53 protein-coding genes, 1 pseudogene and 2 riboswitches (2 of these 56 only partly in view) are annotated in these 54,997 nt (G+C 73.4%); of the genes and pseudogenes, 25 read left to right on the forward strand and 29 right to left on the reverse strand.

The window, feature by feature from the left end:
• A protein-coding gene (locus AB4880_RS05870; protein WP_367918276.1) for a CapA family protein crosses the window boundary here: on the forward strand, positions 1-1,877 show its 3' portion. It extends 1,051 nt beyond the left edge of the window; only the last 1,877 of its 2,928 coding nucleotides appear in the window; its start codon lies beyond the left edge, outside the window; it ends in the stop codon at positions 1,875-1,877.
• Here AB4880_RS05870 and AB4880_RS05875 read toward each other — a convergent pair.
• Positions 1,828-2,277, reverse strand: a complete 450-nt coding sequence (locus AB4880_RS05875) for a hypothetical protein (RefSeq protein ID WP_367918277.1) — start codon at positions 2,275-2,277, stop codon at positions 1,828-1,830. The two genes, AB4880_RS05870 and AB4880_RS05875, sit on opposite strands and share 50 nt — an antisense overlap.
• A 20-nt stretch (positions 2,278-2,297) precedes the next feature.
• Positions 2,298-2,359, forward strand: a riboswitch (guanidine-III (ykkC-III) riboswitch).
• 10 nt (positions 2,360-2,369) lie between these two features.
• Between AB4880_RS05875 and AB4880_RS05880 the strand changes: the two genes are divergently transcribed.
• On the forward strand, positions 2,370-2,684 hold the full coding sequence (locus tag AB4880_RS05880) for a DMT family transporter (protein WP_367918278.1): 315 nt from the start codon (positions 2,370-2,372) through the stop codon (positions 2,682-2,684).
• Positions 2,685-2,754: 70 nt separating this feature from the next.
• On the opposite strand, the gene AB4880_RS05885 is transcribed toward AB4880_RS05880, so the two are convergent.
• Complete coding sequence (locus AB4880_RS05885) at positions 2,755-2,958, reverse strand: cold-shock protein (protein ID WP_367918279.1); 204 nt, start codon at positions 2,956-2,958, stop codon at positions 2,755-2,757.
• Positions 2,959-3,012: 54 nt separating this feature from the next.
• Positions 3,013-3,546, reverse strand: coding sequence for a 2'-5' RNA ligase family protein (locus tag AB4880_RS05890; RefSeq protein WP_367918280.1), 534 nt, complete (start codon positions 3,544-3,546; stop codon positions 3,013-3,015).
• A 22-nt stretch (positions 3,547-3,568) separates the two neighbouring features.
• Between AB4880_RS05890 and cobT the strand changes: the two genes are divergently transcribed.
• The gene (cobT, locus tag AB4880_RS05895; RefSeq protein ID WP_367918281.1) at positions 3,569-4,609 is read left to right on the forward strand and encodes a nicotinate-nucleotide--dimethylbenzimidazole phosphoribosyltransferase; all 1,041 of its coding nucleotides are present in this window, start codon (positions 3,569-3,571) and stop codon (positions 4,607-4,609) included.
• A gap of 2 nt (positions 4,610-4,611) precedes the next feature.
• On the forward strand, positions 4,612-5,355 hold the full coding sequence (locus AB4880_RS05900; RefSeq protein WP_367918282.1) for an adenosylcobinamide-GDP ribazoletransferase: 744 nt from the start codon (positions 4,612-4,614) through the stop codon (positions 5,353-5,355).
• Between the two features lie 7 nt (positions 5,356-5,362).
• Here the strand turns inward: AB4880_RS05900 and cobU are convergent, their stop codons facing one another.
• Complete coding sequence (cobU, locus tag AB4880_RS05905) at positions 5,363-5,890, reverse strand: bifunctional adenosylcobinamide kinase/adenosylcobinamide-phosphate guanylyltransferase (protein ID WP_367918283.1); 528 nt, start codon at positions 5,888-5,890, stop codon at positions 5,363-5,365.
• Positions 5,887-7,320 (reverse strand): RNB domain-containing ribonuclease, encoded by a 1,434-nt coding sequence (locus AB4880_RS05910; RefSeq protein ID WP_367918284.1) that lies wholly within the window; start codon positions 7,318-7,320, stop codon positions 5,887-5,889. Before AB4880_RS05910 ends, cobU begins: the two co-directional genes overlap by 4 nt.
• A gap of 23 nt (positions 7,321-7,343) precedes the next feature.
• On the opposite strand from AB4880_RS05910, the gene yaaA reads away from it, so the two are divergent.
• The gene (yaaA, locus tag AB4880_RS05915) at positions 7,344-8,120 is read left to right on the forward strand and encodes a peroxide stress protein YaaA (protein ID WP_367918285.1); all 777 of its coding nucleotides are present in this window, start codon (positions 7,344-7,346) and stop codon (positions 8,118-8,120) included.
• A gap of 120 nt (positions 8,121-8,240) precedes the next feature.
• Positions 8,241-9,368 carry a hypothetical protein gene (locus tag AB4880_RS05920; protein WP_367918286.1) on the forward strand — a complete coding sequence of 376 codons (1,128 nt, stop codon included), beginning with the start codon at positions 8,241-8,243 and terminating at the stop codon, positions 9,366-9,368.
• Here the strand turns inward: AB4880_RS05920 and AB4880_RS05925 are convergent.
• From AB4880_RS05925 to AB4880_RS05935, 3 genes are read right to left on the reverse strand one after another with little or no spacing between them, the layout of a single operon-like run.
• The gene (locus AB4880_RS05925) at positions 9,316-10,488 is read right to left on the reverse strand and encodes a bifunctional RNase H/acid phosphatase (protein ID WP_367918287.1); all 1,173 of its coding nucleotides are present in this window, start codon (positions 10,486-10,488) and stop codon (positions 9,316-9,318) included. The two genes, AB4880_RS05920 and AB4880_RS05925, sit on opposite strands and share 53 nt — an antisense overlap.
• Positions 10,485-11,228, reverse strand: a complete 744-nt coding sequence (locus tag AB4880_RS05930) for a zinc ribbon domain-containing protein (RefSeq protein ID WP_367918288.1) — start codon at positions 11,226-11,228, stop codon at positions 10,485-10,487. Before AB4880_RS05930 ends, AB4880_RS05925 begins: the two co-directional genes overlap by 4 nt.
• Complete coding sequence (locus AB4880_RS05935; protein ID WP_367918289.1) at positions 11,225-12,346, reverse strand: Nif3-like dinuclear metal center hexameric protein; 1,122 nt, start codon at positions 12,344-12,346, stop codon at positions 11,225-11,227. The genes AB4880_RS05930 and AB4880_RS05935 overlap by 4 nt, the downstream gene beginning before the upstream one ends.
• Positions 12,347-12,385: 39 nt before the next feature.
• A riboswitch (cobalamin riboswitch) is annotated at positions 12,386-12,557 on the forward strand.
• Positions 12,558-12,615: 58 nt separating this feature from the next.
• Here AB4880_RS05935 and AB4880_RS05940 point away from each other — a divergent pair.
• From AB4880_RS05940 to AB4880_RS06000, 12 genes and pseudogenes are all read left to right on the forward strand, one after another.
• Positions 12,616-13,476, forward strand: a complete 861-nt coding sequence (locus AB4880_RS05940; RefSeq protein ID WP_367918290.1) for a ferredoxin-like domain-containing protein — start codon at positions 12,616-12,618, stop codon at positions 13,474-13,476.
• Positions 13,473-14,138 carry a precorrin-8X methylmutase gene (locus AB4880_RS05945; protein ID WP_367918291.1) on the forward strand — a complete coding sequence of 222 codons (666 nt, stop codon included), beginning with the start codon at positions 13,473-13,475 and terminating at the stop codon, positions 14,136-14,138. Before AB4880_RS05940 ends, AB4880_RS05945 begins: the two co-directional genes overlap by 4 nt.
• On the forward strand, positions 14,135-15,685 hold the full coding sequence (gene cobJ / locus AB4880_RS05950) for a precorrin-3B C(17)-methyltransferase (protein WP_367918292.1): 1,551 nt from the start codon (positions 14,135-14,137) through the stop codon (positions 15,683-15,685). Before AB4880_RS05945 ends, cobJ begins: the two co-directional genes overlap by 4 nt.
• Complete coding sequence (cbiE, locus tag AB4880_RS05955; protein WP_367918293.1) at positions 15,673-16,869, forward strand: precorrin-6y C5,15-methyltransferase (decarboxylating) subunit CbiE; 1,197 nt, start codon at positions 15,673-15,675, stop codon at positions 16,867-16,869. Before cobJ ends, cbiE begins: the two co-directional genes overlap by 13 nt.
• Positions 16,866-17,624: a precorrin-4 C(11)-methyltransferase gene (gene cobM / locus AB4880_RS05960; RefSeq protein ID WP_367918294.1), complete on the forward strand. Its 759-nt coding sequence runs from the start codon at positions 16,866-16,868 to the stop codon at positions 17,622-17,624. Before cbiE ends, cobM begins: the two co-directional genes overlap by 4 nt.
• Complete coding sequence (locus tag AB4880_RS05965) at positions 17,621-19,582, forward strand: VWA domain-containing protein (protein ID WP_367918295.1); 1,962 nt, start codon at positions 17,621-17,623, stop codon at positions 19,580-19,582. Before cobM ends, AB4880_RS05965 begins: the two co-directional genes overlap by 4 nt.
• Positions 19,579-20,223, forward strand: a complete 645-nt coding sequence (gene bluB / locus AB4880_RS05970; protein ID WP_367918296.1) for a 5,6-dimethylbenzimidazole synthase — start codon at positions 19,579-19,581, stop codon at positions 20,221-20,223. Before AB4880_RS05965 ends, bluB begins: the two co-directional genes overlap by 4 nt.
• A complete protein-coding gene (cobO, locus tag AB4880_RS05975) occupies positions 20,216-20,797 on the forward strand; it encodes a cob(I)yrinic acid a,c-diamide adenosyltransferase (RefSeq protein WP_367918297.1) in 582 nt (193 codons plus the stop codon). Before bluB ends, cobO begins: the two co-directional genes overlap by 8 nt.
• A pseudogene (gene cobBC, locus AB4880_RS26090) lies at positions 20,791-23,131 on the forward strand (bifunctional hydrogenobyrinic acid a,c-diamide synthase/histidinol phosphate aminotransferase CobBC). The gene cobO and the pseudogene cobBC overlap by 7 nt, the downstream one beginning before the upstream one ends.
• 44 nt (positions 23,132-23,175) lie before the next feature.
• Complete coding sequence (locus AB4880_RS05990; RefSeq protein ID WP_367918300.1) at positions 23,176-24,090, forward strand: metal ABC transporter substrate-binding protein; 915 nt, start codon at positions 23,176-23,178, stop codon at positions 24,088-24,090.
• A complete protein-coding gene (locus AB4880_RS05995; RefSeq protein WP_367918301.1) occupies positions 24,087-24,920 on the forward strand; it encodes a metal ABC transporter ATP-binding protein in 834 nt (277 codons plus the stop codon). Before AB4880_RS05990 ends, AB4880_RS05995 begins: the two co-directional genes overlap by 4 nt.
• Positions 24,920-25,924, forward strand: coding sequence for a metal ABC transporter permease (locus tag AB4880_RS06000; protein ID WP_367918302.1), 1,005 nt, complete (start codon positions 24,920-24,922; stop codon positions 25,922-25,924). The genes AB4880_RS05995 and AB4880_RS06000 overlap by 1 nt, the downstream gene beginning before the upstream one ends.
• 149 nt (positions 25,925-26,073) lie before the next feature.
• Here the strand turns inward: AB4880_RS06000 and AB4880_RS06005 are convergent, their stop codons facing one another.
• Positions 26,074-26,901, reverse strand: a complete 828-nt coding sequence (locus AB4880_RS06005) for an isoprenyl transferase (RefSeq protein ID WP_367918303.1) — start codon at positions 26,899-26,901, stop codon at positions 26,074-26,076.
• Positions 26,902-27,007: 106 nt separating this feature from the next.
• On the opposite strand from AB4880_RS06005, the gene AB4880_RS06010 reads away from it, so the two are divergent.
• Positions 27,008-27,553 (forward strand): Uma2 family endonuclease, encoded by a 546-nt coding sequence (locus AB4880_RS06010; RefSeq protein WP_367918304.1) that lies wholly within the window; start codon positions 27,008-27,010, stop codon positions 27,551-27,553.
• Between the two features lie 6 nt (positions 27,554-27,559).
• Here AB4880_RS06010 and recO read toward each other — a convergent pair whose 3' ends face one another.
• Positions 27,560-28,312 carry a DNA repair protein RecO gene (recO, locus tag AB4880_RS06015; RefSeq protein WP_367918305.1) on the reverse strand — a complete coding sequence of 251 codons (753 nt, stop codon included), beginning with the start codon at positions 28,310-28,312 and terminating at the stop codon, positions 27,560-27,562.
• 57 nt (positions 28,313-28,369) lie between these two features.
• Between recO and AB4880_RS06020 the strand changes: the two genes are divergently transcribed.
• Positions 28,370-29,392: an esterase/lipase family protein gene (locus tag AB4880_RS06020; protein ID WP_367918306.1), complete on the forward strand. Its 1,023-nt coding sequence runs from the start codon at positions 28,370-28,372 to the stop codon at positions 29,390-29,392.
• Positions 29,393-29,409: 17 nt separating this feature from the next.
• Here AB4880_RS06020 and AB4880_RS06025 read toward each other — a convergent pair whose 3' ends face one another.
• A complete protein-coding gene (locus AB4880_RS06025; RefSeq protein WP_367918307.1) occupies positions 29,410-30,291 on the reverse strand; it encodes an alpha/beta fold hydrolase in 882 nt (293 codons plus the stop codon).
• A 12-nt stretch (positions 30,292-30,303) separates the two neighbouring features.
• The gene (gene leuA, locus AB4880_RS06030) at positions 30,304-32,046 is read right to left on the reverse strand and encodes a 2-isopropylmalate synthase (protein WP_367918308.1); all 1,743 of its coding nucleotides are present in this window, start codon (positions 32,044-32,046) and stop codon (positions 30,304-30,306) included.
• Between the two features lie 157 nt (positions 32,047-32,203).
• On the opposite strand from leuA, the gene AB4880_RS06035 reads away from it, so the two are divergent.
• From AB4880_RS06035 to AB4880_RS06050, 4 genes are all read left to right on the forward strand, one after another.
• The gene (locus tag AB4880_RS06035; protein WP_367918309.1) at positions 32,204-32,713 is read left to right on the forward strand and encodes a flavodoxin family protein; all 510 of its coding nucleotides are present in this window, start codon (positions 32,204-32,206) and stop codon (positions 32,711-32,713) included.
• Between the two features lie 137 nt (positions 32,714-32,850).
• The gene (locus AB4880_RS06040; protein WP_367918310.1) at positions 32,851-33,438 is read left to right on the forward strand and encodes a hypothetical protein; all 588 of its coding nucleotides are present in this window, start codon (positions 32,851-32,853) and stop codon (positions 33,436-33,438) included.
• 170 nt (positions 33,439-33,608) lie between these two features.
• Positions 33,609-34,415 carry a septum formation family protein gene (locus AB4880_RS06045; RefSeq protein ID WP_367918311.1) on the forward strand — a complete coding sequence of 269 codons (807 nt, stop codon included), beginning with the start codon at positions 33,609-33,611 and terminating at the stop codon, positions 34,413-34,415.
• Positions 34,416-34,419: 4 nt separating this feature from the next.
• A complete protein-coding gene (locus AB4880_RS06050; protein ID WP_367918312.1) occupies positions 34,420-35,307 on the forward strand; it encodes a septum formation family protein in 888 nt (295 codons plus the stop codon).
• An 84-nt stretch (positions 35,308-35,391) separates the two neighbouring features.
• Here AB4880_RS06050 and era read toward each other — a convergent pair whose 3' ends face one another.
• From era to AB4880_RS06065, 3 genes are all read right to left on the reverse strand, one after another.
• A complete protein-coding gene (gene era / locus AB4880_RS06055) occupies positions 35,392-36,312 on the reverse strand; it encodes a GTPase Era (protein ID WP_367918356.1) in 921 nt (306 codons plus the stop codon).
• 119 nt (positions 36,313-36,431) lie between these two features.
• Complete coding sequence (locus tag AB4880_RS06060) at positions 36,432-37,205, reverse strand: siderophore-interacting protein (protein WP_367918313.1); 774 nt, start codon at positions 37,203-37,205, stop codon at positions 36,432-36,434.
• Positions 37,206-37,239: 34 nt separating this feature from the next.
• Positions 37,240-37,665, reverse strand: coding sequence for a DUF6916 family protein (locus tag AB4880_RS06065; RefSeq protein ID WP_367918314.1), 426 nt, complete (start codon positions 37,663-37,665; stop codon positions 37,240-37,242).
• A 32-nt stretch (positions 37,666-37,697) separates the two neighbouring features.
• Here AB4880_RS06065 and AB4880_RS06070 point away from each other — a divergent pair, with 32 nt between their 5' ends.
• Positions 37,698-38,003, forward strand: coding sequence for a DUF6916 family protein (locus AB4880_RS06070; RefSeq protein ID WP_367918315.1), 306 nt, complete (start codon positions 37,698-37,700; stop codon positions 38,001-38,003).
• An 11-nt stretch (positions 38,004-38,014) separates the two neighbouring features.
• Here AB4880_RS06070 and AB4880_RS06075 read toward each other — a convergent pair whose 3' ends face one another.
• The 14 genes from AB4880_RS06075 to AB4880_RS06140 all read right to left on the reverse strand — a co-directional run.
• Positions 38,015-38,524 carry a GNAT family N-acetyltransferase gene (locus AB4880_RS06075; protein WP_367918316.1) on the reverse strand — a complete coding sequence of 170 codons (510 nt, stop codon included), beginning with the start codon at positions 38,522-38,524 and terminating at the stop codon, positions 38,015-38,017.
• 5 nt (positions 38,525-38,529) lie between these two features.
• Positions 38,530-39,057, reverse strand: a complete 528-nt coding sequence (locus AB4880_RS06080; protein WP_367918317.1) for a phage tail protein — start codon at positions 39,055-39,057, stop codon at positions 38,530-38,532.
• Positions 39,058-39,066: 9 nt separating this feature from the next.
• A complete protein-coding gene (locus tag AB4880_RS06085; RefSeq protein WP_367918318.1) occupies positions 39,067-39,594 on the reverse strand; it encodes a phage tail protein in 528 nt (175 codons plus the stop codon).
• A gap of 11 nt (positions 39,595-39,605) precedes the next feature.
• A complete protein-coding gene (locus tag AB4880_RS06090) occupies positions 39,606-40,106 on the reverse strand; it encodes a phage tail protein (RefSeq protein ID WP_367918319.1) in 501 nt (166 codons plus the stop codon).
• A gap of 61 nt (positions 40,107-40,167) precedes the next feature.
• Entirely contained in the window at positions 40,168-46,230 is a 6,063-nt protein-coding gene (locus AB4880_RS06095) for an Ig-like domain-containing protein (protein WP_367918320.1), read from the reverse strand.
• A gap of 135 nt (positions 46,231-46,365) precedes the next feature.
• Positions 46,366-47,652, reverse strand: a complete 1,287-nt coding sequence (locus tag AB4880_RS06100) for a class I SAM-dependent methyltransferase (protein ID WP_367918321.1) — start codon at positions 47,650-47,652, stop codon at positions 46,366-46,368.
• Positions 47,649-49,016 carry an FAD-binding oxidoreductase gene (locus AB4880_RS06105; RefSeq protein ID WP_367918322.1) on the reverse strand — a complete coding sequence of 456 codons (1,368 nt, stop codon included), beginning with the start codon at positions 49,014-49,016 and terminating at the stop codon, positions 47,649-47,651. The genes AB4880_RS06100 and AB4880_RS06105 overlap by 4 nt, the downstream gene beginning before the upstream one ends.
• A 67-nt stretch (positions 49,017-49,083) precedes the next feature.
• A complete protein-coding gene (locus tag AB4880_RS06110; RefSeq protein ID WP_367918323.1) occupies positions 49,084-49,698 on the reverse strand; it encodes a response regulator in 615 nt (204 codons plus the stop codon).
• A complete protein-coding gene (locus tag AB4880_RS06115; RefSeq protein ID WP_367918357.1) occupies positions 49,695-50,771 on the reverse strand; it encodes a sensor histidine kinase in 1,077 nt (358 codons plus the stop codon). Before AB4880_RS06115 ends, AB4880_RS06110 begins: the two co-directional genes overlap by 4 nt.
• Before the next feature lie 26 nt (positions 50,772-50,797).
• The gene (locus tag AB4880_RS06120; RefSeq protein WP_367918324.1) at positions 50,798-51,586 is read right to left on the reverse strand and encodes an ABC transporter permease; all 789 of its coding nucleotides are present in this window, start codon (positions 51,584-51,586) and stop codon (positions 50,798-50,800) included.
• Positions 51,583-52,488: an ABC transporter ATP-binding protein gene (locus AB4880_RS06125; RefSeq protein WP_367918325.1), complete on the reverse strand. Its 906-nt coding sequence runs from the start codon at positions 52,486-52,488 to the stop codon at positions 51,583-51,585. The genes AB4880_RS06120 and AB4880_RS06125 overlap by 4 nt, the downstream gene beginning before the upstream one ends.
• 185 nt (positions 52,489-52,673) lie before the next feature.
• A complete protein-coding gene (locus AB4880_RS06130; RefSeq protein WP_367918326.1) occupies positions 52,674-53,018 on the reverse strand; it encodes a cytidine deaminase-like protein in 345 nt (114 codons plus the stop codon).
• Positions 53,019-53,076: 58 nt separating this feature from the next.
• Positions 53,077-54,702: an amidohydrolase gene (locus tag AB4880_RS06135; protein ID WP_367918327.1), complete on the reverse strand. Its 1,626-nt coding sequence runs from the start codon at positions 54,700-54,702 to the stop codon at positions 53,077-53,079.
• Positions 54,699-54,997: the final stretch of an APC family permease gene (locus AB4880_RS06140; RefSeq protein ID WP_367918328.1), read on the reverse strand. It continues 1,060 nt past the right edge of the window; 299 of the gene's 1,359 nt are visible here — the last part of the coding sequence; the start codon falls outside the window, past its right edge; the stop codon is at positions 54,699-54,701. Before AB4880_RS06140 ends, AB4880_RS06135 begins: the two co-directional genes overlap by 4 nt.

Here is a 54,997-nt window from a genome sequence, read left to right on the forward strand (position 1 = left end):
TGGGCGCCCCCGCCACGACACCCGTACCGGTGACGATCGACGGCTACGACGGCCTCTACCTCGACTACGCGGTGCCGCGGGGACACGACCGGCCGACGACCTGCGAGAACCAGGACTGGGACATCCTCGCCACCGACGACGGCGAGTGGCGGCTCACCGGCACCGGGGAGCGCGCCGGGATCTGGATCCTCGACGTCGCCGGCGAGCGCGTCGTCCTCGCCTGGGTCGCCGATCTCGGCGTCGGTCCTCGGCAGGTCGAGCAGCTGCGGCAGATGGTCGCCTCGACCCGGTTCGTGGACCCCGCGCCGGCCGGCGGTGAGCCGGCCGGCGCGCACGGCACGGTGACCCTGGCGTTCGCCGGGGACGTCCACTTCGAGGCGCACCTCGCCGGGCTGCTCGACCATCCGCGCGACGCCCTCGGCCCGATCACGGACGCGCTCGCGTCCGCGGACCTCGCGATGGTCAACCTGGAGTCGGCCATCGCCGAGCCGGGGCGCCGCCCGGAGGCGAAGGAGATCGAGGTGCCGGGCCGGCGCTTCCACTTCCGCACCACGCCGGCGGCCCTCGACCTGCTCGCCGCGGCGGGCGTCGACGTGGTCACCATGGCCAACAACCACGGCGCGGACTACGGGCCCGAGGGGCTCGCCGACACGCTCGCGGCGATCGGTCGCAGCCCGGTGCCCGTGGTCGGCGTCGGGCGCGACCGCGACGCCGCGTTCACGCCGTACATCGTGACGGTGCGGGGCACGCGCTTCGCCTTCCTCGCAGCCGATGCGTCGATGCGGGAGGGATCCAGCGACGTGTGGGCCGCCGGCCTCCACAACCCCGGCCTGGCCGCGGCGCACGGCGACCGCCCCCGCGCGCTGATCGCGGCCGTGCGCGCGGCGAGCCGGCAGGTCGACGTCGTCGTGGTCTACCTGCACTGGGGCGAGGAGCTCCGGTCCTGCCCGACCCACCGGCAGCTGTCCACCGCGCAGGCACTCGCCGACGCGGGCGCCGACGTGGTCGTCGGCAGTCACGCGCACGTGCTGCTCGGGTCCGGCTGGCTGGGGACGACCTACGTCGGCTACGGGCTGGGCAACTTCCTCTGGTACCACGATCACCAGCCCGAGACCGGCGTGCTCCGGCTGACCGTCCGCGACGGACAGGTGGTCGGCGACGCACTCGTCCCCGCGCGGATCCACCCCGACGGGCGGCCCTACCCGCTCGGCGGGCCCGCTCGCGAGGCGGCCGTCGCGGCCTGGCGGGGGCTCCGTGACTGCACCGGGCTCGCGCGACACGCGGGGGCGTCGCCCACGCCGTACACGGGGACGATCGAGCGGATCGGGCCCGCGCTGCGCGCGCGGATGCGCTTCAGCCACCACGCCGGGTGCCCGGTGCCGCTGCGCGACCTCCGCTATCTCCGGCTCGGCTATGTCGGCTTCGACGGCCGCCCGCACACCGGCGAGCTGGTCGTGCACGAGCGGTACGCCGCCGCGGTCGTCGGCGTCTTCCGCCGGCTCTACGACGCCCGCTGGCCGATCCGCCGGATGCGCCTGGTCGACGAGTACCGCGGTGACGACGAGCGCTCGATGGCCGCCGACAACACCTCCGGCTTCAACTTCCGCAAGGTCGCGGGCAGCACCGCCCTCTCCGCCCACGCGTACGGCGCCGCCGTCGACGTCAACCCGCGGGAGAACCCCTACCTGACGGCGCAGTCACCGTCGGACGCCCACCCGACCGCAGGCCCCGGCGTGATCCGGGACGGCGACGTCGTGGTCCGCGCCTTCGCGAGCATCGGCTGGTCGTGGGGCGGCGCCTGGACCGGGCCGAAGGACTACCAGCACTTCACCGCCGGCACTTCGGGTCCGGCTTCGCTGCGCCGCCGGCCGCGCTGAGGCACGCCCCGTCGTACACGGGTCGCGAGCCGAGCGGCGCGGCCAGCGTCACCTTCAGGTCGTAGCCGACGGCCATTGCGATGCACTCGCCCCGCTTCACCTTCGCGTACGTCGTGATCACGACGCGCCGGCTGGTCTCGTCGACCACGGCCTGGTTGGACGCCTGGCACGCGCTGCCGTCGTAGCCGACGGTCAGGACGGCGCCCGCGACGGTGAGCCGGGTCCAGGAGACCGGCCGACCGGGTGGAACCGGGCCGGCGGAAACGGAGGGCGCCGGATCGGCGGCCTCGGTCGACACGGAGTCGCCCCACAACAGGCGCCAGCCTTCGACGCCGGCCGCGCCGACTCCCGCGGCCAGGATGAGGATCAGGATTCCCCGCACGATGCGCACGGGCGTCATACCTCCACGGTAATCTGCTCGCACAGCCGAGACCGGCTGCCGGACGAGGGAGCCGTACCCGGAGCGCGACAAGACGGCCATGAGGAGTCGTCATGGCGTGGATCGTGCTGGTCATCTCCGGATGTCTCGAGACCGTGTGGGCGACCGCACTGGCCCGCACCGAGGGTTTCACCCGCCTGGTGCCGTCGGTGGTGTTCCTGGTCGCCAACGTGGCGAGCATGGTGGGTCTCGCCTACGCGATGCGCACCCTGCCGCTCGGGACGGCGTACGCCGTCTGGGTCGGGATCGGCGCGACGCTCACCGTCGTCTACGCGATGGCGACCGGGGCCGAGCCGATGAGCGTGGTCCGGGTGCTGCTCATCCTGGGCCTGATCGGGTGCATCGTCGGGCTCAAGGTCACCCACTGACCGGTCGCCGGGCACGCAAAAACAAACCGAGCCCCGGCCCGCGATGCGGGACGGGGCTCGGACGTGCTCGTCAGAGCGGGCGGACGTTCTCCGCCTGGGGGCCCTTCGGGCCCTGGGTGACGTCGAACTCGACCTGCTGGTTCTCGTCCAGGGACTTGTAGCCCGAGCCCTGGATGGCCGAGAAGTGGACGAAGACGTCCGGGGTGCCGTCGGCCGGGGCGATGAAGCCGAAGCCCTTCTCGCTGTTGAACCACTTAACGGTTCCCTGAGCCATTTTGTATCTCCTTGGTGTTCGCGCCGCGACGTTCTCGACGCGACGCGCGTGACGCTACACGAATTCACCCCATCGTCCGAAAGGCCATGCCCATAAAACTCGACATTCGCCCTCGTCGTACCACTGCAGCTCGAGCCGTTCGGCCCTCGTCCGGACCGGCAGGAGGCCCTCCAGGTCCGCCTCGACGGACGCCACGGAGACCTCCGGGGCGAGCCGATCCAGGGTCAGATGGGGGACGACGTCGCCGAACCGGCCCTCGTACGGCGGGCACTCGGGGAAGGCTCGCCACAGCCGCGCGGTCAGCTCGGTGAAGGGCCCCGTGGGCTCGGGCACCGCGTGCACGATGCCGTCGGGGAAGGCGGCGATCTCGGCGAGAGCGAAGTCGAGGGCCGGGGTGGTCCGGGCGATCTCGGCGACCCGCTCCAGGTCGCCCGCGCTCGGCGCGGTCACGAAGGGCGCCAGCGCGGTGATGTGGGCGTGGGTGAACGCGGGGTCGCGGGACACCCAGCCCGGGTCGTAGTGCTCCCAGCGCCCGCGGACGTACGGCTCGAGGGCCGGGACGGGAACCGCGAGGACGGAGTGAGCCACCCGGGGAGGATAGGTTGCGGCCATGACCGCCGCCGCCGTACCGCCGCCGAACCCTGACGCCCGCGCCCGTGCCGCCGACCGCCTCGCCGGCCTCGCGACCCCTGCCGGCGCGCTCGGCCGCCTCGGCGACCTCGGGGTCTGGGTGGCGGCGACGCAGGGCGAGGTCCCGCCGCGTCCGCTCGACGACGTCCGGCTGGTGATCTTCGCCGGCGACCACGGCGTCGCGCAGCACGGCGTCTCGGCCTATCCCCCGGCGATCACGCCGGCGATGGTCCGCACCTTCGTCCTCGGCAAGGCCGGCGTCTCGGCGCTGGCGACCGCGCACGGCGTCCACGTGCGGGTCCTCGACATCAGCGTCGACGACGACCTCGAGGGCGTGCCGGCCGACGTCCAGGCCCACAAGGTACGGCGCGGCAGCGGCGCGATCCACGTCGAGGACGCGCTCACCGAGGCCGAGACCGCCCAGGCGCTCGCCGCCGGCCGCGCGGTCGCCCGCGAGGAGATCGAAGCCGGCGCCCAGCTGCTCCTGTCCGGCGACATGGGCATCGGCAACACCACCCCTGCCTCGGCGATGGTCGCGGCGGGCCTGGGCCTGCCCGCCGCCGAGGTGACCGGCCGCGGCACCGGCGTCGACGACGCGGCACTGCAGCACAAGACGGCCGTCGTCCAGCAGGCCCTCGACCGCGCCGGCGACCGGCTTGCCGACCCGGTCCAGACCCTGCAGGCGGTCGGCAGCGCCGACCTGGCCGCGACCGTGGGCTACCTGCTCGAGGCCGCCGAGAGCGGCGTGCCGGTGCTCCTCGACGGCCTGATGTCGGTCGCCTGCGCGCTCACCGCCGACCGGATCGCACCCGGCGCGGCCGCCTGGTTCGCCGCCGGTCACCGCTCCACCGAGCCGGCGCAGTCGCTGGCGCTCGACAAGCTCGGCCTGTCCCCCGTGCTCGACCTGGGCCTGCGCCTCGGCGAGGGCTCCGGCGCGGTCGCCGCCGTACCGGTGCTCCGCTCGGCCGTCGCCCTCCTGCGCGACGTGGCGCTGCTCGCCGACCTGATGCCGCCGGAGTGAGCGTGGCGCTCGTCGGTCGGAGCCTGCGGCTCTCGATCGGCATGCTGACCGCGCTCCGGGTGCCGCCCGTGCTGCGCGTGACGCCCGGCGTCGCCACCGGCGCGCTGCTGCTCGCGCCGCTCGCCGCGCTCCCCCTCGGCGCGCTCGTCGGCGCCGTGGTGTGGGGCGGCGCCCGCCTCGACCTGCCGCCGCTCGCCGTCGCCTTCGCCGCCCTCGCCCTGCTCGCCGCCGCCAGCCGCGCGCTGCATCTCGACGGGCTCTCCGACGTCGCCGACGGGCTGACCGCGTCCTACGACCGGGAGCGCTCGCTCGCCGTCATGAAGAGCGGTACGGCAGGCCCCGCCGGCGTCGCCGCGCTCGTCCTGGTGCTCGGGGCGCAGGCCGCGAGCCTGATGGCCTACGCCGAGCGCCCGGTCGTCGCCGGAGCGGCGGTCTGCGCCTCGCGCGCGGCACTCTGGATCACCGCCTGCACGCTCGTCCCGCCCGCCCGCCAGGACGGCCTCGGCGTCACCTTCACCCGCCGGGTACCCGTCGCCGTCGCGGTGCTCGGGTGGGCGGCACTGGCCGCGCTGGCCGTGCTCGCCGACCCGGTGCGGGGGCCGGTGACCGTGGGCGTCGCGGCCCTCGTCGTGGTGGCGCTGACCGTGCGCGCGATCCAGCGGTTCGGCGGCGTCACGGGCGACGTCTTCGGCGCGGGGATCGAGCTGGCGCTCGCCGTCCTGCTGATGGGGCTCGCGGGCGCCTGAGCGCCCCTCAGAGGCGCAGCACGCGCCCGGAGATCACCAGGTGGACCTCGGCGCACATCTGCGCGACCCGCTGGTTGACCGTGCCGAGCAGGTCGCGGAACAGCCGTCCGGAGCGGTGGTCGGGGACGACGCCCAGGCCGACCTCGTTGGTGACCAGCGCGACGATCCGCTCCGCGGGAACCTCGGCCAGCGCCGCCACCAGCTCGTCGAGGCGCCCGTTCACCACGGCCTCGACGTCCTCGACCGGCGCCGCCCACAGCGATCCGGCGTCGATCACGCCGGTCAGCCAGGTGCCGAGGCAGTCGACGAGCACCGGGCCGTCAGCCGCGCCGAGCGCATCGGCGAGGTCGATCGTCTCGACCGTCGTCCAGGACGACGGGCGGCGGTCGCGGTGGGCGGCGACGCGGGCGGCCCAGTCGGCGTCGTCGTACTGGGGGCCGGCGGCGACATAGGTGACCGCGGGCGCGTCGGCGAACAGGCTCTCGGCGTGGCGGGACTTGCCCGACCGGACGCCGCCGGTGACGAGGATCTTCACGACAGCGTGAACGCGACCTTGCGGGTCGCGACGTCGGCGGAGGCGAGCGTGACCTGGACGTCCTCGCCCAGGGGCAGCGCGCTCGCGGCGGTCACCGGGGCCTCCACCCCGACCTCCCCGAGGACGACGACGCCGGTGGTCGGATCGTCCTCCTTGACGCTGGTGACCACCCCGTCGAAGCGGTCGCCGACCCGGTCGGCGAGGACCGCCGCCTCGACCAGGTCGAGCACCGCGCGCTCGTAGGCGCTCGCCCGGCGCGCGGAGTCCTGCAGCGTCTTGGGCAGGCCCGGCAGCGCCGCGGCGACCCAGTCGGGGACCGGCGTGCCGGCGCAGATCGCGACGCAGACCTCGCCGGCGTAGCGGTCGCCGAGGCGGCGCAGCGGCGCGGTGACATGGGCGTACTCGGCGGCGATCGCGGAATGCCGGGTCTGCTCGGGCAGCTCGCCGTCGAAGGCGGCGTAGCCGCTGCCGCGCAGCAGCCGGGTGCACGCCACGACCATCGCCTGGTGCTGGGAGACCTTCGGGTCGAGGGACCGGATGAACGCCGGGTAGTCGACGTCGGCGGGCCAGGAGATCCGCAGGCCCTTCGCGACCCGGCGCAGCCGCGCGACGTCGCGCGGGTCGGGCGGCGGGAGGGTGCGCAGCATGCCGACCTTGGCGCCGACCATCAGCGTGGCCGCGCCCATGCCGGTCAGCAGCGAGATCTGGGCGTTCCACTGCTCGGCCGGGAGCTGCTCGCGGAAGGCCAGCTGCAGTCCGCCGTCGAGCTCGTCGACCTCCTGCTCGGGCAGCGGCAGCGAGACGCCGCCGCGGGCGATCTCCTGCTGGGTGCGGAGCTCGCCGACCACCTGGAGCAGGGCGAGCACGTCGCCGCCGGTGCCCCCGTCGATGGCGCGCTGCGCGTCGACGTACGACCAGCGGGCGGTGGAGCGGACCTTCGCGCGCTCGACGTGCACCTTCGTGAGGGCGCCGTCGGCGGCGAGGTCGAGGGTCCACAACAGCGCGGGCCGGACCTGGTCGGGCAGCAGCGAGGCGGCGTCCTCGGAGAGCTCGGCGGGGTGCAGCGGGATGCGCGTGCCGGCGCCGTACAGCGTCTCGCCGCGGCGGTTGGCCTCGACGTCGATCGGGTCGCCCGGGTGGACGAAGGCGGCGACGTCTGCGATCGCGTAGTGGACCCGGAACCCGTCGCCGGCGCGCTCGATGTGGAGCGCCTGGTCGAGATCCATCGAGCCGGCCGGGTCGATGGTGAGGAACGGGATGTCGGTGCGGTCGAGCTCGGGCAGGACGACGGCCGCGGCCGCGCCCTTCGCCGCCTCGACCACCTCGGCAGGGAACTCGCCGGGCAGGGCCAGCTCCTTCGCGATCTGCTCCAGACCCTGCTGCAGCGCTGGGGAGCTCGCCTTCACCCGGACCACGAGGTTGCTCGGCATGTCGTCGACCCTATCCTTGGCCGGTGCTGATCCTGCTGCCGCCGAGCGAGGGCAAGTCCGTTCCGTCCCGCGGAGCCGCGCTCGACCTGTCCGGCCTCGCGCTGCCCGAGCTGACCCACGCCCGCCGCGAGGTGCTCGACGCGCTGGTCACGCTGTGCCGCGACGACCCGGCGAAGGCGGCCGAGGTCCTCGGGCTCTCCGCCGGCCAGGTCGACCTCGTCGACCGCAACGCCGACCTGCCGAGCGCGCCGACGGCGCGGGCCGACCGGATCTACACCGGCGTCCTGTACGACGCCCTCGACGTCGCCACCCTGTCGCCCGCCGCCAAGCGCCGGGCCACGAGCCGGGTCGCGGTCGCGTCCAGCCTGTTCGGGATGGTCCGCTTCGGCGACCGGATCCCGTCGTACCGGCTCTCGGGTGACGCCTCGCTCCCCCACCTCGGCCCGGTCGCCGCGGTCTGGCGCGAGGCGCTGCCGCCGGTGATGACCGCGGCGCTGGGGCGCGGGCTGCTCGTCGACCTGCGCTCGGGGATGTACGCGAACTTCTGGAAGCCCGGGCCCGAGCTCGCGCCGCGCGTGGCGACGGTCCGCGTGCTGCACGAGCACAACGGCACCCGCAAGGTGGTGAGCCACTTCAACAAGGCCACCAAGGGCCGGATCGTCCGGGCGCTGCTCGAGGACGGCGCCGACCCGCGGACCCCGGCCGCCCTCGCCGACGTCCTGGGCCGGCTGGGCTGGACCGTCGAGACGGCCTCGGGGAAGTCGGGAACTCAGCTCGACATCGTCGTCAGCGAACTCTGAGGGCTCGTCGTACCGGACGTTTTGGTCGCAGAATCGCCATTTCGCGACCAGAACGTCCGGTACGACGGGGGCTGTGGAGAGCGCGCCGCACGGATCGTCGGATCGGCGGATGCTCTCCGCATGGAGTTGCGCATCAACCGTTCCGGACTCGTCGTGCCGACGCGCACCGATCCGCGTGGGGTCACGGGCCCCTCACCCCGTCAGGCGCGCGGGGCGTCCTGGACCAGGGTCGGGCGCGGGCTCTACCGCCCGGCCGGGGTGGCCGACACCGTGGCGCAACGGATCGTCGACGCCGTCGCCGCGATGCCGGAGGGCAGTGCGGCCACCGGGTGGGCCGCCTTGCACTGGCTGGGGGCGCGCTGGTCCGACGGCATGGCCGCCGACAGCAGTCCGCGGCCGGTCCCGGTGGCGGTCGGCGACCGGCACGCCCGTCGGCGGCGACCCGGCGTGGTGGTGTCGGAGGACTGGCTGCTGCCCGGCGACGTGATGCTGGTCGACGGACTTCCCGTCACCATCCCGGTCCGGTCAGTGACCTACGAGGCGCGGGTGGCTGACGGCGAGACGAGCGCGCTGGTCGCGATCGAGATGGCGATGTACGACGACCTGGTGAGCCTCGCCGAGCTGCGGGCCTACACCGCCCGGCTCGTCAGCCGGCCCGGCAAGCGCCGGCTCGAGGCCGCACTCGACGCGGCCGAGGAGAACGTCTGGTCGCCGATGGAGACCGTGATGCGGCGCGCCTGGCAGGAACACCGGAACCGGCAGCTTCGCTGCAACCAGCCCGTGTTCGACCTCGCCGGCAACCACCTCGTGACCCCCGACCTGCTCGACGTCGAGGCCGGCGTCGCCGGGGAGTACGACGGCAGCGTGCACGACAGCGGGCGACGCCGCAGCCGGGATCTGGCGCGGGAGGAGCTCATGCGGCGCCTCGGGATCGAGGTCGTCATCATGGTGGCCGGCCGCGGTGAGCAGCCGCGCCTGCACCATCGCATCTCCGGCGCGTACGAGCGAGCCGGCCGCACGACCGGACCCCGCCTGTGGACCATCGAGCAGCCGCGGTGGTGGGTGGACACCTCCACGGTGTCCCGGCGCCGGGATCTCGACCCGATCCTCCGCGAACACTGGCTGGGCCACCGTCGTACCGGACGAATCGGTCGCGAAATCGCCTGTTTTGCGACCGATTCGTCCGGTACGACGGCTACCAGCGGCCGGAGTCGCGCAGCGTACGGCGACCCGGCGCGAGCGCGTTGAAGAAACGCATCGAGCCCTTCGACTCGCCGGTGCGCGGGTCGTCGTAGAACGCGAGGACGGAGACCGCGGCGGGCGCGAGCTCCATCCGGAACAGGGTCTCGAGCGGCGCGTCGAGCGCGTGCGCGACGAGGGTCTTGATCGGCGTCACGTGGCTGACCACGACGACGGTGCGGCCGCGGTGGGTGGTGAGCAGCCGGTCGAGGCCGGCGAGCACCCGCTCGCGGACGGCGACGAACGACTCGCCGCCCGGCGGCGGCGTCGCCATGTCGGCGAACCAGGCGTCGAGCCGGGCCTGGTCGCGCTCGGCGACCTCGGCGAAGGTGAGGCCGTCCCACTCGCCGAACTCCATCTCGGCGAAGCCGGCGTCCTCCTCGACGGGCAGGCCCAGCTCGGCGGCGATGATGTCGGCGGTCTCGCGGGTACGGCGCACCGGCGAGGCGACGACGACGTCGATGCTGTCGCGCAGCTCGGTCAGCCAGGTCGCGACCTCGGCGGCCTGCGCGCGGCCCTCGTCGGACAGCGGCGGGTTGTCGCCGCCCAGCCCGCCGGAGAACCGCCGTCCGGTGGTGTGGGGCGTGACGCCGTGGCGGACCAGCACGATCGTGGTCGGCTGCCCCGGCCCGCGGGCGGGCGACTCGGCCTGCTCGGCCGCCGACTCGGGCTCGTCGGCCAGGCCGTCGGCAGGGACGGCGCCGGGCAGGGTGACGCCGGCACGCTTGCCGTCGAGCGCCTCGTTGGCGAGTCGGTCGGCGTGGGCGTTGGCGGCCCGCGGCACCCAGGTGTACGTCGTGCCGGCGGGCGCGATCGCCTTGGCCTCGGCCGCGAGCGTCTGCATGTCGGCGTGCTTGATCTTCCAGCGCCCGGACATCTGCTCGACGACGAGCTTGGAGTCCATGCGCACCTCGACCGAGGCCCCCGGGGCATGGTCGACGGCGAGGGTCAGGCCGGCGACGAGGCCGGAGTACTCGGCGACGTTGTTGGTGGTGACGCCGAGCGTCCGGGCGTCCTCGGCGAGGACGGCGCCGGTGTCGGCGTCGCGCAGGACGGCGCCGTAGGCCGCCGGGCCCGGGTTGCCGCGCGAGCCACCGTCGGCCTCGACGACGACCCGGCGAGCGGTCACAGCCCGCTCTCGGGCGTGCGGACCAGGATCCGCTGGCACTCCTCGTGACGCAGCACGACGTTCGCGGGGGTGGCCCGGATCTCGGCGATCTCGCCCGCGTCGAGGGTCAGCTGGCAGCCGCCGCACTGACGGGCGCGCAGCGCGCCGACGCCGATGCCGCCCTTGTTGGCCCGCAGCTTCTCGTACAGCGCGACCAGGTCGTCGGGGAGGTCGGCGACGATCGCGGGCCGCCCGGCGGCGACCGACGCGATCTCGGCGTCGAGGGACGCCGCCCGCTCGTCGCGCGACGTGGTGAGCTCGCCGAGGCGGCCGTCGAGCTCGTCGATCGCGGAGGTCAGCTCGGCCATCGCCGACTGTGCCTCCTCGAGCTGCTCCATGACCTCGAGCTCCTCGTCCTCGAGAGTCGCGATCCGGCGCTCCAGGGACTCGAGCTCGTGCTGCATGCGCTCGAGGTCCTTGGGGTTGGCGACGGCGCCGGAGTCCATCCGGTCGCGGTCGCGGGTACGGCGGGCCTTGACCTGCTCGACGTCGGCGTCGGCCTTGGCCTGGGCGACCGCGAGGTCGTCGACGACGATGCGCTGGTCGCGGATCCGGCCGTCGACGTCGGACCTCCTGCCGAGCAGGTCCTTGATCTCCGCGGCCTCCGCGGGGTTGGCGCGCTGGTGGCGCAGCTGGTCGACCTGCGAGTCGAGGGCCTGCAGGTCGAGCAGACGGAGCTGGGCGGCGGGATCGGCGTTCACAGGTGCATTGTCCAAGGATCGGTGACCGCCGCGCTCACCCGGGTCTCCACGCCGTCGCCGAGCGCCTCGTGGAGCCGCTCGGCGAGCACCGGGAGCCAGGTCCACTCGGCCGCCCAGTGGGCGACGTCGACCAGCGCCGGGCCGCCCTTCTCGACGAACTCGGCGGCCGGATGGTGCCGCAGGTCGCTGGTGACGTAGACGTCGACGTCGAGGCCCGCGACCCGGTCGAGCAGGAAGTCGCCGGCGCCGCCGCAGACGGCGACCCGCTTGACCGGACGGTCGGGGTCGCCGGCGACGCGGACGCCGTGATGGGTCTCGGGCAGCGCCTTGCGGACCGTCTCGGCGAACTCGGCGAGCGTGGTCGGCGCGACCGACCCGACCCGGCCGGTGCCGGTGGTGACCAGGCCCGGGTCGGCGAGCGCGACGACGTCGTAGGCCGGCTCCTCGTAGGGGTGGGCGGCCAGCATCGCCCGGACCACGGCCGGGCGCAGGCTGCGGCCGAGGACCACCTCGATGCGGACCTCGGGGACGACCTCGAGCTCGCCGATGGTGCCGATCGCCGGGTCGGCGCCGTCGAGCGGGCGGAACCGGCCCTCGCCCGGCGCGCTGGTGAAGGAGGCGAAGTCGTAGTCGCCGATGCGCCCCGCGCCGGCCTCGGCGATGGCCGCGCGCACCGGCGCGGCGGCGTCGGCCGGGACGAAGACGGTGAGCTTGTCGAGCGGCTCGCTCGGCGCCGGGACGATGGGCGCCAGGTCGGTCAGCCCGAGCGCCACCGCGAACGCCTCGGACACCCCGCCGACCGCCTGGTCGGCGTTGGTGTGGGCGGTGAGCAGCGCGCAGTCGGCCTTGGCCAGCGTGTGCAGCGTGCGGCCCTTGGGCGTGGTGGCCGCGAAGCCGTTGACGCCCTTGAGGAAGAGCGGGTGGTGGACGATGAGCAGGTCGGCCTTCCACTCCGCCGCCTCGGCCGCGACCTCGGGCGCCGGGTCGACGGCGAGCAGCACCTTCTTGACCGGCTGCGCGGGATCGCCGTAGACGAGGCCGACGGCGTCCCAGCTGTCGGCGCTGGCTGGGGGGTACCAGCCGTGGACCAGGTCGACGACGTCCTTGAGCGAGGGCATGGCGGTCAGGCTACCGACGATGCCCGACAGAATCGGATTGCTAGAGTGGCCGGCGCCAGCGAAGGGAACCCGGTGCGAGTCCGGGACTGACGCGCAGCGGTGTGGGTGACGGACGGAGCACGATGTCACTGGATCTCCGAGCGAGATCTGGGAAGACGCTCCGGGCCGGATGATCCCGAGTCCGAAGACCTGCTGGCCCTTGCGGCCCGACCGTCGTGAGGTCGATGTGGGGCGATCGCGAGGAGCCCCGGCCTCGAAGGACCCCACCCATGGCGCGCAGCCGACCGGACCGGTGCCCCGGCATCGTCCACCCCTGGCCGGCCGACGACGGCGGACTCGTCCGGATCCGCGTCCCCGGCGGCCGCGTCACCGGTACGGCGATGCGGGCGCTCGCCGCCGTCGCCGAACAGTACGGCGACGGCCGGATCCGCCTCACCGCCCGCGCCAACCTCCAGCTCCGCGCGATGCCGCTGACCACCGACGGCCTGCTGGCCGCCGACGCGCTCGCCGCCCTCACCGCGACCGGATTGCTGCCGTCGGCCCGCCACGACCGGGTCCGCAACGTCCTCGTCTCGCCCCAGACCGGGCTCGCCGGCGGCCGCACCGACCTGCGGCCGGTGCTCGCCGCGCTCGACGCGCTGCTGCTGGCCCACGACGCGCTGGCCGACCTGCCGGGCCGCTTCCTGTTCACGCTCGACGACGGCCGCGGCGACCTCGCCGACCGGCACAAGGACCTCGGCCTGGTCGCGCTCGACGCCCACCGCGCGCAGCTGCGGGTCGGCGCCGCCTGGGGCGAGGTCGTCACGCTCGGGGACGCGCCCGCGGCGCTGGCCGAGCTGGCCCGCCGGTTCCTGGCCGTCCGCGGCGACGGCCCCGCCGCCCCCTGGCACGTCGACGAGCTCGTCCTGCCCCTCGCACCGACCGCGGCGCCCGCGCCCGGCGCCGCCGTACGGACGGGGGCGCTGGGCTACGGCGCCGTCCCCGGCGGCGAGCACCTGCCCGTCGGCGACGACGGGCTGGGCGTCGCCGACGTGGCGGCCTGGCCCGCCGACACCGTCGTGGTCACGCCGTGGCACGGCGTCCTGATCCCCCAGCAGCCCCAGCAGCCGATCCTCGAGGAGAGCCGATGACCGAGCCGGTCGCACCGACCCGCCGCTACGACTACATCGCCGACGGACCGGCGATCTATGTCGACTCGTTCGCGTCGATCCGCCGCGAGTCGGACCTGTCCCAGGTGCCCGCCGACGCCGAGAAGGTCGCCGTCCGGATGATCCACGGCAGCGGGCAGACCGACCTGGTCCGCGACCTGGTCGTCCACCCGCGGCTCGTGTCCGCCGGCCGGGCTGCGCTCGACTCCGGCGCGCCGATCCTCTGCGACGCGCGGATGGTCGCGATGGGCATCACCGCCGGCCGCCTGCCGGCCGACAACCCGGTGCACTGCTTCCTCACCGACGAGCGGGTCCCCGAGCTGGCGAAGCGCTGGTCGACCACGCGCACCGCGGCCGCCGTCTCGCTCTGGGAGCCGCACCTCGACGGCGCCGTCGTCGCCATCGGCAACGCCCCCACGGCGCTCTTCCACCTGCTCGAGATGATCCTCGACGGCGGCCCGCGGCCCGCGGCGATCGTCGGCTGCCCGGTGGGCTTCATCGGCGCCGCGGAGTCGAAGGACGCACTCGCCGCCTTCGCCGACGAGTCCGGCATCGACATCCCGTTCGTGACCGTGCGGGGCCGTCGCGGCGGATCCGCGATGGCGTCGTCCGCGGTCAACGCGCTGGCCCAGGAGGCGGAGTGACCACCGGGCGCTTCCTCGTCGTCGGCATCGGCCCCGGCGACCCCGAGCTGATCACCCGCAAGGCCGAGCGGCTCATCGGCACGGCCGCCGTCGTCGCCTTCCACGCCGGCGTCCGCAAGGAGTCGCACGCGCGCCGGATCGCCGCCCACCTCATCCCGGCCGACGTCGTCGAGGAGGAGCTCCGCTATCCCGTCACGACCGGCACGACCGACCACCCCCAGGGGTACGTCGGCGCGCTGGCCGACTTCTACGACGAGTGCGAGCAGCGTCTGGCCGCCCACCTCGACGCCGGGCGCGACGTCGTCCTGCTGGCGGAGGGCGACCCGCTCTTCTACGGCTCGTCGATGTACCTCCTCGACCGCTTCCGCGACCGCTTCGACGTCGAGGTGGTGCCCGGCGTGCCCGCCTTCGCCGCGGCGACCGCCACCGTCCCGGCGCCGCTGGTGCGGCAGAACGACGTCCTCACCGTCCTCCCCGGCACGCTCCCGGAGCCGGAGCTCGCCCGCCGCCTCGCCGACACCGACGGCGCGGTCATCATGAAGCTCGGCCGGACCTTCCCTGCCGTCCGATCCGCTCTGGCCCAGGCCGGCCGCCTCGAGGGAGCGCTGTACGTCGAGCGCGCGTCGCAGGCCGAGGAGCGCTGGCTGCCGGTGGCCGAGGTCGATGCCGACTCGGTGCCGTACTTCTCGCTGATCGTGGTGCCGGGCGACTCGGCGCGGCCGGCGTCGGCGGCGCGAATGCGTGCGGTTTGGGCCCCCACCGCAACGTCTGAAGCCGATTCGTTGCGGCGGGGGACCCAACCGCAACCCTCCGAGCTTCTGGTGATCGGTCTCGGCCCCGGCCCCGACGGCTGGCTCACGCCCGAGGCGAGCGCGGCGCTGGCCGAGGTCGACCACGTGGTCGGCTACGCGCCGTACGTCAACCGGGTGCCGCAGCGCCCCTGCCTTCAGCGGCACGCGTCGGGCAACACGGTCGAGGTCGACCGGGCCCGGTTCGCGCTCGACCTGGCGCTCCGCGGCGAGCGGGTGGCCGTCGTCTCCGGCGGCGACGCGGGCGTGTTCGGCATGGCGGCCGCGGTCTTCGAGGCGGCGGCCGACCCGGCGCACCCCGAGCACGCGACCGTGCCGGTCCGGGTGCTGCCCGGCGTCAGCGCGGTCCAGGCGGTGGCGGCGCGGGCGGGAGCGCCGATCGGCGCCGACTTCGCGGTCGTGAGCCTGTCCGACCGGCTCAAGCCGTGGCCGGTCGTCGAGCGGCGGCTGCGCGCGATCGCGGAGGCCGACCTGGTCCTCGGCGTCTACAACCCGGCCTCGCGCTCGCGGCGCGAGCAGGTGGTCGAGCTGCAGAAGATCATGCTCGAGCACCGCTCCTCCGACACCGTCGTGGTCGTCGGCCGCGACGTCGGCCGCGCCGAGGAGTCGCTGACCGTCACCACTCTCGGCGCGCTCGACACCGACAGCATCGACATGAAGTGCCTGCTCATCATCGGCGCCTCCTCGACCCGCGTGGAGCCCAACGGCACCGTCTGGACGCCGCGATGGGTCGACTGATCACCGTCGTCGGCATCGGCGCCGACGGACACCTCACGCCGGCCGCCCGCGCCCTGGTCGGCAACGCCGAGGTGCTGCTGGGCGGCGAGCGCCACCTCGGGCTCGTCCCCGCCGTCCCCGGCCAGGTACGACGGCCGTGGCCGCGTCCGCTCGCGGCCCTGCCGGGCGTGCTGAAGGAGCACGCCGGGCGCAGCATCGTGGCGCTGGCATCGGGTGACCCGATGGTGTCGGGCATCGGGACGACGCTCGTCCGGATGCTCGGCGCCGACGCGGTCGACGTCGTACCGGCGGTGTCGTCGGTGTCCCTCGCCCGCGCCCGGATGGGCTGGTCGGCCGAGGAGTCCGCGGTCGTGACGCTCGTCGGGCGCGACGTCGCCGCGCTGCGCCGCGAGCTCGCGCCGGGACGACGGCTGCTGGTGCTGGCGTCCGACGAGTCCACGCCGGCGGCGGTCGCCGGCGTCCTGGAGGCGGCCGGCTTCGGCGCGACCACGATCCACGTGCTCGGCGACCTGGGCGCCGCCGACGAGTCCCACGCCGTCTACGCGGGCGGCCCGGCGCCCCGGCTGCACGTGCTGGCGCTCGAGGTGGCGGGCAGCGGCCCGGCCTCCTGGGCGACCGGGCTCCCCGACGACGCCTTCGAGCACGACGGCCAGCTCACCAAGCGCGACGTCCGGGCGAGCGCGCTGGCCCGGCTCGCGCCCGTGCCCGGCGCCCATCTCTGGGACGTCGGCGCGGGCGCCGGATCCGTCGCCGTCGAGTGGCTGCGCGCGCATCCCCTCACCTCGGCCACCGCGGTCGAGGCCCACCCCGAGCGGGCGGCCCGGATCGCGCGGAACGCCGCCAACCTGGGGGTTCCGCGGCTCGCGGTCGTCACCGGCTCCGCTCCCGACGCCCTCGCCGGACTGCCCACGCCCGACGCGATCTTCGTCGGCGGCGGCGCCACCGCCGTCGGCCTGCTCGACCTCTGCCGCGAGGCCCTCGCGCCCGGCGGCCGGCTCGTCGTCCACGGCGTGACGCTGGAGACCGAGCGGCTGCTGATCGACGCCTTCCACACCCACGGCGGCGAGCTCACCCGGCTCGCCGTCGAGCACGTGACGCCGCTGGGCGGACGGTTCACCGGCTGGACGCCGGCCCGCGCCGTCGTCCAGTGGTCCTGGACCCAGCCTCAGGGAGAGCCCTCATGACCGTGCACTTCGTCGGCGCCGGCCCCGGCGCGGCCGACCTGCTGACCCTGCGCGCGGCGGCGCTCCTCGGTGCGGCCGACGTCGTCCTCTACCCGGGCACCTATCTCGACGCCGAGGTCCTGTCCCACTGCCGTCCCGACGCGCGGCTGGTCGACACCCAGGACCTCGACCTCGACCGGATCACCGCGGCGCTCGTCGACGCGCACGCGGCCGGGCTCGACGTCGTCCGGCTGACGTCGGGCGACCCGTCGCTCTACTCGGCGCTCCACGAGCAGACCCGCCGGCTCGACGCAGCCGGCGTGCCGTGGGACGTGACGCCCGGGGTGCCGGCGTACGCCGCCGCGGCGGCGATCGTGGGCCGCGAGCTGACCGTCCCGCTGGTGGCGCAGTCCGTCGTCCTGACCCGCACCCAGGCGCGCTCGACGGCGATGCCCGCGACCGAGTCGCTGGCGGCCTTCGCGGCGACCGGCGCGACGCTCGTGCTGCACCTGGCGATCACCCGCACGCGGGCGCTGATGGACGAGCTGTCCGCGTCCTACGGCGAAGCGTGCCCCGTCGCCGTCGTCTCGCGCGCGACCCAGCCCGACGAGCTCGTCCTGCGCGGCACCGTCGGCACCATCGCCGACCTGGTCGAGGACGCCGGGCTCCGGCAGGCGGCCGTGATCCTCGTCGGCCCGGCGCTGGCGTCGGCGTCCGCCGCCGAGTCGTACCTCTACTCCACCGTTCGCGTCGCCCGGAAGGAGCGCCTCCGATGACCCATGCCCCCGACGATCGACACTTCCCGTTCAGCGCCGTGGTCGGGGCCGACGGCCCCGACGGGCCGGACCCGATGGCCCTCGCGCTGATCCTCACCACGATCGCCCCCGAGGTGGGCGGCGTCCTGGTCCGCGGGGAGAAGGGGACGGCGAAGTCGACGATCGTGCGCGCGCTGACCGCCGTCCTGCCGCCGGTCGACGACCGTCCCGTCCCCCTCGTCGAGATGCCCATCGGCGCCACCGAGGACCGGGTCACCGGGTCGATCAACATCGAGACCGCACTGGCGGAGGGCAAGGCGGAGTACCAGCCGGGCCTGCTCGCCAAGGCTCACCGCGGGATCCTGTACGTCGACGAGGTCAACCTGCTGCACGACCACCTGGTCGACCTGCTGCTCGACGCCGCGGCGATGGGCCGCGCGACCGTCGAGCGCGACGGCGTCTCGATGACCCACGAGGCGCGCTTCGTGCTGGTCGGGACCATGAACCCCGAGGAGGGCGAGCTGCGCCCGCAGCTGCTCGACCGGTTCGGCCTGACCGTCGAGGTCGCCGCGCCGCGCGACCCGGCGCTGCGGGCCGAGGTGGTCCGCCGCCGGATGGCCTACGACGCCGACCCGGCCGCCTTCGTCGCCGCCTACGCCGCCGCCGAGACCGCGCTGCGCCGGCGGATCGGCGACGCGCAGGCCCTGGTCGGCTCGGTCCGGCTCACCGACGCCGGGCTGCTCAAGATCGCCGAGGTCTGCGCGGCCTTCGACGTCGACGGCCTGCGCGCCGACATCGTCACCGCCCGCACCGCCGTCGCCCACGCCGCCTGGTCGGGCCGCGCCCAGGTGACGCTCGACGACATCCGGGTCGCCGCCCGGCTGGCGCTCCCGCACCGGCGGCGGCGCAAGCCGTTCGACGCACCGGGGCTCGAGGAGGACCTGCTGGAGCAGGCGCTCGGCGACGACGAGCTGCCGCCGGAGCCGGAGCCGGACCCCGACGGTCCCGGGCCGGAGCCGGACGGCCCCGACGGCCCCGGTGCCGACGACGCCCCGGGCGACGACGGCTCCGGGCCGGAGTCAGCCGAGTCCCCGGAGGCGCCGATGCCGGAGCCCGCCGGCGCCGCCGGCGCCGACAGCGCCAGAGCGGGCAGCCTGCCCAGCAGTGTCGCGGCGAGCGGCGCCACCTTCCGCACCCGCCTGCTCACCGTCCGCGGCGTCGGCGCCGGCACCGCGGGTCGCCGCAGCCGCGCCCGCACGACCAACGGCCGCCGGATCGGAGCCACCGCGCCGACCGGTCCGGGCGGGGCGATCCACCTGACCGAGACGATCCGAGCGGCGGTGCCCCACCAGCACGCCCGCGGCCGCACCGGCACGGGGCCGCTGGTCGTGCGACCGGCCGACCTGCGCGTCGCGGTGCGCGAGGGGCGCGAGTCCAACCTCGTCCTCTTCTGCGTCGACGCGTCCGGCTCGATGGCCGCGCGGCGGCGGATGGAGCAGGTCAAGACCGCAGTCCTGAGCCTGCTGCTCGACGCCTACCAGCGCCGCGACAAGGTCGGCCTGGTCACCTTCCGCGGCGCGGAGGCCGCGGTGGCGCTGCCCCCGACGCACTCCGTCGACGCGGCTGCGCAGCGGCTGGAGGAGCTGCCCTCGGGTGGGCGGACCCCGCTCGCCGAGGGACTTCTCGAGGCCGCGCACCTCCTCACTGTCGAGCGCACCCGCGACCCACAGCGCCGTCCGCTGCTGGTCGTGGTGACCGACGGGCGCGCGACGTCCGGGGCCGACGCGGTGGCGCGATCCCGCATGGCGGCGGGGCTCCTGGCCGAGTCCGGCGTCACGTGCGTGGTGGTCGACTGCGAGTCGGGGCCGATGCGGATGGGCCTCGCGGCCACGCTGGCCGAGCACCTGGGCGCCGAGCACGTCCCGATCGGCGAGGTGAGCGCCGAGGCGCTCGTCGACGCGGCACGGCGGGCCGCATGAGCACCCAGCTGTACGACGTGATCGCGCGGCGCCGCGACGTCCGCGCGGAGTTCACCGGCGAGCCGGTGCCCGACGACGTCCTGCTGCGCGTCCTGGACGCCGCCCACCGCGCGCCGAGCGTCGGGATGAGCCAGCCGTGGGACTTCGTGCTGGTGCGCGATCCCGCGCTGCGCCGTACCTTCCGCGACCACGTGGCGACCGAGCGCGACGTCTTCGCGGGATCGCTCCCGCCGGAGCGCCGCGAGACGTTCGACCGGATCAAGGTCGAGGGGATCTGTGAGTCCTCGCTGGGCGTCGTCGTCACGCACACCCAGTCCCGGGGCGGCACGCACGTCTTGGGGCGGCACGCGATCGCCGACGCCGGCCTCTACTCGACGGTCCTCGCCATCCAGAACCTGTGGCTGGCCGCGACCGCGGAGGGGCTCGGCGTGGGCTGGGTGTCCTTCTACCGCGAGGACTTCCTGCGCGACCTGCTCGGCATCCCCGAGGAGACGCGCCCCGTCGCCTGGCTGTGCTTCGGGACGGTCAGCCACCTCGAGACCGTGCCCGACCTGGAGCGCCACGGCTGGCGCTCGCGCCGGCCGCTCGCCGACGCCATCCACGAGAACACCTGGCAGATGAAGGAGACGGACCATGCCTGAGGGCAAGCCGCTCGTCGTACCGGACGACGGACTGACCACCCGACAGCGCCGCAACCGGCCGCTGGTGATGGTCCACACCGGCGACGGCAAGGGGAAGTCGACGGCCGCCTTCGGGCTGGCGCTGCGCGGCTGGAACCAGGGCTGGAACATCAGTGTCTTCCAGTTCGTGAAGTCCGCGAAGTGGCGGCTCGGGGAGCAGACCGCCTTCGAGAAGCTCGGCATCGAATGGCACAAGATGGGCTCCGGCTGGTCGTGGTCGCGCAAGGCCGGCTCGGAGGACGACCACGCCGCCGCGGCCGCCGAGGGCTGGGCCGAGATCAAGCGGCGGATCGCTGCCGAGGAGCACGACCTCTACCTGCTCGACGAGTTCACCTACCCGATCAACTGGGGCTGGGTCTCGATCGACGACGTCCTGGAGACGCTCGCCAACCGGCCGGGCCACCAGCACGTGATGATCACCGGCCGCCGTGCCGACCCGCGGCTGATCGAGGCGGCCGACCTGGTCACCGAGATGACCAAGGTCAAGCACCCGATGGACGCCGGCCAGAAGGGCCAGAAGGGCATCGAGTGGTGACTCCGTTCCCCCGGATCGTCGTCGCCGCGCCCGCCACGGGGCAGGGCAAGACGACGGTCGCCACCGGCCTGATGGCCGCGCTGCGCGACGCCGGGCACGCCGTGAGCGGGCACAAGGTGGGTCCGGACTACATCGACCCCGGCTACCACGCGCTCGCCTGCGGCCGCCCCGGCCGCAACCTCGACCCGCATCTCGTCGGCGAGGAGCAGGTCGCACCGCTGCTGCTCCACGGCGCGTCGGATGCCGAGGTCGCGGTGGTCGAGGGCGTGATGGGCCTGTACGACGGCCGGATCGGCGGCGACGGCTTCTCCTCGACCGCCCACGTCGCGGCGCTGACCCGGACGCCCGTCGTCCTCGTCGTGGACATCTCGCGCTCGTCGCGCTCGATCGGCGCGGTGGTGCACGGGATGGCGACCTGGGACCCGACGGTCGAGGTCGCCGGCGTGATCCTCAACCAGGCGGGCTCGGCGCGCCACGCCGACGAGGTCCGGTCGTCGATCTCGCTGCCGGTGCTCGGCGTGATCCCGCGGGATGCGTCGATCGCCACGCCCTCACGGCACCTGGGCCTGGTCACCGCGGCCGAGCGGGGCGAGTCGGAGGCGGTGGTCGCGCGGCTGGGTGAGGTGGTCGCCGAGCATGTCGACCTGGAGGCGGTCCTCGCGATCGCCCGCTCGGCGCCCGCCCTCGACGCGGTGGCGTGGACGCCTCCGGCCGTCGCCTCGGGCGAGCGACGGCGGGTGGCGGTCGCCGCCGGGCGCGCCTTCACCTTCCAGTACGCCGAGACCGCCGAGCTGCTCGCCGCGCTCGGCTGCGACGTCGTCCCCTTCGATCCGGCGCTCGACGCCTCCCTGCCGTCGGGGACAGCAGGGCTCTACCTCGGGGGCGGCTTCCCGGAGGTCCATGCGGCCGACCTGTCGGCGAATGCGGCGCTGCGGGCGGAGATCCGCGATGCCGTACGGGACGGGCTGCCGACGGTCGCCGAGTGCGCCGGCCTGCTCTACCTGTGCCGGACCCTCGACGGCGTGCCGATGACCGGAGTCCTCGACGCCGATGCCGAGATGACCTCGCGGCTGACGCTGCGTTACCCCGTCGCCACCGGCGTCGCCGACACCCTGCTCACGCGGGCGGGCGAGGCCGTGACCGCCCACGAGTTCCACCGGACGACGGTCGCGCCGACGGTCGGCCCGACGCCGGGGTGGTCGGTCGACGGCGCCGAGGTCGGCTTCGCGTCGGCGACCCTGCACGCGTCGTACCTGCACACGCACTGGGCCGGTCACCCACAGCTGGCCGAGCGGTTCGCGGCGGCGGTCCACGCCCATGGTTGAGCCGGATCCGCTGCGTCACCACGGCGACGTCGAGGCCCGTGGGGCGGATCTCGACTTCGCCGTCAACGTGTACGACGGCCCGCGCCCGCCCTGGCTGGACGCCGCCCTGCTCGCGTCGCTCGACGACGTCGGCGCCTACCCGTCGGCGTCCCTGGCTCGAGCGGCGGTGGCACGACTGCACGAGATCGGCGAGGACGAGGTGCTGGTGACGGCGGGCGCCGCGGAGGCGTTCACGCTGGTGGCGCGGCTGCGGGAGTGGCGGCGCCCGGTCGTCGTCCACCCGCAGTTCACGGAGCCGCACGCCGCGCTGGAGCAGGCCGGTCACGCGGTCACCCCGGTCGTCCTGTCCGCGCCCTTCGCCCTGGCGGCGGGCGACGTCCCCGAGGACGCCGACCTGGTCGTCGTCGGCAATCCCACCAACCCGACCGGGGCGCTGCATCCTGCCGCGGTCCTGCGCTCGCTGCTCCGGCCCGGCCGACTCGTCGTCGTCGACGAGGCATTCATGGACTGTGTCCCCGGCGAGCCCGACGCACTCGTGGCGGTCAGGCTCCCCGGGCTCGTGGTCATCCGCTCGCTGACCAAGCACTGGGGCATCCCCGGCGTCCGCGCCGGCTATGTCACCGGTGACCCGGCCGTCGTCGCCGGACTGGAGCGCGGCCAGACCCCCTGGTCGATCGGTACGACGGCCGCTGCCGCCGTCGTCGCCTGCACCTCCCCCGCGGCCGTGGTCGAGGGCCGCCGCCGGGCGGAGGAGATCGCGACCTGGCGCGCGCACCTGTCCCAGGGGCTGTCGACCCTCGGCATCCCGTTCCAGCACTCGGCCGCGTCCTTCGTCCTCGCCCAGGTCGGCGCGGGCGTCCGCGAGGAGCTGCGGGCCTCCGGCATCGCCGTCCGCCGCGCCGACACCTTCCCGGGGCTGGACGACACGTGGGTGCGGATCGCCGTCCGGCCGCCGGCGCGGACCGACGTCCTGCTCGCGGCACTGGGGAGCCTGCTGCCCGTCCACTGACCGTCGACTTGACCCAGCCGCCCGCGCAGATGAGAATGATTCTCATGCGCTTGTCGATCGGCCTCGTCACCGTCTCCTCCCTCGCCCTCCTCGCCTCGGGCTGCTCGGCCTTCAGCGACACCGCCGACGACGGCAAGGTCGAGGTCGCCGCGGCGTTCTACCCGCTCGCGTACGTCGCCGACCGGGTCACCCACGGCACCGGCGCCGAGGTCTCGCTGCTGACCCAGCCCGGCAAGGAGCCGCACGACCTCGAGCTCACCGTCAAGGAGACCGCGGAGCTCTCCGCGGCCGACCTCGTGGTCTACGAGTCCGGCTTCCAGCCGGCGGTCGACGATGCGGTCGCGCAGAACGCCACCGGCAGCACGCTCGACGCGACCAAGGTCGTCGACCCGGTGCCGCTCGACCACGAGCACCACGACGAGAGTGCGGGCCACGACCACGGTGGTCTCGACCCGCACTTCTGGCAGGACCCGCTCCGCCTCGCCACGCTCGGTGACGCGATGGCGGAGCGGCTGGCGAAGATCGACCCGAAGCACGCGCCGGACTACCGCACCAACGCGAAGGGCCTGCACGACGACCTGACCGCGCTCGACGCGTCGTACGCCGCTGGTCTGCGCGACTGCAAGCGTGACACCATCGTGGTGTCCCACGACGCGTTCGGGTACCTGGAGAAGTACGGCCTCCACGTCGCCTCGATCGTCGGGCTCTCCCCCGAGGCCGAGCCGACCGCGGCGGTGCTGGGACAGCTGCAGGAACTGATCCGGACGGAAGGCATCACCACGGTGTTCAGTGAGCCGCTCGAGCCGGCGCTGGGCGAGGGCCTGGCCCACGACCTCGGGCTCACCAATGGCACGCTCGACCCGGTCGAGGGGCTCACCTCCGCCGACTCGAAGGACGACTACCTCTCCCTCATGAAGGCCAACCTGAAGACCCTGATCACCGCGAACGGCTGCCGATGACCACGTCCGGGGGCGCCCCCGTGGTCGACGGTCCCGCGGTCGTGATGACCAACGGCAGCGTCGCCCTCAGCGGACGGCCGGTGCTGCGCGGCATCGACCTCAGCGTCGCACCCGGCGACTTCGTCGCGCTGATGGGCGCCAACGGGTCCGGCAAGTCCACGCTGGTGCGCGCACTGGTCGGCCTGCGACCGCTCGTGGGCGGCGAGGTGCGCATGTTCGGCACCCCCCTCGACGACTTCGACGACTGGCACCGGATCGGCTACGTCCCCCAGCGCGCGACCGCCGCGTCGGGCATCCCGGCGTCCGTCTGGGAGGTCGTCGCCGCCGGCCGGCTCACCCGCCGCAAGCTGCTCCGCCCGCTCTCCAAGGCCGACCGGGCCGCGATCGACGACGCGCTCGAGGTGGTCGGCCTGTCCGACCGCCGCCGCGACGCGGTCAGCAACCTGTCCGGCGGCCAGCAGCAGCGGGTGCTCATCGCCCGCGCGCTCGCCGGCGCGCCCGAGCTCTTCTTCCTCGACGAGCCCACCGCCGGCGTCGACCTGCCCAACCAGCAGGTCCTCGCCGACACGCTCGCCCGGCTCAAGGGCCGCGGCGCGACCATCGTCCTCGTCGCCCACGAGCTCGGCCCGCTGGCGCCGCTCGTCGACCGGGCCGTCGTCCTGCGGGACGGCCGGGTGGCCTACGACGGCTCCCCGCTGCGCGACCACGAGGTGCACCAGCCCTGGTTCGCCGAGCCGCACACCCACCACCATCACCACCACGGGCGACCGGACGCCGACCACGTCCCGCAGGTCTCCTCGCCCGTCGACCGTCCGCGAGGTGAGGGCTGATGTCCCCCGTCGAGCTGTTCTCGCAGCCGTTCATGCAGCGCGCGCTCATCGCCGCGCTCCTCACCGGCCTCGCCGCCCCCGCGATCGGGACCTTCCTGGTCCAGCGCCGCCTCGCGCTGATGGGCGACGGCATCGGCCACGTCGCCGTCACCGGCGTCGCGCTCGGCCTCGCCACCGGCGCCTCCCCGCTCTGGACGGCGGTGCTCGTCGCCGTCCTCGGCGCGGTGCTGATCGAGGTGATCCGCGAGCGCGGGCAGACCAACGGCGACGTCGCCCTCGCGCTGCTGTTCTACGGCGGCCTCGCCGGCGGCATCTTCCTCAGCGGGCTCGCCGGCCAGAGCGCCGCGTCGCTCAACCGCTATCTCTTCGGCTCGCTCAACACCATCTCGCCGTCCGACGTGATCGTCACCATGGTGCTCGCGATCACCGTCGTCGGGCTCTGCCTCGGCCTCGCGCCCCAGCTGTTCGCCGTCGCCCAGGACCAGGAGTTCGCCCGCGTCGCCGGCCTGCGGGTGCGCGTCTACAACGTGCTCGTCGCCGTCCTCGCCGCCGTCAGCGTCACCGTCGCGATGCGCACCGTCGGCCTGCTCCTCGTCTCCGCGCTCATGGTCGTGCCCGTCGCGACCTCCCAGCAGCTGACCCGCTCGTTCCGCACCACACTCGTCGCGGCGATGGCGCTCGGCACGCTCTCGTCGGTCGGCGGCCTGGTCGTGGCGACCTTCGCGTCGTACCGGGCCTCGGTCGCGCCCGGTCCGACCATCGTCTTGCTCGCCCTCGCCTGCTACGCGATCGCGTGGCCGATCGGGATCTGGGTACGCCGTCGCGCCCGCCTGCGCGAGCCCTTCCCCACCGGCCAGGCGCCCGGCCACGACTCCTGCAGCGAGCACCCGCACGCCCACGGGCCGGGGTGCGGCCACCTCGCCGTCGTCCACGACGACCATGTCGACTATGTGCACGACGGGCACCGGCACGCCGTGCACGGCGGCCACTACGACGAGCACTGAGCAGTACTGGCCGAGCGTGTCGCTCGTCCATCGCGCCACGCTGCCGGCCCGCGGTCGAGGTCGGCGCCGCGCAGGGCCGACCGGCGGCCAGACGCCGGCGCGGCGGTAGCCACCGCCGTCGTCGGCGTTCCCGCCGCTGCCTCGTGAGATCAGGCGACCGGGTTGGGCTCCGCGCCGCCGTAGCGGCGGTCGCGCCGGGCGTACTCGTCGATCGCCGCCCACAGGTGCCGGCGGTCGACGTCGGGCCAGAGCACGTCGGAGAAGACGAACTCGGCGTAGGCCGCCTGGTAGAGCATGAAGTTCGACAGCCGCTGCTCCCCCGACGTCCGCCAGATCAGGTCGGCGTCCGGGAGCTCGGGCACGTAGAGGTAGCGACCGAGCGTGCGCTCGTCGACCTTGTCGGGGTTGATCCGGCCGGCGGCGACGTCGCGCGCGAGGGCCTTGGCCGCGTCGCCGAGCTCGGAGCGGCCGCCGTAGTTGACGCACATGGTGAGCGTCAGGACGTCGTTGTGCTTCGTCATCTCCTCCGCGACCTGCAGCTCGTTGATGACCGACTTCCACAGCCGCGGCGCGCGCCCCGCCCACCGGACCCGGACTCCGAGCTCGTGCATCTCGTCGCGGCGGCGGCGGATCACGTCGCGGTTGAAGCCCATCAGGAACTTCACCTCGTCGGGGCTGCGCGACCAGTTCTCGGTCGAGAAGGCGTACGCCGAGATCGCCTTCACCCCGATCTCGATCGCGCCCTCGACCACGTCGAACAGGCTCGACTCGCCCTCCTCGTGGCCCTTCGTGCGCGGCAGCCCCCGCTCCTTCGCCCACCGGCCGTTGCCGTCCATCACGATCGCGACGTGGTTCGGCACCAGCTCGGCCGGCACCGGCGGCGGCGTCGCGCCGGAGGGGTGCGGCGTGGGCGGGCGGACCGGGCCGCGGGCGGCGGCCGCTGCGGCGGCGCGGGTACGGCGGGAGGCGCGGGTCACGAGGGCAAGTGTGTCAGGGCCTGTGGATGACCGGTTGCGGGCGGCTCGCGGCTCGCCGAGCATCACCGCATGGAATCTCTCGGGAAGGTGATGCAGCATGGGGACCATGACCATCGAGACCGGCATTCCGCTCGGGCGGGCGCTGACGGTCGACGATCTCGGGGCGCTCCCCGATGACGGGCTGCGGCACGAGCTCATCGACGGGGTGCACCTCGTGAGCGCGGCGCCCATCCCGCTGCACCAGCGCGTCAACTTCCAGCTCTGCCGGGTCCTCCACGAAGCCGCGCCGGAGCACCTCTGGGTCGTCCCTCCCATCGACGTCGTGCTCGCCATCGACACCGTGATCGAGCCCGATGTCGTCGTCGCGCCGCGCGACCAGCTCACCGGCAAGCGCCTCGAGAGCGCACCGGTCCTCGCCATCGAGGTCCTCTCGCCGAGCACCGCACTGACCGACCTCAACACCAAGTACGCGCGGCTCGAGCGCGCCGCCGCGCCGCACTACTGGGTGGTCGATCCGGTGGCGCCGCGGCTGATCGCGTGGGAGCTGCGCGAGGGCCGCTACGTCCAGGTCGCCGACGTCTCGGGCGAGGAGGTCTGGCACGCCGAGCGACCGTTCCCCGTGACGATGTGCCCGGCGGAGCTGGTGAGGTAGCGGGCCTCAGCGCTCGACGTACGCCAGCGACCGCAGCCCGCGCTCCAGCTGCCACTGCACGAACGCCGTGATCAGACCGCTCGCCTCGCGGACGTGCCGCGGGTCGGCGGCCTCGATGACCGGCCAGTCGCCGGCGAGGAGACCGCCGAGCAGGACGAGGGTCTCGACGGCGGGGGTGGCCGAGCCGGGGATCCGGCAGGTCGAGCACAGGACGCCGCCCATCGACGGGTTGAACCAGCGGTGGTGACTGAGCTCGCCGGTCGGCAGGACCGGCGGGCGGCCGCAGTGGGCGCAGTCGACGAAGGTGGGCGCGTAGCCGGCGATCGCGAGCGCGCGCAGCAGGTAGGAGTCCATGACGTGGCACGGCTGGCGCTGCCCGCCGGCCATCGCGTTGAGCCCGCCGAGCAGCAGCCCGAACTGCTGGCGCGCCGGCTCCCGCTCCTCGACGACGAGCCGCTCGGCGGTCTCGAGCATGGCGGTGCCGGCGGTGTAGCGGTCGTAGTCGTAGCCGATCGCCGACGCGTACGTGCCCTTGGTCTCCGCCTGCGTGATCGTGTCGAGGTTGCGCCCCTCGGCGAGCTGCAGGTCGACGTGGGTGAACGGCTCGAGCCGCGAGCCCCACCGCGAGGTGGTACGGCGTACGCCCTTGGCGACCGCGCGGATCCGGCCGTTCTCACGGGTCAGGAGCGTGATGATGCGGTCCGCCTCACCCAGCTTGTGGGTGCGCAGGACGATCGCCTCGTCACGGTAGAGCGGCACCCTCCCATTGTGCGGCCTCGGGCGTGACGAAGGCGTGCGCCACCCCGTTGAAGGTCCATGCGCCGCGTCACGCTCGCCCTGCTCGGACTGGCTCTCGCCCTGGTCGCGCCCGCCGGCGCCGCGAGCGCGGACGACGGGCCCTACGCCCCGCTCGACCGCCCGGGCCCCGCGCTCTCGGTCCCCCAGGGGACTCTCGACGCCTCGCTCGACTGCCACGGCGACCCGGCAGCCGGGCCGCGGCCGATCCTGCTCAACCCGGCGACGAGCGTGACGCCGGTCGAGAACTACTCCTGGAACTGGGCGCGGGTCTTCGCCGCCGAGGGCCGCTACTACTGCCTGGTCACCATGCCGCAGCACACCTTCGGCGACATCCAGGTCGCCGGCGAGTACGTCGTCAACGCGATCCGCACCATGCACGCCCGCACCGGCCGGCGGATCGCGATCCTCGGCCACAGCCAGGGCGGCATGAACCCGCGGTGGGCGCTGCGGTTCTGGCCCGACACCCGCGCGATGGTCGCCGAGATGATCGGCATGGCGCCCTCCAACCACGGCACGAAGTCGATCCCGACCTGCATCCCCGGCCTGACCACGTGCGTGCCGGCGGTGTGGCAGCAGCTCGCCGGCTCGGCGTTCGTCACGGCGCTCAACAGCGGCGCGGAGACCTTCGCCGGCATCGACTACACCAACGTCTACACGAGGCTCGACGAGGTGGTGACCCCGCCGGCGTCGTCCGGGCTGACCACCGGCGAGGGGCGGATCGCCAACGTCCGCGTCCAGGACGTCTGTCCGCTCGACCCCTACGAGCACATCCTGACCGGGACGATCAGCGCGGCGACGTACGCGATCGTGCGGGACGCCCTCGACCACGACGGCCCCGCCGACCCGGCCCGGATCGGCCGTTCCGCGTGCGGGCTGTACATGCCGGGCATCGACCCGGTCGACATCGCGTCGTACGCGCCGGTGCTGGCCGCGCTCCCCCGCTTGGTCAGCACCATGCTGCCGTCGGTCAGCCTCGGCGGAGCGCCGCTGCTGCGGGCGGAGCCGCCGCTGCGGTGCTACGTGTACGCCGCCGGCTGCTGAGCGGGCTGGCCGGCGCCTCAGGAGGAGCGGGTACGCCGCCGCCGCGTCGGCCGCGCGCACTCCCGCGCGAACCGGGTGACCACCAGGTCGAGCCGCTCGGGACGACGCCGCCACTCCAGCGGGCCGGTCGCCCGCTCCAGCACCGCGCCGGCGATCTCGCCGGCCACCATCTCCGCGTCGCCGGCCGGGTGGAACGGGTCGGCCGGGCGGGCCAGGACGAGGGTGGGCACCTTCAGCGCGGCGCGCGCGTCCGACGACGGCGCGAGCCGGCCGAAGAGCACGCCGTGGATGACGGCGGCGACCGTGCCGGGGCGGGCGTCGAGGGTCTCCAGCGCGAGCTTGACCCAGCTCGGCGCGAGCCGGCGCGGCAGTGCCCGCGCGGCGACCCGCGAGGCCAGTCGCACGCCGCTCAGGGCCACCGGAGCCATCCGCGCGGTCGCCAGCACCGGCCCGAGGAGGCTGAGCTGGACGCCGAGCGCGTTCTCGAGCAGCGGCCCGTCGAGGATCAGCCCGGAGACGCGCTCGGGCGCGGTGACTGCGACCTCGAGGGCGACGTTCGCGCCGATCGAGCTGCCGCCGACGACGGCCCGGGCCGCGCCGACGTGGTCGAGCAGCGCGACGACCTGCGCGGCGTACGTGCCGACCGAGTAGGACAGCGGGTCGGCGGGCCGGTCGGAGCGGCCGTGGCCGAGCAGGTCGGGGACCAGGACGTGGAGGCCGTTGGCCGCCAGGGTCCGCGCCGCGTGCGCGTGCACGCGGCGCGGAACCAGGAGCGGCGGCACCAGGACGACCCACGCGTCGCCGGCGCCGTAGGCGGTGTACTCGATCCGGTCGCGCCCGCGCCGGCTCTCGACGAAGAGCTGGCCGACCTGCTCCGAGGCCAGCGCGGCGCGACCCATGTCCCTAGCCCCTCAGGAGCCCGACGGGATGGTGATCGCCTGTGCCCGGTTGGCGGCGCACACGACGGCGCGCAGCGAGGCGGTGACGATGTTGTGGTGGATGCCGATGCCCCACACGATCTCGCCGGCGATCTCGCACTCGACGTACGCCGCGGCGACCGCGTCGCCACCCGAGGAGAGCGCGTGCTCGGCATAGTCGAGCACCCGGATGTCGGCGCCGGCCTGGCGCATGCCGTCGACGAACGCGGCGACCGGGCCGTTGCCCATGCCGGTGAAGCTGCGCTCCTCGCCGCGGACGACGAGCTTGACCTCCTGGCGGTCGTCGCCGTCCTCGCTGGTGGACGACGAGAAGGAGACCAGGGCGTAGGGCTCCTCGCGGTCGAGGTACTCCTTGCGGAAGATCGACCAGATCGCCTCCGGCGTCACCTCGCCACCCTGCGCGTCGGTGTGCTGCTGGATGACCCGGCTGAACTCGATCTGCGCGCGGCGCGGCAGGTCGAGGCTGTGCTCGGCCTTGAGCACGTAGGCGACACCGCCCTTGCCGGACTGGCTGTTGACCCGGATGACCGCCTCGTAGGTGCGACCGACGTCCTTCGGGTCGATCGGCAGGTACGGCGCCTCCCACGGGATCTCGCCGACCGGCTTGCCCTGCTCGGCCGCGATCCGGTCGAGGTCCTCCAGGCCCTTCTTGATGGCGTCCTGGTGGGAGCCGGAGAAGGCGGTGTAGACCAGGTCGCCCGCGTAGGGGTGGCGCGGGTGGACCGGCAGCTGGGTGCAGTACTCGACCGTGCGACGGATCTCGTCGATGTCGGACAGGTTGACCTGCGGGTCGATGCCCTGGCTGAACAGGTTCATGGCCAGGGTCACCAGGTCGACGTTGCCGGTGCGCTCGCCGTGGCCGAACAGGCAGCCCTCGACGCGGTCGGCGCCGGCCATCAGCGCCAGCTCGGTGGCCGCGACCGCGGTGCCGCGGTCGTTGTGCGGGTGCAGGCTGATGATCGAGTGCTCGCGGCGGGTCAGCCGGCGCGAGAAGTACTCGATCTGGTCGGCGTAGGTGTTGGGCGTCGACATCTCGACGGTGGCCGGCAGGTTGAGGATGATCTCGCGACCCTCCTCCGGCTGCCACACGTCGGAGACCCGCTCGCAGACCTCGAGCGCGAAGTCGGTGGGCGTCTGGGTGAAGATCTCGGGGCTGTACTGGTAGCCGAAGTCGGTGCCGGACAGCATCTGGTCGGCGTACTTCATGACCCACTCGGTGCCGCGCGTCGCGATCGCGATGCACTCGGCCTCGGTGACGCCGAAGACCACGCGCTGGAAGAGCGGCGCCGTGGCGTTGTAGAGGTGGACGGTCGCCTTGTCGGCGCCCTGCAGCGACTCGACGGTCCGGGAGATCAGGTCCTCGCGGGCCTGGGTCAGCACCGAGACGCGTACGTCGTCGGGGATCCGGTCCTCCTCGATCAGCTGGCGCACGAAGTCGAAGTCGGTCTGGCTCGCGGCCGGGAACCCGATCTCGATCTCCTTGTAGCCCATCGCGACCAGGAGCTCGAACATCTTCATCTTGCGCGAGGGGCTCATCGGGTCGATGAGCGCCTGGTTGCCGTCGCGCAGGTCGGTGGACAGCCACCGCGGGGCGCGGGTGATCTTCTGGTCGGGCCAGGTGCGGTCGGGGACGGTCACCGGCTCGAAGGCGGTGTAGCGGTGGAAGGGCATCCCGCTCGGCTGCTGGCTCGGGATGCTGACGCGCTGGTTGTTCATGACTTCCTCGGGTTCGTGAGTGACGAAAGGCGCCGGGCGCGCAACTCACTCCGCAGCGAGGGGGTCCGGCAGATCAGACCTCGCTGCGGCCGCTAAGAAGGAGGGCTCGCGTCATGATGGGGGCCACTCTAACAGCCCCCCGACCTAGGCTGGCCCCGTGCCCCGCCTGTTGGTCGTCCACCACTCCCCCAGCCGCTCGATGCAGGCCCTGCTGGAGCGGGTGGTCGCCGGGGCGGGCGACGAGGACGTCCAGGCGGCCGCCGGCGACGGCGGGATCGAGGTCGTCGTCCGTGCCGCGCTCGAGGCGAGCGCCGACGACGTCCTCGCCGCCGACGGCTATGTCCTCGGGACGACCGCCAACTTCGGCTACATGAGCGGCGCACTCAAGCACTTCTTCGACTCCACCTTCCTCGCCGTCGGCGGCGCCCTCGACCCGACCGGCGCGCCCGCCGACGGCGCGGGCGAGACCGCGGGCCGGCCCTACGGCCTGTGGCTGCACGGACGCTACGACCTGACCGGCGCGCAGCGGTCGGTGCAGTCGATCGTGGGCGCGCTCGGCTGGCGCCAGGGCTACGACGTGCTCGGGGTGCTCGGCGACCTCGACGACGCCGCGTTGGAGGACGCCTATGCGTTGGGCGCGACGATCGCCGCGCTGTTGACAGCGTGACTCGACCATCGCCGCTGTCGCTGACGCTGCGGCGGCGATTCCTGAGAAGAGTCTGAGGATTTCCGAGTCACGTACGGTCAAGCTCCGCTAGCGTCGCGCCGACTTACCGGTACAACCTCGGAGAGCAGAGCAGAACAATGAGCGACCAGAACCCCCCGCCGCCGTCCGGTCCGTACCCGCCGCAGGGACAGGGCTCGTTCCCACCCCAGGGTGGGCAGCCCTATGGCTACGGCCAGCCGATGCCGCCCCAGAAGAAGAGCCACCTGGCGCGCAACATCATCATCGGCGTCGTCCTTGCCCTCATCCTGATGTGCGGTGGTTGCTTCGCGATCGTCGGCGTCGGCGCCAACGAGGTCGCCAAGGAAGTCGACAAGTCCATCAAGGAAGAGCAGAAGAACGACACTCCCACCGAGGTCAAGGAGGGACAGGCGTTCAAGCACGACGGCTACGCCATTGCCGCCGGCTGGAAGGTCGGCGAGGAAGAGTATGGCGGCACGACGATCACCAACATGCGGGTGACGGTCGAGGAGGCCGACCCCGACGTGGAGGGCGGGCGTTCGGCATGGCTCACCTTCCGCTTCTACAAGGGCGCCGACGTTCTCCTCGAGGTGAACTGCACCAGCAACGAGATGCAGGTCGGCGAGACCTCCAAGATGGACTGCTCCAGCCTCGAGACCGAGCCCATCAAGGGTTGGGACACCATCAAGGTCGCGGACGCCTTCTGACAGCAGCGCAACAGCAGACCCCACTGGCCCGGTCGGGCTGGTGGGGTCTCCCGTCTCGGCGTCGTCGGTAGGGGTGCTCGGCGACCTCGACGACGCCGCGTTGGAGGGCGCCTATGCGTTGGGCGCTACCATCGCGGCGTTGCTGACGGACGGCTGATGGAGGGAGCACGATGACGCTGCGACGCGCCGTCGTCCTGCTCCTGCTCGCGCTGCTCGGCCCTGCGCTGGCGGCCTGCTCGTCGGAGGACCAGGGCGCCAACACCGACCCCGACCTGGTCGACGCGGTCGACGTCCCCACCTCCGGCACCTGCCGGGTGCTGACGCCCGACGACGTCGCCAAGCCGGCCAACGCCACCAAGACCGTGCCGTGCGCCAAGGAGCACACGGCCGAGACCTTCGCGACCGGCGAGCTGCCGTCGCAGTTCGACGACGTGAAGTACGACGACCGCGAGCTTGGCCACTACGCCTACCAGACCTGCTCCAAGGCGTTCGCGAAGTTCGTCGGCGCCGACGAGAGCCTGGTGCTGCGGACCATGCTCAGCTGGGCCTGGTTCCGCCCGTCGGAGAAGGCGTGGGGCAAGGGCGCGCGCTGGTACCGCTGCGACGTCGTCGGCGGCAGCACCGCCAGTGCGGCGTACCGCCCGCTGCCCGAGACCGCCCAGGGCCTGCTCGAGGGCCGCCCGCCCGAGGAGTGGCTCAGCTGCGCCCGCGGGGCGTCGGTCGGCGAGGGCGAGAAGGTGCCCTGCTCGCAGAAGCACGACTGGCGGGCCGCGACCACGGTCAAGCTCGGCCAGCCCGACGACGCCTACCCGGGCGACCGGGTGATGGAGAGCCGCACCCGCTCGTTCTGCGCCACGTCGGTCAAGGCGTGGCTCAACTACCCCTCGGCGTTCGAGTACGGCTTCACCTTCTTCCACCGGGCCGAGTGGGACGCCGGCAACCGGCGCTCCGTGTGCTGGGCCAAGACGAATGAGTGACCCGATGACCACCCCCCGCCAGCCCGGATTCCAGCCCCGGTCCCACACCCGATCGAGACCCCGCCGGCTCGGCGCCGCGAGCGCCGCCCTCCTCGCCCTGCTCGCCGGCGTGACCGCCTGCTCGTCCGGCGACGGCGGCGGCCCCAAGCCCGGCGTGACCGCCAAGAAGGCGAGCGCCACCCAGTCCGCCGCACCCACGCCGGCGCCGGGCCCGACGGCCGGCGCCTGCTACCAGCTGCCCTTCGACGCGGCAGTCGCGCCGACGTCCGACGTGGCCGCGATCCCCTGCAAGCAGGCGCACACCAGCGTCACCTTCGCCGTCGGCACGGTCGACGCGGTGGTCGACGGGCACCTGGTCGCGGTCGACTCCCAGCGGGTCCAGAACCAGGTCGCCACCACCTGCCCCGCGCGCCTGATGTCCTACGTCGGCGGCACCCGCACCGACATCCGGCTCAGCATGATCCGCTCGATCTGGTTCACGCCGACCGTCGAGCAGTCCGACGCGGGCGCGAGCTGGTTCCGCTGCGACGCCGTCCTGCTCGACGGCTCGTCCCAGCTCGCCGCGCTGACCTCGAGCCTCAAGGGCGCCCTGTCCGGCGCGACGATCCCCGACGCCTACGCGATGTGCGGCACCGCCGCGCCCGACGCGAAGAACTTCGAGCGGGTCCGCTGCTCGCAGCGCCACTCGTGGCGCGCGATCGGGGTGATCGCGTTCGACCAGGCCCGCTACCCCGGCGAGAACAAGGTCCGCGCCGCCGGCCGCACCCGCTGCGAGGACGAGGCGGCGAAGGTCGCCACGGACCCGCTGTCGTTCAAGTGGGGCTATGAGTGGCCGACCGCCGAGCAGTGGGGCATGGGGCAGAAGTTCGGCCGCTGCTGGACCACCGACTGACCTGCTGGACCGTCGTACCGGACGTTTCGGTCGCGAAACCGGCGGTTCAGCGACCCAAACGTCCGGTACGACGGAAGACCGGCCTCAGAAGCCGAGCTTGCGCAGCTGCCGGGGGTCGCGCTGCCAGTCCTTGGCGATCTTGACGTGCAGGTCGAGGTAGACCGGCGTGCCGAGCAGCGCCTCGATCTGCTGGCGGGCGGCGGTGCCGACCTGCCGCAGCCGGGCGCCCTTCTTGCCGATCACGATGCCCTTCTGGGAGTCGCGCTCGACGTAGAGGTTGGCGTGGATGTCGAGCAGCGGCTTGTCGTCGGGACGACCCTCGCGCAGACCCATCTCCTCGACCACGACGGCGATCGAGTGCGGCAGCTCGTCGCGTACGCCGTCGAGCGCGGCCTCGCGGATCAGCTCGGCCGCGAGGATCTCCTCGGGCGCGTCGGTCAGGTCGCCGTCGGGGTAGAGCGGCGGGCCCTCGGGCATCAGCCCGACGAGGAGGTCGCCGAGCAGCGCGATCTGGTCGCCGCCGACCGACGACACGGGCACGATCTCGGCCCACTCGGTGCCGGTCTCGCGGCCCAGCTCGGCGATGTCGAGCAGGTGCTCGGCGATCCGCTCGGGGGTGGCGAGGTCGGTCTTGGTGGCGACCGCGATCTTCGTCGTCCGGCGGACCTTGGCCAGCTCGTTGACCAGGAAGGTGTCGCCGGGGCCGATCTTCTCGTCGGACGGGAAGCACACGGCGACCACGTCGACCTCGGCCCAGGTGGTCTTCACCAGGTCGTTGAGCCGCTCGCCGAGCAGGGTGCGCGGGCGGTGCAGCCCGGGGGTGTCGACGAGGACCAGCTGGCCGTCCTCGCGGTGGACGATGCCCCGGACGACGGTGCGCGTGGTCTGCGGCTTGTCGGAGGTGATGACGATCTTCTGCCCGACCAGGGCGTTGGTCAGCGTCGACTTGCCGACGTTGGGGCGCCCGACGAAGCAGGCGAAGCCGCTGCGGTAGCCCTCGGGGATGTCGCCGAGGCCGAAGACCGGCGCGGCCGGCGGCGGGAGCGCGCCGAAGTCCTCGTCGAACTCGTCGTCGTCGTCGTCGAACTCCTCGTCGAGCTCGTCCTCGAAGTCGTTCTCGTCGTTCACTGCTCGGCTCCTTGCGCTGCGTCGTAGTCGGCCCAGATCTCCTCGTCGGACTTGCCGGCGGCCTTGCCGGCCCGCCAGATCGGGCCCGGGTCGACCGCGCGGGGCTGTCGCTGGGTGACCGAGCGCCAATAGCCCATCACGTCGTAGTGGGTGCTCGGGAGCCTCCGCTCCCGCATCAGGTGCTTGCGGATCGCGCGCATCTGCGCGGACTCGCCCGCCATCCAGAAGTAGCCCGGCCCCTCGGGCCAGTCGATCCCCTCGACCACCCCGGCAAGCGCGCTCCGCTCCCCCAGCGGCAGCCAGGTGACGTCGACGCCGGCCGGGAAGTAGTCGGGGATCCGGGAGTCGCCGGGCACCTCGGCGTAGATCCGGGTCGGGAGCGTGGCGCCGTTCTCGGCGGCGATCCGGGTCATCGCCGGCAGCGCGGTGAGGTCGCCGACGAGCAGCAGCCACTCCGCGTCGGCGGGCGGCAGGAAGGAGCCCTTGGCCTCGGTGAGCACGACCTGCTGGCCGACCGGGTCGCCGGACGCCCACTCGGTGACCAGGCCGATCTCGTGGACCACCACGTCGAGGACGAGGAGGCTGCCCTCGATCGAGCGGACCGTGTAGTAGCGGCTCTGGAACTGCCCGGGCACGACCAGCCCGATCCACTCGTCGGCGATGCCGGTCGAGACGAAGCCCGGGACGTCGAGGGTCAGGCGCACCAGGTGGGGCGTGATCTGCTCACGCGCCGCCACGGTCGCGTCGTACTGCTGGGCCCGGGTGCTCACGCTCCCAGGCTATCGGGATCCACCGGTACGGCGGTCAGCGGTTGTTGATCGTCGCCCGGTAGCGCCGCCGGGTGTCGTCGGTCGGCACCAGGAAGAGGGACGTCGCCTTGAACCGACGCCGCTGGAACGTGTACGTGCCCTGCTCCGGCCCGCGGCGCGGGGCGCTGAAGGTCAGCTCGAAGCTGCGGTTCGATCCCTGGGTGACGAGCGGGATGTCCGTCACCGAGACGAGCGTCATCTTGATCGCCGTCCCGGGCCCGGTCACGCGGAAGCGCTGCTTGCGCTGCTGCACGAACCGCTTGCGCCGGTAGAGCTTGGTCTCGCGGGTGTAGCGCGGCGCCGCCGGCCGGGCCGCCGGGGCGACCGGCGCGGCGCCGGCCAGGTCGGGCAGGCCGACGACGGCCACGGCCGCGCCGGTGGCACCGGTGGCGAGGACGGTACGGCGGGTCAGGTCGGTCATCGGATCTCCTGGCGGGGCCTTAGGCTTCGGGTGTGACTGGGTGGCTCGACTACGACGACTTCTCCGGGCGGGTGGGCGAGACCTTCGTGGCGACGCCCCTGGGTGACGAGGGGGCCGCGCCGGTGGCGCTCACGCTCGTCGACGCGACGCAGCACGACGCGCTCGGCGGCCCGGGACCGGACGGCGTCCAGCGCCGGCAGTTCTCGCTGGTGTTCGGCGGGCCGGCGGAGCAGCCGCTCGTCCAGTCCACCTACGACCTGGTCCACGACGGCCTCGGCACGATCGCGCTCTTCCTGGTACCGATCGGCGCGGGCCGCTACGAGGCGTCCTTCGCCTGAGCCGCGGGCGCTCACGGCGCCCGCCACTCGAGCAGCAGGTAGACGCCCTCGTCGGCGACCAGCCGGAAGCCGAGCCGCTCGTAGAGCCGCCGCGCCGGGTTGTGCGCCTCGACGTGCAGGCTGACCGTCCGGCCGCTCGCGGCCGCGCCGTCCAGGACGTCGGTCAGCAGCGCCCGGCCGAGCCCGGCGCCGCGATGCGCGGGCAGCAGCGCGATGTCGACCACGCGTACGTCGGCGTCGCCGCGGGCGAGCGTCAGCCGGCCGGCGGGCGCGCCGTCGACCTCGACGACGAGGAAGTCGCCGTCCGGGTGGGCCGCGCGGTACTGCCGCGTCTGCAGGTCGAGCTGCATCCGGACGAACAGCTCGCGCTGGCCCGGCGGCCAGGCCACCTGGTCGAGCTCGGCGGCGCGCGCGGCGTCGTACAGGGCGAGGAGGAAGGCGTCGTCCTCCGGCCCGACGGGGCGCAGCGTCACGGTGGCGGTCTCGGCGGTCTCGGCGGTCTCGGCGGTCTCGGCGGTCATGAGGCTCACGGTCGCGCCGGGAAGACGCCCTGGAGCGCGATGCAGAAGTTGAGGGTCAGGTAGGGCTGCATGTTGTTGTGCGGCAGCGAGCCGCCACTGATGCCGAGCGCGGTGGGCGCGAGGTACTCGCCGTTGGTCGGGCTCTGCTGGTAGAGCGTCCCGCCGGTCGACTGGGCGAAGCTCGCGAACTGGCTCGGCGTCGCGGTGTCGGCGCTCACCGGCGAGTCCGCGGCGAAGGCGTGCGCGTGCGACGGCATCTCCGACTGCAGCAGGGTGACGTACTCCGAGCCGCCCATCTCGCCGAGGTCGTAGAAGCTCAGACCCTGGCCCTGACCGGGCTGCAGCGGCACCGAGCCCTGCAGGTCGGGCAGCGCGAAGGTCGACTTGCCGTCGCCGCCGTAGGTCGTGCCGAGCAGCGAGAAGAGCGCGGTGTTCTGCGAGATCGGCATCAGCTGGCCGTGGCAGAACGCCCAGCCCTTGGGGGCGAAGTTGAAGGGGAAGATGCGGATCTCCGCAACGAAGGGGCTGCTCACGTCGTCGTCCTAGGTCTGCGAGGGGAAGATCCCGAAGAGGGAGATGATGAAGTTCATGCCCAGGTAGGGCTGCCGGTTCTCGTGCGGCTGGCTGCCCCCGGTCGGGGTGATCGCCGCGGCGTTGAAGTTGGCGCCGACCGGCCCTTCGTTGACGTAGGGCACGACGTTGAGCGACATCGCCGGCAGGTTGCCCGACGGGCTGACCTGGTTGCCCGGCATCCCCGGCACCACGGTGAAGCCGTGCCGGTGCTGCGGGATCTGGTTGGTGCTCAGCGTCACCGTCTCGACACCGCCGGTCTCGCCGATCTGGTAGGTGCTGCCCGTTCCGCTCAGCGTGCCCTGGTGGTTCGGCACCCGGCTGGCCAGGTTCGGCAGCTGGAAGGTCTCCTGGCCGTCACCGCCGTACGTGGTGCCGATGAGCTGGAAGAGGACCTCGTTCTCGGAGATCGGCAGCGTCTGCCCCTGGCAGAACAGCCAGCCGTTCGGGGCGAAGTTGCCGGCGAACAGCCGGATCTCACCGACGAAGGGTTGTCCCATGACAGCGCTCCTCAGGTCTGGCTCGGGAAGATGCCCTGCAGCGCGATGCAGAAGCTGATGGTCAGGTAGGGCTGCCGGTTCTCGTGCGGCTGCGAGCCGCCGACCGGGCCCACGGTCTCCGGGAGGAGGGTCGTGGTCGCGCCACTGCTGCGATAGGCGTTGTTGGCGCCGCCCAGGTAGTTGTTCGCGGGGGCGACGGTGCCGCCGGTGGCGGCCGTCGACACCTTCACCTGGTGCGTGTGCGCCGGCATCGTCGACGCGTTGATGGTCACCGACTCCGCTCCCCCGGTCTGGCCGAGGGTGTAGCCGTTGCCGAAGTGGATCGGCACCCGGCCGCGCAGGTCGGGCAGCGCGAAGTTGGTCTGTCCGTTGCCGCCGTACGTCGTGCCGAGCAGCGAGAACAGCGCCTGGTTCTGGTTGATCGGCAGGAGCTGCCCGTTGCACAGCGCCCACCCCTTCGGCGGGAAGTTGAAGGACATCAGCCGGATCTCCGAGAGGAAGGGCTCGCTCACGGGTGCTCCTCTCCGGCGCGCTCGCGCCGTCGTACGGTCGGGGGTTCGGGGGCGCGGCCGGTCACGGCCAGGCCAGGGCGGGACAGGTGCCGCCCGGGTAGCCGCCGCCACCCGTCGCCACGGAGTTGGACGCGAGGACGTCGGCGCCGCTGTTCTGCGCCACCAGGTAGGCCGCGACCGCGGTGTTGTCGTTGTTCGCCCCGCCGTAGCCCGCGAGCCGCAGCGTGGTCGCCATCCGCTGACGCAGCCAGATGTCGTAGTTGACCGACAGCGCCGGGTTGCCGTCCGCGCCGCTGGCGCCGAGCGTGTTGCCGGAGATGTCGGCGCACGCCTGGAAGGTGTCGCCCGTCGTGATGCCCAGGTTGAAGTGGACGCCCTGCTTCGGCGCCGGCAGCGAGCCGGCGTCGTTGCCGGGCTCCAGGATGGTGTTGCCGGTGATGATCGTCCGCAGCGTGCCGGAGTGCGGGTCGGGGCCGTCGCCGGCCGCGACCTCGATGCCGCGCAGGTTGTACTGGCGGATCGTGTTGCCGGTGACCGTCCAGTCCATGCTGCCGCCGCCGAGCTGCCACAGCTTGAGGCCGTCGCCGGCCAGCGAGCCCGAGTTGGCGGAGCCCGACTGACCGATCCGGTTGTTGGTGAACGAGCCGCGCTGCTTCGAGCTGCCCGCCCCCTTCGAGATCAGGACGGCGTTGCCCACCGCGCGACGGAAGTCGTCATTGGTGAACGTGTGGTCCAGCGGACCCGCGGCGCCGCCCTGGAAGACGAAGACCCCGCCGCCACCGGACGCGGTGCCGGAGTACTGGTCGTCGAACATCGTGTTGGTGACGGTCAGGTCGCCCGCACCGCTCGAGGAGTGGGTGAGTTGCAGCTGGTCGCCCTGCGCCCCGCGGAAGTCACCCTGGTCGACGGTGACCTTGAACGTCCCGCTGCCGCCGGACTCCAGCGACAGGGCGTCGTTCTGGGGCCGGGCGCCGGAGACCGCGAAGGTCGCCCGGGTCAGGGTCAGCCGGTCGAGGTCGCCCGACGTGCCGTTGAGCACGCGGAGCGTGTCCTCGAGGCCGCCGGCCAGGTAGGTGTCCGTGACCGTCGGGCTGCCGGTGAGGTTGGTCAGCACGACCGCCGCCTCGTCGTACGGCGCGACCGCGTTGTCGCCGTTGGTCCCGTTGACCAGCACGTGGTCGAGCACCAGGCCACGCGTCGCGTCGCCGCGGATCGCGTAGTTGGTCGCGTCGTGGATCCACATCCGGGTCAGCGAGGGCGCCTTGGTGTCGGTCAGGACCACGCCGGTGCCGGCGGGCGTCGTACCGGCGTCGTCGCCGCCGGTCGAGCTCGCGATCTCACCGCCGGTGCAGCCGGCCGTGCTGCCCTGGGTGCAGGCGGCCGAGCCGGTGCCGGTGACGGCGAGAGACCCGTTGTTGCCGGTGCTGGCGAGCAGGATGCCGTTGGGTGCGCCGTTGGAGCTGATCCGCTGGAAGGTCGCGCCGTCACTGTGGATGCCGGTGTTCTGGATGCGCAGCGCGCGACCGGTGCCGGTGGTGATCGTGTTGCCGGCGCCGGTGACCGCGACGGTCCCGCTGTCGCCGACGTCGATGCCCTTGCCGGTGGTCGTGGCGACGGCCAGCCCGCCGCCGTCGAGGCGCAGGGTGTGCCCGGGGCTGGTCGTCATCTCGACGCCGGTCGCCGCGCCCGTGCTGAGGCTGCTGTTGGCGCCGCCGAGGACGGTGCTGCCGCCGGTGTTGCCGGAGACGAGGATGCCGCCCCCGGCGTCGGCGCCGTCGGTGATCCGGCCGTTGACGGTGACCGCGGACGCGCCACTGGTCCGGCCGTGCACCTCCACCGAGTAGGCGCCCGCGCCGTCGGTGATCGCACCGGGGTAGCTGATGGCGCCGGTGCCGCCGCTGACGTAGAACGCGGTGCCCGTGGCGCCGCCGATCGTGCCGCTCGCGACGGAGACGCTGCCGGTGCCCATCCCGGTGAGGGTGATGCCGCGGGAGGCGCTGGCGGACGACTGGACCGTGTTGAGGGACAGGCTGGTGGCGCTGGCGCCGTTGACGTCGATCGCCGGCCCGCCGGAGGCGTCGACGACGCCGTCGAGCGCGCCGGGGACGGAGACGCCCGAGACGCTCTGCAGGGACAGCGCGGCCGTCGGGCCGCCGGTCGTCTGCAGGTGGACCTTGTCGAGCTCGAGGGAGCCGGTGGTGTTGACCAGGCTGATGCCGCCCGTGGTGGAGCCGGTGGCCCGGACCTGGTCGAGCACGCTCGCGTTGAACGTCGTGGTGCCGCTCGCCGCGAGCGCCTTGGCGCCGACGGTGTTGATCGTGACGCCCGACACGAAGCGGACCGTGCCGGCCGACGTCAGCTGGATGCCGACCGCGGCCGCGCCCGGGGAGGTGGCGGCCGAGCTGTCGACCGCGACGTCGGTGAGCGTGAAGGTGCCGGTCGTGCTGGTCAGCCCGATGCCGGGGGCGACACCGGGAGTGCCGGTGTCGGTCACCTGGACGTCGAGCAGAGTGCCGCCGGAGACGGCGTTGCCGGAGATTCCGCCGCCGCCGAGCGGGTTGACCCGCAGACCGGTGACGGTGTTGCCCGTACCCAGCCGGACCACGTCGCCCGTGCTCGACGTCAGGGTCGGGCGGGCGGTCGCGTCGGCCGGGGCGAGCACGTCGCTGCCGACCTGGAGCGCGACCGCGGAGCCGACCAGCCGCTGGCCGGACTGCAGCGTGATGCCGCCGGCGTAGGTGGTGGTGCCGGTCGCGCCGGTCACGTAGAGGGTGTCGCCCGGCTTGGAGAAGGTCTGCGCCTGGACGAGGGCCGTGAACGGCGAGGTCGCCGAGCCGGAGCCGGACGCTCCGCTGTTGTCGACGTACCAGACGCAGCCGGAGACGGCGATCTGGACGGTGCCCTGGCTGCTCTTCGGGTCGGTGGCGTCCTGGTCGGTCACCGCGAACGGGAAGCTGTCGCTGGCGGTCGTGCAGCCGACCGGCGGCTGGTAGACGAAGTCGCCGTCGGCCTGGACCGTGACCGTGCCGCCCTGCGCGGTGGCCGTCGTACCGGGCACGACCGCGAACGGGCCGGCGGAGTCGACGTCCGTGGTGCCGGCGAGCAGGTTGCCGGTGACCGTCTTGTGGGCGCTGCTCACGCTCGGCGCCGGGTCGCTCGCGTCGTCGACGACGAGCGGGGTGTTGCCGACGGCCGACTTCGCCGCGTCGAACGTCTTGCCGGTGACCACGGGCGCGTCGTTGACGCAGGTGACCGTGACCCGGACGGTCGCCGTCGGGCCGCCGTTGACCCGGTAGTCGAAGCTGTCGCGGTCGGTGCCCGGCGGGTCGTTGCAGTAGTCGGGCGCGGGCGCATAGGTCAGGCCCGAGCCGGTGACGACGACGCTGCCGTGGGCGGGCTGGACGACGCTCGTGACGACCAGCGGGTCGTCGACGTCGGTGTCGTTGGCGAGGACGTCGATCGGCGTCGCGACGGCGTCCTCGACGACCGTCGCGCTGTCGTCGACGAGCACCGCCGGGTCGTCGACGCAGGTGACCGTGACGGACACCGTCGCCGTCGCCGTGCCGTTGATCTCGTAGCTGAACGAGTCGAGCGCCGTGCCCGGCGGAGTGGTGCAGTAGTTCGCGTCCGGCGTGTAGGTCACCGTGTCGCCGGCGAGGTGAACCGTGCCGTGCTGGGCCGTGCCGACGTCCGTGACGTGCGGGGCCGGGCCGTCGACGTCGACGTCATTGGCCAGCACGTCGACCGGCGTCGCCGCGGCGTCCTCGAGCACCGTCATCGTGTCGTCGTGCGCGACCGGCGCGTCGTCGACGCAGGTGACGGTGACCGTGATCGTCGCCGACGAGCCGCCGACGAGGGTGTAGTCGAACGTCTCGAGCGTGGTGCCGGGCGGGTTGTTGCAGTAGTTCGCGTCCGGGACGTAGTGGACGGACGTGCCATCGGTGGTCGCGGTGCCGTGCGCCGGGTCGGCCACGCCGGCGATGACGAGCGGCGACTCGCCGACCAGGTCGTTGGCCATGACGTCGATGTCGACCGGGGTGTCCTCGGTGGTCGTCTTGCTGTCAGCCACCGCGACGCCCTGGTCGGTGACGCAGGTGACCGTCATGCTCACCGTGGCGGAGGGGCCACCGTCGACGGTGTAGGTGAAGTCGTCGGTGCTGCCACTCGTGCAGAAGTCGGCGTCGGGCTCGTAGGTCAGGCCGGTGCCGCCGCCGGTGATGACGACGGTGCCGTTGGCCGGCTGGGTGACCGCCACGATGGTGATCGGGTCGCCGTCGGCGTCGCTGTCGTTGGCGAGGACGTCGACCGCGGTCGGGCCGTCGTCCTCGGTGACCGTCGCGGCGTCGTCCTGGAGGACGGGCTCGTCGTCCACGCACGTGACGTCGACCGAGACCGGCACCGTGTTGCCGCCGGCGACGGTGTAGTCGAAGGTGTCGGGCGTGCCGCCCGACCCGGTGTTGCAGTAGTTCGCGTCGGGGGCGTAGGTCAGCCCGGTGCCGCCGCCGGTGATGACCACCGTGCCGTGGTCCGGCTGGGTGACGCTCGCGATCGACAGCCCGGCGTCACCGACGGTGTCGTTGGCGAGGACGTCGATCGCCGTCGCGCCCGAGTCCTCGGCGACCGTGGCGCTGTCGGCCTTCGCGACGGAGGGGTCGAGCGTGCAGACGACCGAGATCGTCACGTGCGCGGCGACGCCGTTGACCTCGTAGCCGAAGTCGACCGCGCGGATGTCCGGCGGCGCGCAGCTGCCCGGCGTGTAGATCAGGCTGCCGCCACCCGGCGCGATCACGAGCGTGCCGAAGGCGACCGGGCCGGAGACGGAGGTGATGAGCAGCGGGCTGTCGACGTCGCTGTCGTTGGCCAGGACGTCGAGCACGGTCGCGCCGTCGCTCTCGTCGAGGACATAGCCGTCGTCGACGGCGTCGGCAGCGTCGTCGACGCAGGTGACCGCGACCCGCACGGTGGCGGTCGCGCCGCCGGGCGTGAGCGTGTAGGTGAAGCTGTCGCGCGTGCCGCTCGGCTGGCTGTTGCAGTAGTTCGCGTCGGGCTCGTAGGTGAGGCCCGTGCCGCCGCCGGTGACGACGACCGTGCCGTGGTCCGGCTGGGTGACGGAGTCGATGGTGAAGGTGTCGCCGTCGGCGTCGCTGTCGTCGGCGAGGACGTCGACCGCGGTCGCGCCGGCGTCCTCGGCCAGGCTCGCGGTGTCGTCGACCGCGACCGGGTCGTCGTCGACGCAGGTGATGTCGACCGTCACCGTGCCGGTGGCGGTGCGGCCGCCGTCGGAGACGGTGTAGCCGAAGCGCCCGGCCGCCGGGCCGCACAGGTCGGGGGTCGGCGTGAAGCGGATGCTGCCGCCGCTGATCGCCACGGTGCCGCCGACAGCGCTGCCGACCGCGGTCACGGTCAGGGCGTCGCCCTCGGGGTCGGTGTCGTTGGCCGCCGGGCTGCCCGCGCCGCTGAGCGGCAGCACCAGGTCGGCGTCCTCGGTCGTCGTCTGAAGGTCGTCGACCGCCGTCGGAGCCTGGTTGCCGGGCTTCGGCGGGACCGGCTTGGTCGGCGCGCAGTCCTTGCCGACCTGGTCGCTGCCCGCTCCCACCGCCTTGTCGGAGCCGTCGCCGCACGCGAGTCCGTCGCGCCCGGGGCCGCCGTCGAGGACGTCGTCGCCGGACTTGCCCCAGAGCTGGTCGCGGCCGGGTCCGCCGTACAGCCGGTCGTTGCCCGCGCCGCCGCGCAGGCCGTCGTCGCCCGATCCGCCGTAGAGGGCGTCGTCGCCGCCACCGCCGCGCAGCCGGTCGCCGCCGGCGCCGCCGTACAGCCGGTCGTTGCCCGCGCCGCCCCAGAGGACGTCGTCGCCCGGGCCGCCGTACAGGACGTCGTCGCCGTCGCCGCCGCGCAGGATGTCGTCGCCGCCGCGGCCGCGCAGGATGTCGTTGCCGCCCATGCCGCAGAGGACGTCGCGGCCCGGTGTGCCGACCAGGACGTCGGCGCCGGGGGTGCCGACGATGGTGCAGGTGCTCCGTCGCTCGGCCGGCGCCGCGGCCTGCGCCTGGGCCGGGATCCAGGTGACGCCGAGAACGGCGACCCCCGTCCAGACCGCCGTCTTCATCGCACGCCTGAGCGTCATGCCACCCCGTCCATCCTCGGAAGCACCCTCTTCCCCAGCGGGCATGGTGGCAGGAAGCCCGGGTGCGGCGTGGCAGAACGGGACGACCCGGGACTTAGTCCCGGGTCGTCCCGTCTCGATGTCGCCAGGTGGCGGTCAGAACTCGTGGCGCAGCGGGTATCCCGACGCGCCGTCGACGGTCTTGGTGGCGAGCACGTGGTGGAGCTGGATCTCGTTGCGCTCGAACGCGATCCGCGAGCCCACCATGTAGAGGCCCCACACGCGGGCGGTGCCCTCGTCGGTCTCGGCGACGCAGGCGTCCCAGTTGTCGGCGAGGTTCTTCGACCAGCCGGCGAGGGTCTTGGCGTAGTGGACCCGGAAGTTCTCGTGGTGGTGCACCTCGAGACCGGCGTCCTCGACCGCGCGCACGATCGTGCCCGATCCGGCGAGCTCTCCGTCGGGGAAGACGTAGCGGTCGATGAAGGCGCCCGCCGACGGCCTGCCCTGGTTGTCGTGCCGGGTGATGCAGTGGTTGAGCATCCGGCCCTGCGGCTTGAGCTTGTCGTGGATGAACCCGAAGTACGCCGGGTAGTTGTCGACGCCGATGTGCTCGGTGAGGCCGATCGAGCTGACCGCGTCGAAGTCGCCCTCGGTGACGTCGCGGTAGTCGGAGTGGCGCACCTCGGCGAGGTCGTCGAGGCCCTGCCGCTTGATCTCCTCCTGCGCCCAGGTCGCCTGCTCACGCGACAGCGTCACGCCGAGCGCGCGGACGCCGTAGTGCTTCGCCGCGTGGCGCACCATGCCGCCCCAGCCGCAGCCGAGGTCGAGCAGCCGGTCGCCGGCCTTGAGGTCGAGCTTGCGGCAGATCAGGTCGTACTTGTAGTCCTGCGCCTCCTCGAGCGTGGCGTCCTCGGTCGGGAAGACCGCGCAGGTGTAGGTCATCGACGGCCCGAGCACGTGCTCGTAGAAGATGTTGGAGACGTCGTAGTGGTGGTGGATCGCGTCGGCGTCGCGCTCCTGCGAGTGGCGGCCCCACTTGTTGAGCGAGCGCAGGCCCTCGAGCCGGTGCCGCCAGCCGGGCAGATGCTCCTGCGGCGGCGGGGGCGGCGGGATCAGGTGGCTGATGCCGAGCTCGCGGATGATGCCGACCAGCTCGGTGGGCTTCGGGATGCCGAAGTCGGTGCTGTCCTTGAGCAGCGAGAACGCCGCGTAGGGGTCGCCCGGGTGGACGCCGTGGAGCAGCAGGTCGCCGGCCACGTAGGCGCGGGCCAGGCCCAGGTCGCCCGGCGCCGTCATGATGTAGGAGAGCCCGCGCTCGTTGACGAGCTCGAGCCCGTAGGGCTGGTCGAGAGCCCCGGCCTCACTGCCGTCGTAGGCCTTCAACCAGATCGGAAGCCCGCCTGGGAACAGGGACGCGATCGTGGGTGCGATCCCCTTGCTCATCTGCTCTTCACCGCCTTGTCATAGAGATTCGTCAGTCGGTCATCAGGATCGAAGTGGCGCTTCACCTCGTCGAGGTGGGCCGTGTTGTAGAGCGCGTCGAAGGTCGGCCGGTCGTAGAACGCCTCGGAGTAGAGCGACTTGTGGCCCCCGAGCTCGTGGACCTTGGCCTCGATCGCACGGTTGCGCGGGGCGTCGACGCGGTCGGGGCCGACGTGGACCGTGCCCCAGAAGCCGATGTTGACGTAGAGCTTGCCGGGCTCGAGCGGGTAGACCGGCCACGAGCGCTGGGCGACGAGCGGGCACAGCCAGACCGGCCGCATGCCGATCTCGTCGTCGAACCAGGTGAGGAACTCGCCCAGCCGCTCGACCGGGACCTCGACGTCCTGCACCACGCGCTCGCGCAGCGGCCGGCCGGCACGGCGGTCGAGCCGGTCGGCGATGTCGAAGCGGCGATCGAGCTTGAGCAGCTTCATGTAGACGTCGGAGCGCCGCAGCGAGCGCGGCCAGACCTTGCGCAGCCGCGGGTTCTGCGCGCCGAAGGCGCCCGAGCACCAGAACCAGTCGGTGTCCCAGCGCCACAGATAGTCGTACGCCGTGAGCCGGTCACGGTCGCACGTCTGCAGCGACCGGTAGTAGATCTTCTCGCCCGCGTAGTCGGACGTCGGACCGGGCTCGTGGGTCCAGCGCGCGAGCGTGAGGACGTGCTCACCGGGGCCGAAGGAGACGCCGTCGAGGCCGTGGACCGGCTCGCCGTCGTACTCCTGGGTCGCGGCGATCTCGGCGATCGTCTTGCTCAGCAGCTCGACGTCGTCGAAGCGCACGTGCCGCAGCGCGACGTAGGGCGGCACCGGCTCGAGGCGGATCCGCAGCCGGGTGGCGTAGCCGAGCGAGCCGTAGGAGTTGGGGAAGGCGTCGAAGAGCTCGTCGCCCGGGCGGGTGGTGACCAGCTCGCCGGCGCCGGTGAAGACGTCCATCTCGAGCACGGACTCGTGGGGCAGCCCGAGCCGGAAGCTGGTCGACTCGATGCCGAGACCGGTGACCGCGCCGCCGAGGGTGATCGTGCGCAGCTGCGGCACGACATAGGGCACCAGGCCGTGGGGAAGGGTCGCGTCGACGAGGTCCTCGTAGGTGCACATGCCCTGCACCTCGGCGATCGGCCCGTCGGGGCTGTCGGGCACGACCTCGATGACGCCGTCGAGGCCGCTGACGTCGAGGCCGGGGGTGTCGCTCGCGGCGCGGGCGCGGAAGAGGTTGGTCGTGCGCTTCGCGAGACGCACGGGCTGTCCTGGGGGGATCGCCGAGAAGGAGCTGGCGAGCCGCTGAACGGCCCGCTCGTGCTCCGACCAGGCCGCACGGTTTGCCATGTCGATCAACCTACTCCTGTCCGGGGACAACGTGGCGAGGGGATGGTTGACGTGCCTCAACCACCGCCTAGAGCCAACCATTCCCGTCGGCCAAGATCACCGCCTCGGTGCGGTTGCTCGCCCCGGTCTTGCCGATCGCCGACGACAGGTGGTTGCGGACCGTCCCCTCCGACAGGAACAGCGCGGCAGCGATGGCCGCGACCGAGCCGCCGTCGCGCGCGGCCCGCAGGACGTCGGTCTCCCGCGCGGTCAGCGGCGACTCGCCGCTGACCAGGGAGTCGGTGGCGAGCGCCGGGTCGACGACGCGCAGCCCCTGCTGCACGCGCCGCACGGCGTCGGCGAGCTGCGACGCGGGCGTGTCCTTCACGACGAAGCCCGAGGCGCCGGCCTGCAGCGCCCGCCGCAGGTAGCCGGGCCGGCCGAAGGTGGTCACGATCAGCACGCGGGTGCCGGGTGAGGCGGCGCGGACCTCGGCACACGCGGCGATGCCGTCCATGCCGGGCATCTCGACGTCGAGGAGCGCGACGTCGGGGCGCAGCTCGCGGGCCACCTCGATCGCCTCCTCCCCCGTGCCGACCTCGGCGACCACCTCGAGATCGGGCTCGAGGCTGAGCAGCGCCGACAGCGCACCCCGCACCAGCGCCTGGTCGTCGGCGAGCAGCAGGCGGATCGTCGTCGTCATTCGACGACCACCGCCAGCGACCAGCCGGGATCGAGCTTCGTGGTCACCAGCCGCGCACCCACGGCCGTCGCGCGCTCCTGCAGGCCGGTCAGGCCGGAGCCGCGCGGCGCCGCGGTCGTCGGGCCGGGGCCGTCGTCGCGGACCTCGGCCCGGGCCGGGCCGAGGACGACCTCGCAGTGGCGCGCGCCGGAGTGGCGGATCACGTTGGTGACCCCCTCGCGGACGGTCCAGGCGAACAGCTCGCGCAGCTCGGTCGGGACGTCGTCGGTGCTGTTGGGCAGCGTCGCCTCGATCTCCGCGGCGCCGAGCGCGGTGCGTGCGCGGGCCAGCTCGCCGGGCAGGGTGAGGTCGCGATAGCCCTCCACCGCACGCCGTACGTCGGCCAGCGCGTCGCGGCTCAGCCGCTCCAGGTCGGCCAGCTCGGCGCGGGTGCGCACCGGGTCGACGTCGATCAGCCGGCCGGCCAGCTCGGCCTTGATCGTGATCACGGTCAGCGAGTGGCCGAGGATGTCGTGCAGGTCGCGGGCGAACCGGGTGCGCTCGTTCTCGACCGCGAGCTCGGCGTTGCGCTGGTGGGCGGCGATCAGCTCGGCGTTGCGGCCGATGATGGTGCGCATCCCGAACACCGCGAGCGACGCGGCGATGACGCCGAACGCGACGCCGAACTCGACCTGCCAGCCGGGCAGCAGGCCCAGCAGCACCGACCCGACGGCGATCGCGACGACGGTCGGCGCCGCCCACCGGAAGGACATCACCATCACCACGGCGACCGCGATGTAGACCGCGCAGGCGATGCCGGGCTCCCCCAGCAGCACGGTCATCAGCACGCCGAGCGCCGAGAGGACCAGCAGGAGCGGCGTCCCGCGGCCCTGCGGCTCGGCGCGCATCCGCCACCACAGGGCCATGTAGACCACGGCGAAGGCGACCGTCGCGGCCACGCCCGCGAGACTGCGGACGTGGTCGTGGTCCTGGAGCCCGGCGCGGATCGGGTCGATCAGGAAGAAGAGCCAGATCGCGGCGAACCACGGACCGCGCCGTCCCACCGAGGACGGCACGGTCGGGTCGCTGCTCATGGTGCTCACGTTAGCCACCTCCGGGGTCACACCCGGGCGGTGTCCTTGCTCATCCGCCAGGCCGCGCCGGCGACGAAGAGCGCGCACCAGCCGATCGCGTTGACGATCGCGTACCACGGCAGCTCGTGGGTGAGCGGGGCGCGCACCACCTCGGCGACGCCGTACATCGGCGTCCAGTAGGCGATCAGCTGGACGGTGTGCGCGTACTGGCTCAGCGGGATGAACAGGCCGCCGAGGAAGGACAGCAGGGCCAGGCCGGGGCCGAGGATCTGCATGGCGTTCTCACCGGGCACGACGTAGCCGACGAAGACGCCGAGCGCGGCGAAGGTCATCGTGCAGATGAGCGCGAGCGCCGCGCACTGCAACCAGGTGCTGACGGGCATGTCGGCCTTGCCCTGCAGCACGCCGATGAGGTTGACCATGAAGATCGCCAGCGCGCCCATGACCAGGGCGACGAACGCCTTCATCAGGATGTAGGCGACCGGGTGCAGGGGCGTCAGCCGGAGCTGGCGCGACCAGCCGAGGGCCCGCTCCATGGCGACCATCGAGCCGCCGGCGGCCGCGGTGAGCGCGGCGCCGTACATGGCCATCGAGGCGAGGATGTAGGCGGCGACGTTGCCGACGCCCGCGCGGTCGTTCCACCCGGACTGGGCGCCGAAGCTCAGGGTCAGCGCGGCCGGCAGGAACAGCGTGAAGATGACGGTACGGCGGTTGCGCAGCATCCGGCGCAGCTCGATGCCGAGGACCGTCGCGTTGAGCCCGCCCAGCCGCGGGACACGGCGCCGGGTGGGGTCGATGGTCTGGACGGTGCTCATGCGGGTTCTCCTGTCAGGCTGAGGAACGCCTCTTCGATGCCCTTGGCGGTGATCTCCACGTCGCGGGCGGGGGTCTCGGTGAGGAGGTAGCGGGCGACCGCGTCGCTGTCCTTGGCGTGGATGGTCACGGACTCGCCGCGGACCTCCACGTGGTCGACGCCGCCGACGGCGGTGATCGCGTCGACCGTCTCCTGGGTCGGGCTGGGCAGCCAGGCCCGGATGGTGCGACCGGACGCGAGCGCGCGGATCTGCGGGCCGGTGCCGTCGGCGACGACCTGGCCCTTGCTGATCAGCACGATCCGGTCGGCGTACTGGTCGGCCTCTTCGAGATAGTGCGTCGCGAACATGACCGTGCGGCCGCTCTGCGCGTCGTCCCGGATGGCGCTCCAGAAGGCGCGCCGGCCCTCGACGTCCATGCCCGTCGTCGGCTCGTCGAGCAGGAGCAGGGCCGGGTCGGACAGCAGCGCCATCGCGAACCGCAGCCGCTGCTGCTCACCGCCCGAGCACTTGCCGACCTTGCGGGCCGCCAGCTCCCCGATGCCGGCCCGCTCGAGCACCTCGTCGACCGGACGGCTGTCGGCGAACAGGCTCGCCGTGTAGGCGACCGTCTCGCGCACGGTGAGGTCCTTGAGCAGCCCGCCGGTCTGCATGACCGCCGAGACCAGGCCGCGCGCGATCGCCTTGCGGGGATCCATGCCGAGCACCTCGACCGAGCCGGACGTCGGCCGGCTCAGGCCCAGCACCATGTCGATGGTCGTGGTCTTGCCCGCCCCGTTGGGGCCGAGGAAGGCCACGATCTCGCCCGGGTGCAGGTCGAGGTCGATCCCCCGCACCGCCCGGACGGCGCCGAAGTCCTTGGTCACCCCGGCCAGCCGGACGGCCGGAGTCGTGTTCGTCGTCATGCCCCCAGCCTGGCGGCCACCACACGCCTGCTCCTCTGGCAGGCGTCATGACCCAGCCATGACATCTGTCACGGGGTCCCCCGGTCTCACCCGGCATTTCCGTCGCATCTCGCGGGAGATGACAGCAGGAATGCCGGGTGAGACCGGGGAACCGTGAGCGCCGGGTCAGGCGGGGTCAGGTGGTTTCAGGCGGGGTGGGTCGCGGCGATCGTGCCGCGCGCGTCGCCCACGTGGACGACGACGCCGTTCGCGCCCGCGAAGTCGCTCAGCACCGCGGCATCCGGCTCGGTCAGGTCGTGCGCCTCGCCCAGCACCACGCACGCGTCGACGCCGGTCGACCCCGAGGCGACCGCCATCGCGACCACCGCCTGGACCGCGGTGAGCTGCAGCGACGGCAGGTCGACGGTCGCGGCGGCGTAGGTGCGGCCGTCGGTGTCGCGGACGGCGGCACCCTCGGCGGCCTGGATCCGGGCGCGGGTGGCGCGGGCGAGGGTGACGAGCTTCTGGTCCTCGGTGGAGAGGTCGGGCATGGGCCGATCATCCCAGAGGCGCGGACGGGGTCCGTGGCGGGACCGGCGCCGCCGGGTCTCAGGCCCGGTAGACCCGCTCCCCCGCGACCCAGGTCTCGCCGACCGCGACCGACGCGAGCTTGGCCGGCGCGACGCCGTACGGGTCCTGGTCGAGGACGACGAGGTCGGCGAGCTTGCCCGGCTCGAGCGTGCCCCGGTCGTGCTCGGTGTGGACTGCGGCCGCGCTGCCGATCGTGTAGCCGCGGATCGCGTCGTCGACCGACACCGCCTCCTCGGGCTGCCACGGCGTCCCGCCGTCGAGCGGGGCCCGCGTCACCGCACACTGGACGCCGACCATCGGCTCCATCTCGGCGACGTTCCAGTCGCTCGAGAACGCCAGGACGGCGCCGTGCTCCTGCAGCGAGCGCAGCGGCCAGGCCTGGTGCCAGCGGCCCTCGCCGACCGCCTCGGCCCAGGCGTGGCCGGGTCCGGCGATCTCCGGGCTGGCGTGGCGCGGCTGCATGCAGGCGACGACGCCGAGCTCGGCGAACCGCGGCAGGTCGCTGCGGCGCAGGCATTCGACGTGGACGATCTGGTGCCGGGCGTCGCGGGGGCCGTTGGCGGCCCGGGCCGCCTCGACCGCGTCGAGGACCGTGGTGATGCCGCGGTCGCCGGTCGCGTGCACGAAGAGCTGGAAGCCGTCGGCGTCGAGCCGGGTGACGAGGTCGGCGAAGGCAGCCGGGTCGTAGTAGGTGCGGCCGCGGGTCCCCGGCTCGTTGGCGTACGGCTCGTGCAGGGCCGCGGTGTGCGGCTCGACGACGTCGTCGATGTAGAGCTTGAGCGGGCCGACGCGCAGCCGGTCGTCGGCGTACTCCTGCGCGAGGCGGGCGAACTCGGCGCGGTCGTCGTCCGTCGTCGTCGCCGGGTGGAACATCGCGAGCACGAGCCGCGGGCCGAGCCGCCCCTCCTCGCGCGCCCGGACGAAGAGCGCCAGGTCGTCGGGCGAGTTCTGCGGCTCGACGACGGTGGTGATCCCGCACGAGACGGCCAGGTCGAGGCTCGACAGCAGCCGCGCGTACTGCCGGTCGGGGCTCGCCCACGGCAGGCCGCGCTCCTTGAGGGCGCGCATGCCGTCACGCGACAGGCCCTTGACGGCGAAGTCCGCGACGAAGCCGGTGGGGCACCCGGAAGCGTCGAGCTCGGCCGTGCCGAACGGCTGGTCGGCCTCGGTCACGCCGAGCGCCGCGAGACCGGCGGTGTTGAGCCACAGCGTGTGCACGTCGTAGCTGAAGACGGCGGCCGGCCGGTCGGGCACGATCGCGTCGAGCATCTCGCGGGTCGGGTGCGCGCCGTCCTCGAGGCCGACATAGCCGTAGGCCTCGCCCTCGACCCAGCCGTCGCCGGGGTTCTCGGCGCACCAGGCGCGCAGCCGACGCGCGACCTCGTCGAGCGTCTCGGCGCCGGCCAGCTGCGCGCACGCGGCGTCCGAGCCGAGCCGCACGTGGTTGTGGGCGTCGACGAAGCCGGGCAGCACGGTGCGGCCGTCGAGGGCGATCACCTCGCGCGCCCGCCGTACGTCGTCGGGAGCGTCGGCCAGGTCGCCGACCCACGCGATCCGGTCGCCCGCGAGGGCGATGCTGTCGACGACCTCACGGTCGCCGGCGAGGGGGCGGACGACGCCCCCGGTCAGCAGGATGTCGATCATCGGTCCTCCTTGGCGTCGACGACGAAGTGCGTCGCCTTGCGGGGTTGCAGGTAGAGCTGGTCGTAGGCGAGCGCGGCGAGGACGATCCCGCCGACGATGAGCAGGTCGGTGCGCGCCGACTCCAGCAGCGCGTAGCCGACGCCGAGGATCACCAGCACCGGCGGGAAGGGCCACAGCGGCATCCGCCAGCCGGCGTGGGGCGTACGGCGGACCGCGAGGCCGCTGAACGCCAGCAGCAGGTAGACCGCCGAGACGGTGACCGAGGTGACGCCGAGCAGCGACTCGATGTCGACCA

Origin of the sequence: Nocardioides ginsengisoli (assembly GCF_039537225.1) — a bacterium.
Taxonomy (GTDB): Bacteria; Actinomycetota; Actinomycetes; order Propionibacteriales; family Nocardioidaceae; genus Nocardioides; species Nocardioides ginsengisoli.

What these genes read in the sequence shown, in the direction of transcription:
- AB4880_RS05875 (WP_367918277.1), bottom strand. Translation starts at nt 2,277, where the DNA reads ATGACGCCCGTGCGCATCGTGCGGGGAATCCTGATCCTCATCCTGGCC.
- AB4880_RS05880 (WP_367918278.1), top strand. Translation starts at nt 2,370, where the DNA reads ATGGCGTGGATCGTGCTGGTCATCTCCGGATGTCTCGAGACCGTGTGG.
- AB4880_RS05885 (WP_367918279.1), bottom strand. Translation starts at nt 2,958, where the DNA reads ATGGCTCAGGGAACCGTTAAGTGGTTCAACAGCGAGAAGGGCTTCGGC.
- cobT (WP_367918281.1), top strand. Translation starts at nt 3,569, where the DNA reads ATGACCGCCGCCGCCGTACCGCCGCCGAACCCTGACGCCCGCGCCCGT.
- AB4880_RS05910 (WP_367918284.1), bottom strand. Translation starts at nt 7,320, where the DNA reads ATGCCGAGCAACCTCGTGGTCCGGGTGAAGGCGAGCTCCCCAGCGCTG.
- AB4880_RS05920 (WP_367918286.1), top strand. Translation starts at nt 8,241, where the DNA reads ATGGAGTTGCGCATCAACCGTTCCGGACTCGTCGTGCCGACGCGCACC.
- AB4880_RS05935 (WP_367918289.1), bottom strand. Translation starts at nt 12,346, where the DNA reads ATGCCCTCGCTCAAGGACGTCGTCGACCTGGTCCACGGCTGGTACCCC.
- AB4880_RS05940 (WP_367918290.1), top strand. Translation starts at nt 12,616, where the DNA reads ATGGCGCGCAGCCGACCGGACCGGTGCCCCGGCATCGTCCACCCCTGG.
- AB4880_RS05945 (WP_367918291.1), top strand. Translation starts at nt 13,473, where the DNA reads ATGACCGAGCCGGTCGCACCGACCCGCCGCTACGACTACATCGCCGAC.
- cbiE (WP_367918293.1), top strand. Translation starts at nt 15,673, where the DNA reads ATGGGTCGACTGATCACCGTCGTCGGCATCGGCGCCGACGGACACCTC.
- cobM (WP_367918294.1), top strand. Translation starts at nt 16,866, where the DNA reads ATGACCGTGCACTTCGTCGGCGCCGGCCCCGGCGCGGCCGACCTGCTG.
- AB4880_RS05965 (WP_367918295.1), top strand. Translation starts at nt 17,621, where the DNA reads ATGACCCATGCCCCCGACGATCGACACTTCCCGTTCAGCGCCGTGGTC.
- bluB (WP_367918296.1), top strand. Translation starts at nt 19,579, where the DNA reads ATGAGCACCCAGCTGTACGACGTGATCGCGCGGCGCCGCGACGTCCGC.
- cobO (WP_367918297.1), top strand. Translation starts at nt 20,216, where the DNA reads ATGCCTGAGGGCAAGCCGCTCGTCGTACCGGACGACGGACTGACCACC.
- AB4880_RS05990 (WP_367918300.1), top strand. Translation starts at nt 23,176, where the DNA reads ATGCGCTTGTCGATCGGCCTCGTCACCGTCTCCTCCCTCGCCCTCCTC.
- AB4880_RS05995 (WP_367918301.1), top strand. Translation starts at nt 24,087, where the DNA reads ATGACCACGTCCGGGGGCGCCCCCGTGGTCGACGGTCCCGCGGTCGTG.
- AB4880_RS06000 (WP_367918302.1), top strand. Translation starts at nt 24,920, where the DNA reads ATGTCCCCCGTCGAGCTGTTCTCGCAGCCGTTCATGCAGCGCGCGCTC.
- AB4880_RS06010 (WP_367918304.1), top strand. Translation starts at nt 27,008, where the DNA reads ATGACCATCGAGACCGGCATTCCGCTCGGGCGGGCGCTGACGGTCGAC.
- AB4880_RS06020 (WP_367918306.1), top strand. Translation starts at nt 28,370, where the DNA reads ATGCGCCGCGTCACGCTCGCCCTGCTCGGACTGGCTCTCGCCCTGGTC.
- AB4880_RS06025 (WP_367918307.1), bottom strand. Translation starts at nt 30,291, where the DNA reads ATGGGTCGCGCCGCGCTGGCCTCGGAGCAGGTCGGCCAGCTCTTCGTC.
- leuA (WP_367918308.1), bottom strand. Translation starts at nt 32,046, where the DNA reads ATGAACAACCAGCGCGTCAGCATCCCGAGCCAGCAGCCGAGCGGGATG.
- AB4880_RS06040 (WP_367918310.1), top strand. Translation starts at nt 32,851, where the DNA reads ATGAGCGACCAGAACCCCCCGCCGCCGTCCGGTCCGTACCCGCCGCAG.
- AB4880_RS06045 (WP_367918311.1), top strand. Translation starts at nt 33,609, where the DNA reads ATGACGCTGCGACGCGCCGTCGTCCTGCTCCTGCTCGCGCTGCTCGGC.
- AB4880_RS06050 (WP_367918312.1), top strand. Translation starts at nt 34,420, where the DNA reads ATGACCACCCCCCGCCAGCCCGGATTCCAGCCCCGGTCCCACACCCGA.
- AB4880_RS06065 (WP_367918314.1), bottom strand. Translation starts at nt 37,665, where the DNA reads ATGACCGACCTGACCCGCCGTACCGTCCTCGCCACCGGTGCCACCGGC.
- AB4880_RS06075 (WP_367918316.1), bottom strand. Translation starts at nt 38,524, where the DNA reads ATGACCGCCGAGACCGCCGAGACCGCCGAGACCGCCGAGACCGCCACC.
- AB4880_RS06085 (WP_367918318.1), bottom strand. Translation starts at nt 39,594, where the DNA reads ATGGGACAACCCTTCGTCGGTGAGATCCGGCTGTTCGCCGGCAACTTC.
- AB4880_RS06095 (WP_367918320.1), bottom strand. Translation starts at nt 46,230, where the DNA reads ATGACGCTCAGGCGTGCGATGAAGACGGCGGTCTGGACGGGGGTCGCC.
- AB4880_RS06100 (WP_367918321.1), bottom strand. Translation starts at nt 47,652, where the DNA reads ATGAGCAAGGGGATCGCACCCACGATCGCGTCCCTGTTCCCAGGCGGG.
- AB4880_RS06105 (WP_367918322.1), bottom strand. Translation starts at nt 49,016, where the DNA reads ATGGCAAACCGTGCGGCCTGGTCGGAGCACGAGCGGGCCGTTCAGCGG.
- AB4880_RS06110 (WP_367918323.1), bottom strand. Translation starts at nt 49,698, where the DNA reads ATGACGACGACGATCCGCCTGCTGCTCGCCGACGACCAGGCGCTGGTG.
- AB4880_RS06115 (WP_367918357.1), bottom strand. Translation starts at nt 50,771, where the DNA reads ATGAGCAGCGACCCGACCGTGCCGTCCTCGGTGGGACGGCGCGGTCCG.
- AB4880_RS06120 (WP_367918324.1), bottom strand. Translation starts at nt 51,586, where the DNA reads ATGAGCACCGTCCAGACCATCGACCCCACCCGGCGCCGTGTCCCGCGG.
- AB4880_RS06125 (WP_367918325.1), bottom strand. Translation starts at nt 52,488, where the DNA reads ATGACGACGAACACGACTCCGGCCGTCCGGCTGGCCGGGGTGACCAAG.
- AB4880_RS06130 (WP_367918326.1), bottom strand. Translation starts at nt 53,018, where the DNA reads ATGCCCGACCTCTCCACCGAGGACCAGAAGCTCGTCACCCTCGCCCGC.
- AB4880_RS06135 (WP_367918327.1), bottom strand. Translation starts at nt 54,702, where the DNA reads ATGATCGACATCCTGCTGACCGGGGGCGTCGTCCGCCCCCTCGCCGGC.